Source organism: Pseudomonas sp. I8001, from assembly GCF_013385345.1.
Lineage (GTDB): Bacteria > Pseudomonadota > Gammaproteobacteria > Pseudomonadales > Pseudomonadaceae > Aquipseudomonas.
In genome coordinates this window covers 1-57102 of the sequence record NZ_JACAQC010000009.1, presented here as the reverse complement: position 1 = coordinate 57102, position 57102 = coordinate 1, and the positions used below count along the sequence as shown (strand labels likewise).

Annotated in this window: 49 protein-coding genes (1 of these 49 only partly in view); 29 read left to right on the top strand and 20 right to left on the bottom strand. The window is 61.9% G+C overall.

Going from position 1 to position 57102, the window contains the following annotated elements; genetic code table 11:
• Positions 1 to 719: the 5' portion of a hydroxymethylpyrimidine/phosphomethylpyrimidine kinase gene (locus HX839_RS08675; RefSeq protein WP_003215474.1), read on the bottom strand. The gene continues 79 nt to the left of window position 1, outside the view; only the first 719 of its 798 coding nucleotides appear in the window; its start codon is at positions 717 to 719; its stop codon lies off the left edge, out of view.
• A 286-nt stretch (positions 720 to 1005) separates the two neighbouring features.
• Here HX839_RS08675 and HX839_RS08670 point away from each other — a divergent pair, with 286 nt between their 5' ends.
• The 4 genes from HX839_RS08670 to HX839_RS08655 all read left to right on the top strand — a co-directional run bounded on the left by HX839_RS08670 (position 1006) and on the right by HX839_RS08655 (position 7512).
• Positions 1006 to 3384 carry a hybrid sensor histidine kinase/response regulator gene (locus tag HX839_RS08670; RefSeq protein ID WP_008436587.1) on the top strand — a complete coding sequence of 793 codons (2379 nt, stop codon included), beginning with the start codon at positions 1006 to 1008 and terminating at the stop codon, positions 3382 to 3384.
• Positions 3385 to 3472: 88 nt separating this feature from the next.
• The gene (locus HX839_RS08665) at positions 3473 to 5125 is read left to right on the top strand and encodes an acyl-CoA dehydrogenase family protein (RefSeq protein WP_087693593.1); all 1653 of its coding nucleotides are present in this window, start codon (positions 3473 to 3475) and stop codon (positions 5123 to 5125) included.
• A 174-nt stretch (positions 5126 to 5299) separates the two neighbouring features.
• A complete protein-coding gene (gene amn, locus HX839_RS08660; protein WP_172834544.1) occupies positions 5300 to 6799 on the top strand; it encodes an AMP nucleosidase in 1500 nt (499 codons plus the stop codon).
• Between the two features lie 71 nt (positions 6800 to 6870).
• The gene (locus tag HX839_RS08655; RefSeq protein WP_003215483.1) at positions 6871 to 7512 is read left to right on the top strand and encodes a pseudouridine synthase; all 642 of its coding nucleotides are present in this window, start codon (positions 6871 to 6873) and stop codon (positions 7510 to 7512) included.
• Here HX839_RS08655 and HX839_RS08650 read toward each other — a convergent pair.
• Complete coding sequence (locus tag HX839_RS08650; protein ID WP_026077819.1) at positions 7507 to 7716, bottom strand: DUF2788 domain-containing protein; 210 nt, start codon at positions 7714 to 7716, stop codon at positions 7507 to 7509. The two genes, HX839_RS08655 and HX839_RS08650, sit on opposite strands and share 6 nt — an antisense overlap.
• Positions 7717 to 7944: 228 nt before the next feature.
• On the bottom strand, positions 7945 to 8424 hold the full coding sequence (locus HX839_RS08645; RefSeq protein WP_003194418.1) for an Lrp/AsnC family transcriptional regulator: 480 nt from the start codon (positions 8422 to 8424) through the stop codon (positions 7945 to 7947).
• 414 nt (positions 8425 to 8838) lie between these two features.
• Here HX839_RS08645 and HX839_RS08640 point away from each other — a divergent pair, with 414 nt between their 5' ends.
• Entirely contained in the window at positions 8839 to 9966 is a 1128-nt protein-coding gene (locus HX839_RS08640; protein ID WP_003215487.1) for a DUF6515 family protein, read from the top strand.
• On the opposite strand, the gene HX839_RS08635 is transcribed toward HX839_RS08640, so the two are convergent.
• Entirely contained in the window at positions 9963 to 10856 is an 894-nt protein-coding gene (locus HX839_RS08635) for a cation diffusion facilitator family transporter (RefSeq protein ID WP_087693591.1), read from the bottom strand. The two genes, HX839_RS08640 and HX839_RS08635, sit on opposite strands and share 4 nt — an antisense overlap.
• Positions 10857 to 10871: 15 nt before the next feature.
• The gene (locus HX839_RS08630) at positions 10872 to 11291 is read right to left on the bottom strand and encodes a hypothetical protein (protein WP_017476229.1); all 420 of its coding nucleotides are present in this window, start codon (positions 11289 to 11291) and stop codon (positions 10872 to 10874) included.
• A 250-nt stretch (positions 11292 to 11541) separates the two neighbouring features.
• On the opposite strand from HX839_RS08630, the gene hrpB reads away from it, so the two are divergent.
• On the top strand, positions 11542 to 14049 hold the full coding sequence (gene hrpB / locus HX839_RS08625; RefSeq protein ID WP_177066952.1) for an ATP-dependent helicase HrpB: 2508 nt from the start codon (positions 11542 to 11544) through the stop codon (positions 14047 to 14049).
• Positions 14050 to 14187: 138 nt separating this feature from the next.
• On the opposite strand, the gene HX839_RS08620 is transcribed toward hrpB, so the two are convergent.
• Together HX839_RS08620 and HX839_RS08615 are read right to left on the bottom strand one after the other, a co-directional pair.
• Entirely contained in the window at positions 14188 to 15276 is a 1089-nt protein-coding gene (locus HX839_RS08620; RefSeq protein ID WP_134327357.1) for an endonuclease/exonuclease/phosphatase family protein, read from the bottom strand.
• Between the two features lie 40 nt (positions 15277 to 15316).
• The gene (locus tag HX839_RS08615; RefSeq protein WP_003215498.1) at positions 15317 to 15976 is read right to left on the bottom strand and encodes a YciC family protein; all 660 of its coding nucleotides are present in this window, start codon (positions 15974 to 15976) and stop codon (positions 15317 to 15319) included.
• Positions 15977 to 16155: 179 nt separating this feature from the next.
• Between HX839_RS08615 and HX839_RS08610 the strand changes: the two genes are divergently transcribed.
• The 3 genes from HX839_RS08610 to HX839_RS08600 all read left to right on the top strand — a co-directional run bounded on the left by HX839_RS08610 (position 16156) and on the right by HX839_RS08600 (position 18168).
• Entirely contained in the window at positions 16156 to 16926 is a 771-nt protein-coding gene (locus HX839_RS08610; RefSeq protein ID WP_008436594.1) for a DUF2076 domain-containing protein, read from the top strand.
• Between the two features lie 129 nt (positions 16927 to 17055).
• Complete coding sequence (locus HX839_RS08605) at positions 17056 to 17532, top strand: NYN domain-containing protein (RefSeq protein WP_003215502.1); 477 nt, start codon at positions 17056 to 17058, stop codon at positions 17530 to 17532.
• A gap of 24 nt (positions 17533 to 17556) precedes the next feature.
• Positions 17557 to 18168 carry a PolC-type DNA polymerase III gene (locus HX839_RS08600; protein WP_003215504.1) on the top strand — a complete coding sequence of 204 codons (612 nt, stop codon included), beginning with the start codon at positions 17557 to 17559 and terminating at the stop codon, positions 18166 to 18168.
• A 406-nt stretch (positions 18169 to 18574) separates the two neighbouring features.
• Here the strand turns inward: HX839_RS08600 and HX839_RS08595 are convergent, their stop codons facing one another.
• Positions 18575 to 19036 (bottom strand): Lrp/AsnC family transcriptional regulator, encoded by a 462-nt coding sequence (locus HX839_RS08595; RefSeq protein WP_003215506.1) that lies wholly within the window; start codon positions 19034 to 19036, stop codon positions 18575 to 18577.
• Positions 19037 to 19196: 160 nt separating this feature from the next.
• Here HX839_RS08595 and yedA point away from each other — a divergent pair, with 160 nt between their 5' ends.
• From yedA to HX839_RS08580, 3 genes are all read left to right on the top strand, one after another.
• Positions 19197 to 20093 (top strand): drug/metabolite exporter YedA, encoded by an 897-nt coding sequence (gene yedA, locus HX839_RS08590; protein ID WP_087693559.1) that lies wholly within the window; start codon positions 19197 to 19199, stop codon positions 20091 to 20093.
• 48 nt (positions 20094 to 20141) lie between these two features.
• Positions 20142 to 21479, top strand: coding sequence for a DEAD/DEAH box helicase (locus HX839_RS08585; RefSeq protein ID WP_003215511.1), 1338 nt, complete (start codon positions 20142 to 20144; stop codon positions 21477 to 21479).
• Between the two features lie 195 nt (positions 21480 to 21674).
• A complete protein-coding gene (locus HX839_RS08580) occupies positions 21675 to 22202 on the top strand; it encodes a hypothetical protein (protein WP_238544249.1) in 528 nt (175 codons plus the stop codon).
• Between the two features lie 43 nt (positions 22203 to 22245).
• On the opposite strand, the gene HX839_RS08575 is transcribed toward HX839_RS08580, so the two are convergent.
• On the bottom strand, positions 22246 to 23490 hold the full coding sequence (locus HX839_RS08575) for a TIGR03862 family flavoprotein (RefSeq protein WP_102369954.1): 1245 nt from the start codon (positions 23488 to 23490) through the stop codon (positions 22246 to 22248).
• Positions 23491 to 23662: 172 nt separating this feature from the next.
• Positions 23663 to 24583, bottom strand: a complete 921-nt coding sequence (locus HX839_RS08570) for a histone deacetylase (protein WP_177066951.1) — start codon at positions 24581 to 24583, stop codon at positions 23663 to 23665.
• A 76-nt stretch (positions 24584 to 24659) separates the two neighbouring features.
• Here HX839_RS08570 and HX839_RS08565 point away from each other — a divergent pair, with 76 nt between their 5' ends.
• From HX839_RS08565 to HX839_RS08555, 3 genes are read left to right on the top strand one after another with little or no spacing between them, the layout of a single operon-like run.
• A complete protein-coding gene (locus HX839_RS08565; RefSeq protein ID WP_177020958.1) occupies positions 24660 to 25229 on the top strand; it encodes a GNAT family N-acetyltransferase in 570 nt (189 codons plus the stop codon).
• Between the two features lie 41 nt (positions 25230 to 25270).
• A complete protein-coding gene (gene tesB / locus HX839_RS08560; RefSeq protein ID WP_003215520.1) occupies positions 25271 to 26140 on the top strand; it encodes an acyl-CoA thioesterase II in 870 nt (289 codons plus the stop codon).
• Positions 26137 to 26724 (top strand): HAD family hydrolase, encoded by a 588-nt coding sequence (locus HX839_RS08555; RefSeq protein ID WP_177066950.1) that lies wholly within the window; start codon positions 26137 to 26139, stop codon positions 26722 to 26724. Before tesB ends, HX839_RS08555 begins: the two co-directional genes overlap by 4 nt.
• Positions 26725 to 26856: 132 nt before the next feature.
• Here the strand turns inward: HX839_RS08555 and HX839_RS08550 are convergent, their stop codons facing one another.
• The 3 genes from HX839_RS08550 to HX839_RS08540 all read right to left on the bottom strand — a co-directional run bounded on the left by HX839_RS08550 (position 26857) and on the right by HX839_RS08540 (position 29257).
• Positions 26857 to 27834: a hypothetical protein gene (locus HX839_RS08550; protein WP_003215523.1), complete on the bottom strand. Its 978-nt coding sequence runs from the start codon at positions 27832 to 27834 to the stop codon at positions 26857 to 26859.
• Positions 27835 to 28725, bottom strand: coding sequence for a neutral zinc metallopeptidase (locus HX839_RS08545; RefSeq protein ID WP_003215526.1), 891 nt, complete (start codon positions 28723 to 28725; stop codon positions 27835 to 27837). It abuts the gene before it with no gap.
• 115 nt (positions 28726 to 28840) lie between these two features.
• Positions 28841 to 29257 carry a hypothetical protein gene (locus HX839_RS08540; protein WP_008436613.1) on the bottom strand — a complete coding sequence of 139 codons (417 nt, stop codon included), beginning with the start codon at positions 29255 to 29257 and terminating at the stop codon, positions 28841 to 28843.
• Between the two features lie 186 nt (positions 29258 to 29443).
• Here HX839_RS08540 and HX839_RS08535 point away from each other — a divergent pair, with 186 nt between their 5' ends.
• Positions 29444 to 30322, top strand: coding sequence for a DMT family transporter (locus tag HX839_RS08535; protein WP_003215531.1), 879 nt, complete (start codon positions 29444 to 29446; stop codon positions 30320 to 30322).
• Positions 30323 to 30327: 5 nt separating this feature from the next.
• On the opposite strand, the gene HX839_RS08530 is transcribed toward HX839_RS08535, so the two are convergent.
• The gene (locus tag HX839_RS08530) at positions 30328 to 31662 is read right to left on the bottom strand and encodes an MFS transporter (RefSeq protein ID WP_003215533.1); all 1335 of its coding nucleotides are present in this window, start codon (positions 31660 to 31662) and stop codon (positions 30328 to 30330) included.
• A 254-nt stretch (positions 31663 to 31916) separates the two neighbouring features.
• On the opposite strand from HX839_RS08530, the gene quiC reads away from it, so the two are divergent.
• Both quiC and HX839_RS08520 read left to right on the top strand, forming a co-directional pair.
• A complete protein-coding gene (gene quiC, locus HX839_RS08525; RefSeq protein WP_177066949.1) occupies positions 31917 to 33815 on the top strand; it encodes a 3-dehydroshikimate dehydratase QuiC in 1899 nt (632 codons plus the stop codon).
• Positions 33816 to 33886: 71 nt separating this feature from the next.
• A complete protein-coding gene (locus HX839_RS08520) occupies positions 33887 to 34552 on the top strand; it encodes a TetR/AcrR family transcriptional regulator (protein ID WP_003215538.1) in 666 nt (221 codons plus the stop codon).
• A 122-nt stretch (positions 34553 to 34674) separates the two neighbouring features.
• Here HX839_RS08520 and HX839_RS08515 read toward each other — a convergent pair whose 3' ends face one another.
• Positions 34675 to 35541, bottom strand: a complete 867-nt coding sequence (locus HX839_RS08515) for a shikimate dehydrogenase (protein WP_177008839.1) — start codon at positions 35539 to 35541, stop codon at positions 34675 to 34677.
• Positions 35538 to 35978 (bottom strand): type II 3-dehydroquinate dehydratase, encoded by a 441-nt coding sequence (gene aroQ, locus HX839_RS08510; protein ID WP_087693554.1) that lies wholly within the window; start codon positions 35976 to 35978, stop codon positions 35538 to 35540. Before aroQ ends, HX839_RS08515 begins: the two co-directional genes overlap by 4 nt.
• Positions 35979 to 36183: 205 nt before the next feature.
• Between aroQ and HX839_RS08505 the strand changes: the two genes are divergently transcribed.
• The 7 genes from HX839_RS08505 (at position 36184) to HX839_RS08475 (ending at position 45944) form a co-directional block, all read left to right on the top strand.
• Entirely contained in the window at positions 36184 to 36705 is a 522-nt protein-coding gene (locus tag HX839_RS08505) for an RNA polymerase sigma factor (RefSeq protein WP_003215543.1), read from the top strand.
• Between the two features lie 63 nt (positions 36706 to 36768).
• Positions 36769 to 37758, top strand: coding sequence for a FecR family protein (locus HX839_RS08500; RefSeq protein ID WP_177066948.1), 990 nt, complete (start codon positions 36769 to 36771; stop codon positions 37756 to 37758).
• A 134-nt stretch (positions 37759 to 37892) separates the two neighbouring features.
• Positions 37893 to 40643, top strand: coding sequence for a TonB-dependent receptor (locus tag HX839_RS08495; protein WP_003215548.1), 2751 nt, complete (start codon positions 37893 to 37895; stop codon positions 40641 to 40643).
• 108 nt (positions 40644 to 40751) lie between these two features.
• The gene (locus tag HX839_RS08490) at positions 40752 to 41372 is read left to right on the top strand and encodes a heme acquisition protein HasA (protein WP_003215551.1); all 621 of its coding nucleotides are present in this window, start codon (positions 40752 to 40754) and stop codon (positions 41370 to 41372) included.
• 176 nt (positions 41373 to 41548) lie between these two features.
• On the top strand, positions 41549 to 43291 hold the full coding sequence (locus HX839_RS08485) for a type I secretion system permease/ATPase (RefSeq protein ID WP_177020962.1): 1743 nt from the start codon (positions 41549 to 41551) through the stop codon (positions 43289 to 43291).
• Positions 43288 to 44619, top strand: coding sequence for an HlyD family type I secretion periplasmic adaptor subunit (locus tag HX839_RS08480; protein WP_177035970.1), 1332 nt, complete (start codon positions 43288 to 43290; stop codon positions 44617 to 44619). Before HX839_RS08485 ends, HX839_RS08480 begins: the two co-directional genes overlap by 4 nt.
• Positions 44616 to 45944 (top strand): TolC family outer membrane protein, encoded by a 1329-nt coding sequence (locus HX839_RS08475; RefSeq protein WP_177020964.1) that lies wholly within the window; start codon positions 44616 to 44618, stop codon positions 45942 to 45944. The genes HX839_RS08480 and HX839_RS08475 overlap by 4 nt, the downstream gene beginning before the upstream one ends.
• A 164-nt stretch (positions 45945 to 46108) precedes the next feature.
• Here the strand turns inward: HX839_RS08475 and trmA are convergent, their stop codons facing one another.
• Both trmA and HX839_RS08465 read right to left on the bottom strand, forming a co-directional pair.
• Positions 46109 to 47188: a tRNA (uridine(54)-C5)-methyltransferase TrmA gene (gene trmA, locus HX839_RS08470; RefSeq protein WP_177035971.1), complete on the bottom strand. Its 1080-nt coding sequence runs from the start codon at positions 47186 to 47188 to the stop codon at positions 46109 to 46111.
• Positions 47185 to 48480: an NCS2 family permease gene (locus tag HX839_RS08465; protein WP_003215557.1), complete on the bottom strand. Its 1296-nt coding sequence runs from the start codon at positions 48478 to 48480 to the stop codon at positions 47185 to 47187. Before HX839_RS08465 ends, trmA begins: the two co-directional genes overlap by 4 nt.
• Before the next feature lie 200 nt (positions 48481 to 48680).
• Between HX839_RS08465 and HX839_RS08460 the strand changes: the two genes are divergently transcribed.
• The 4 genes from HX839_RS08460 to HX839_RS08445 all read left to right on the top strand — a co-directional run bounded on the left by HX839_RS08460 (position 48681) and on the right by HX839_RS08445 (position 52930).
• Positions 48681 to 49133: a DUF4879 domain-containing protein gene (locus tag HX839_RS08460; RefSeq protein WP_102605484.1), complete on the top strand. Its 453-nt coding sequence runs from the start codon at positions 48681 to 48683 to the stop codon at positions 49131 to 49133.
• A 106-nt stretch (positions 49134 to 49239) separates the two neighbouring features.
• The gene (locus HX839_RS08455) at positions 49240 to 49764 is read left to right on the top strand and encodes a (2Fe-2S)-binding protein (RefSeq protein WP_003215562.1); all 525 of its coding nucleotides are present in this window, start codon (positions 49240 to 49242) and stop codon (positions 49762 to 49764) included.
• The gene (locus tag HX839_RS08450) at positions 49761 to 50750 is read left to right on the top strand and encodes a xanthine dehydrogenase family protein subunit M (RefSeq protein WP_177045455.1); all 990 of its coding nucleotides are present in this window, start codon (positions 49761 to 49763) and stop codon (positions 50748 to 50750) included. The genes HX839_RS08455 and HX839_RS08450 overlap by 4 nt, the downstream gene beginning before the upstream one ends.
• Positions 50747 to 52930 carry a xanthine dehydrogenase family protein molybdopterin-binding subunit gene (locus tag HX839_RS08445; protein WP_177066947.1) on the top strand — a complete coding sequence of 728 codons (2184 nt, stop codon included), beginning with the start codon at positions 50747 to 50749 and terminating at the stop codon, positions 52928 to 52930. Before HX839_RS08450 ends, HX839_RS08445 begins: the two co-directional genes overlap by 4 nt.
• Positions 52931 to 52991: 61 nt before the next feature.
• Here the strand turns inward: HX839_RS08445 and HX839_RS08440 are convergent, their stop codons facing one another.
• Together HX839_RS08440 and HX839_RS08435 are read right to left on the bottom strand one after the other, a co-directional pair.
• Positions 52992 to 55499 (bottom strand): membrane-targeted effector domain-containing toxin, encoded by a 2508-nt coding sequence (locus HX839_RS08440; protein ID WP_256344697.1) that lies wholly within the window; start codon positions 55497 to 55499, stop codon positions 52992 to 52994.
• A gap of 143 nt (positions 55500 to 55642) precedes the next feature.
• On the bottom strand, positions 55643 to 56881 hold the full coding sequence (locus HX839_RS08435; RefSeq protein ID WP_003215571.1) for an MFS transporter: 1239 nt from the start codon (positions 56879 to 56881) through the stop codon (positions 55643 to 55645).
• Between the last annotated feature and the right edge of the window lie 221 nt (positions 56882 to 57102).

The following is a 57102-nucleotide window of genomic DNA, read 5'->3' as shown; positions in this document are numbered from 1 at the left end:
CAAGTGTAGTTGAGGGCCGATTGCACCGCGCTGACCAACCCTTCGCCTTGTGCCAACCGACCGGCCAGCGCGCTGGCCAGGGTGCAGCCCGAACCGTGATAACTGCCGGGCAGGCGCTGGCAGGTAAAGGTCTGGTGCGTGCCGTCGCGGCTGTAGAGGCGGTTGTGCACTTCGTGCTCGTCGCCGTGGCCGCCGGTGATCAGCAGGTGCTTGATGAACGGCAGCAGCTTTGCGGCGCACTCGTCCGCCGTGCCCTCGGGCAATTCGGCGAGGATGCGTGCTTCAGGCAGGTTGGGGGTGGCGATCAACGACAGCGGCAACAGCCGCTCGCGCATGGCGTAGCCGACCTCGTCCTTGCCCAGGCTGCCGCCGCCGCCGGCGCGCAGCACCGGGTCGCAGACCACCGGCAAATGCGGGTGCGCCTTGAGCAGTTCGACCACGGTGTCGACCATCTCCAGGGAACCGAGCATGCCCAGTTTCACCGCGGCCACTTCGGAGTCACCGAGCACGGCGTTGGCCTGGGCCAGCACCCACTCGCGATCCAGCACGCGGAAATCGCTGACGTTGACGGTGTTCTGCACAGTCAGCGCGGTGACGGCCGGGGCCGCATGACAGCCCTGGGCGAGCAGGGCTTCGATATCTGCCTGCAAGCCGGCGCCACCACTGGGATCATGGCCGGAGAGACAGAGGACAACGGGGCGAGAGCTGTAGATATTCATGGTGCGCGAGCTTACCACCAAACGCTTTTTGGGTGGCTGTCGGGCGATGGTTGAATTTTTAGCGGAGGCGAAGGTGGAAATGGCTGTTTGCTATCATCGTGAAATACAGGTCAAATGCCCTGTAATGCCCGCTCTAGAGCCTTTCAAAAAATTATTTCAATGGTGTCTTTTGGCCTGTAATGGCTATGCTAGAGTGGATTCAAACCAATAACTGTATCGCCGGTTTACGTCTGCTCAAAAGGAATGGAGGCTTTTGACATAACCGGACAGGTCACGCTGGGGCTCTATGCGCTATTTGCTGATGTTACTGTTGACCGGGCTGCCGATGCTGGCCGGCGCAGTCGAGTTCAACGAGACCACCACGCGGTTGCCCCTGGGCCAAGTGATGCAAGTCCTTGAGGACCCCAGTGGCGCCCTGACCATTGGCGATATCAGCTCGCCGGTCCTCGCCAGTCGTTTCAAGACCCACGACAAAGCCACATTGAATGCCGGCTATTCGCGCTCGGTGTTCTGGCTCAAGGTCGATTTGCATTACCGCGCACAGCGCCCGGATGCCCCGCGCCGCTGGCTGCTGGAACTGGCTTACCCGCCGCTGAACCAACTGGAGCTGTACGAGCCTGACAGTGTCGGCAACTATCGACTGGTGTCGCGCACCGGCAGCATCCTGCCGTTTTCCAGCCGCGAAATCCGCCAGAGCAACTACCTGTTCAAGCTCGACTTCGTCCCTGGCCAGCAGGAAACCCTGTACCTGCGCCTGCAAAGCCAGGGCTCGATCCAGGCACCGCTGACCCTCTGGTCCACCACCGCGTACCTCGAAGAACAGCCATTGCGCCTGTACGTGCTGGGTGTGATCTACGGCGTGTTGCTCGGCATGCTGATCTACAACCTGTTCATCTACCTGAGCGTGCGCGACACCAGCTACCTCTATTACATCCTCTATATCGCCTCGTTCGGCCTGTATCAGCTGTCGGTGAACGGCGTGGCCGTGCAGTATTTCTGGCCGAATAACCCGTGGTGGGCGAACGCGGCGGTGCCCTTCCTGATCGGTTCGGCGGCGCTGTTCGGCAGCCTCTTTGCCCGCAGTTTCCTGCACACCGCGCTTTACAGTCGCTGGATCAACCGGCTGTTGCTGGCCCTGGCGGTCAGCGGCGGGGTGGTGATGGTGCTGGCATTGTTCACCAGTTATGCGCTGGCGCTGCGCCTGGCCACCGCCCTGGCGCTGGTCTTTACCGTGACCATCTTCGTCGCGGCCATCAAGGCCTGGTATTGCGGCCAGCGCATGGCGCGCTACTTCATCATCGCCTGGACCGCGTTCCTGCTGGGCGGTGTAGTCAATACGATGATGGTGCTGGGCTACCTGCCCAATGTGTTCCTCACGATGTACGCCAGCCAGATCGGCTCGGCACTGGAAGTGGCCTTGCTGTCCCTGGCGCTGGCCGACCGGATCAATTCGATGCGCGAGCAACAGGCGCAAATCCTGTTCGACGCCAGCCAGAAACTCGAAGTGCTCAACACGCAACTGGCCCACAGCAACCAGCTCAAGGATGAATTCCTCGCCACCTTGACCCACGAGCTGCGCACGCCGATGAACGGTGTGATCGGCTCCCTGGAATTGATGCAGACCGAGCCGCTGCCAGGCGACCTCGCGCAGTACCATCAAACCGCCTCCGGTGCGGCCCGCGAGATGATGCGCATGGTCAACGGCATCCTCACCCTCACCGAATTGCAGGCCGGGCGCCTCAGCCCGCAACCCCAAGTGTTCAGCCTGCGTGGGCTGCTCGACACCTTGCGCCAGCAGTTCGCGGCCAGCGCCCAGAACAAAGGGTTGGCCTTCTCCATTGATCTGGCAGAAGACCTGCCGGACCGCATCAACGGTGATCCCGGCAAGCTGGCGCAGTGCCTGGATTGCCTGTTGGACAATGCCTTCAAGTTCACCCACGAGGGCTCGGTGCGTGTGCGGGTGGTCGGTGTGCCCCAGGCGGACGGAACGCTGCGCCTGACCTTCATTGTCACTGACACCGGCATCGGCTTCGCCTACCTCGATGAGGCGACCCTGTATCAGCGCTTCTTCCAGCTCGATGGCTCGACCACTCGCCAATACGGCGGCATGGGCATTGGCCTGGCGATCTGCCGGCAATTGATCGAGTTGCTCGGTGGGCGCCTCACCCACAATTCCGAGCCGCGGCGCGGCAGTCGCTTCCAGCTGGAACTTGCAGTCAGCCCCGTCCAGCCAGAACCGGCTGCCGTGCGGCGAGTACCGCAGGCGCAACGCACGCCGCAGGAGTGCACGGTGCTGCTGGTGGACGACAACAGCGTGGCGCAACTGGTGGTGCGCGGCATGTTGCTCAAGCTCGGTTATCGGGTGAAAACCGTCGACAATGGGCCGGCCGCCCTGGCGTTGCTGCAGAGCCAAACCTTCGACGCAGTGTTGCTGGATGTGCCCGAGGGCGGCTTTTCGCTGTGCTGCCAGATCCGTGCGTTGCCCGGCTGTGGTGAGCTGCCGGTGATCGCCTTGAGCACCTCGTTACAAGCCCCGGAACGCGAGCGCTGCCACGGCGTGGGTATCACCGACCGAGTGGCCAAACCGGTACGTTTCGAGGCCCTGCAACGGGTGCTGCAACTGCGGTTGTTGCATATGGTTGAGGGTGAAAGCGCCGCCAATTAGGCGTTTATGCCACTTTTTTAACCCGGGTGACGGTGCTTAACTGAAATTCAGGCCTCAATGAACGTGGCCTTTTTTCAGGAGGCCCGTCATGCACCTGCACCAGTTCGCCGAAACCCACGACGTCACCAACCAGCCACCGTCCCTGGACGGCACCAATCTGTACCGTATCGACTTGCCGCTGCAAGACTGGTCCCGACGCTTCGGCGCCGGCTGGGCCGAGCAGCGCATCGACACCTATGGTGCGCTGGCGGGCGGGCCGCTGATGGAAGCCGGGTTCCTGGCCAACCAGAACAAACCGGTGTTCAACAGCCATGACCGGTTTGGCCATCGCATCGACCTGGTGGAGTTTCATCCGGCCTACCACGAGCTGATGCGCACCGCCGTCGAACACGGCCTGCCGTCGTTGCCGTGGGCCCATCCGCAATCCGGCGCCCATGTGGCCCGCGCGGCGATGACCTACCTGCACAGCCAGGCCGAAGCCGGCACCGGCTGCCCGCTGACCATGACGTTCGCCTGCGTCCCGGCCCTGCGCCTGCAGCCAGACCTGGCTGAAACCTGGCTGCCGAAAATCCTCGCCACCGAATACGACCCGCGCAACGTCGGCATCGCCCACAAGGCCGGCGCCACCATCGGCATGGCCATGACCGAGAAACAGGGTGGCACCGACGTGCGCGCCAACACCACCCGCGCTTACCCGGTGGGCGCCGGCGGCCCGGGCCAGGCGTATGAGCTGGTGGGGCACAAGTGGTTCTGCTCCGCGCCGATGTGCGATGGCTTCCTCACCCTGGCCCAGACCGACAAGGGCCTGACCTGTTTCCTGCTGCCCCGGCACCGCCCGGATGACACCCGCAACGAGTTCTACATCCAGCGCCTGAAAAACAAGCTCGGCAACTGCTCCAACGCTTCCAGCGAAGTGGAGTTTCGTGGCGCGCTGGCCTGGATGATCGGTGAAGAAGGGCGCGGCGTACCGACCATCATCGAGATGGTGGCGATGACCCGCTTCGATTGCATGGTCGGCTCCAGCGCCCTGATGCGCCAGGCGCTGACCCAGGCCAGCCATCATTGCGCTCACCGCCTGGTAGGTGGCCGGGTGCTCAGCGAGCAACCGTTGATGCAGAACGTACTGGCCGACCTGGCCCTGGAAAGCGAGGCGTCCCTGGCCTTGAGCATGCGCATGGGGCGCGCGCTGGACCATCTGGATAACGAACAGGAAGCCAAATTCGCCCGGCTGGTGACGGCGGTGGGCAAGTACTGGATCTGCAAGCGCGCGCCCGCGATGATCAACGAAGCCGCCGAGTGCATGGGCGGTGCGGGGTATGTCGAGGACAGTATCCTGCCGCGCTTGTACCGTGAGGCGCCGGTCAACTCGACGTGGGAAGGTTCCGGCAATGTGCAGTGCCTGGATGTGCTGCGGGCCCTGTCCAAAGAACCGGGCGTATTGGAGGCGCTGTTTGTCGAGCTGGGGGATGGTCATGGCCACAAGCACCTGGCGCGGCATATCGAGCAGTTGAAGTCGGCGTTCATGGACACTCAGGACATCCAGTACCGTGCCCGCCAACTCACCGAGGACATCGCGGTGGCGTTGCAGGCCAAGCTGCTGCTGGAGGCGGGCAATGCCAGTGTGAGTGATGGCTTTATCGCCAGCCGACTGGGTGAGTCGTCGGGCCGGGTCTATGGCACCTTGCCGCGGGGTGTGAATGTGGAAGCGATTGTCGCGCGCTCGACACCTCCTTTTTCCTGAACAAACACGGTCAAAATGTGGGAGCGGGCTTGCTCGCGAAGGCGGTGGATCAGCCAATACATGTGCTGACTGACCTACCGCTTTCGCGAGCAAGTCGAATCGTCGCACCGCCGCTCCCACATTATTGATCGCATTCCAATTCCGGTGTTCCAGTGCGCCAGGGATACAGGCAAGATGAAGGCCTGCAAGTCAGAACACAGGATGCTTACCGTGACCGAAGCTTTTGTTGTCGTTCAAACCGCCGAAGAAGCCGTGGATCGGCTGGCGGCTCTCCATGAGCGTGCCACTGGCGCGCTCAATCAAGCCCTCAAGCGCTACCTCAAAGACCGCGTCGAACCCGACGCTGAACAACGTGCGATGTTTCGCTACCCGGAACTGCGCCTGACCTACCTGGTGCAGGGCGAAGTCCCACAGACCACCCGGGCGTATGCCAAGGTTCAGTTGCCGGGGACCTACAGCGTCACCGTCACCCATCCGTCGGCCTTCCGCAAATACCTGCTGGAGCAACTGGTGCCGTTGATGCACGACTTCACCGTGACGGTGGAAGTGGGCGTCAGCCAGCAGAACATTCCCTACCCGTACGTGGTGGAGCAGGGTGACGAACTGGCCGGCTCCGGTGTAACTGCCGCCACGCTGGCGCGGGTGTTCCCGAGTACCGACCTGTCTGCCGCCACCGATGGCATCGCCGACGGGCTGTACGACTGGGAAAACACCGACCCGCTGCCATTGGCATTGTTCGATGCCGCCCGCGTCGACTTCTCCCTGCGCCGCCTGGTGCACTACACCGGCAGCGACTGGCGCCATGTGCAGCCGTGGATTTTGCTGACCAACTACCACCGCTACGTTGACCAGTTCATCGTGCATGGCCTGGAACAGTTGCGCAGCGACCCGCGCTTTATCCGCATGGTGCTGCCGGGCAATGTGATCATCGACAAGAGCATGGACCACGGCGAAGCGTCTGCCATTGCTGCCGGCGTGGTCTGGCACCGTTATCAGATGCCGGCCTACCACTTGCAGGCCAGCGACGGCCATGGTGTGACCCTGGTGAACATCGGCGTCGGCCCGTCCAATGCCAAGAACATCACCGACCACCTCGCCGTATTGCGTCCGCATTGCTGGCTGATGATTGGTCACTGCGGCGGGCTGCGCCAATCCCAGACCATCGGTGACTACGTGCTGGCTCACGCCTACATGCGTCGCGACGGGATTCTCGACCGGGTAGTGCCGCCGAACATTCCGATCCCGGCCCTGGCCGAAGTGCAGATGGCCTTGCAGCAAGCCGCGGCCAACGTCACCGGCGAGAAAGGCGAAGAGCTGAAAAAGCGCCTGCGCACCGGCACCGTGCTGACCTACGACGACCGCAACTGGGAGCTGCGCTGGGCCCAGGAGCGTCCGCTGATCAACCTGTCCCGCGCCGTGGCCGTGGATATGGAAAGCGGTACCATCGCCGCCCAGGGCTACCGCCTGCGGGTGCCGTACGGCACGTTGCTGTGTGTCTCGGATAAACCGCTGCACAGCGAGATCAAGCTGCCGGGATCGGCCAACGCGTTCTATGAGCGTGCGGTCAGCCAGCACTTGAAGATCGGTATCGAGGCGGTGGATCTGTTGCGCACCGAACTCAACTCGCTGCACTCGCGCAAACTGCGCAGCTTCGACGAGCCGCCGTTTCGCTAAACGGTTGGGATGGTTATTTAACGGTCAGGCCACTAGCATTGTCGGTCCTGACCGTTAGATGTTCCTTTGCCATGTCCCGTCCTGCCCGTCCTGTTTCCCGCCGCCCCGGTGTGAAAAGTCCGCAAACCTCGTCAGCCCCGCGTCGTGTCGCCAAGGCGCCACCGGCCGATCCCAAGTTGATCCTGTTCAATAAACCCTTCGATGTGCTGACCCAATTCAGCGATGAAGGCGGGCGGGCGACCCTCAAGGATTTCATCGACATCCCCGGCATTTACCCGGCCGGGCGCCTGGACCGTGACAGTGAAGGCCTGTTGCTGCTGACCAACGACGGCCAATTGCAGGCGCGTATCGCGGACCCCAAGCACAAGCTGGCGAAAACCTATTGGGTGCAAGTGGAAGGCGAACCGACCGAGGAACAGCTGCAACGCCTGCGCGACGGTGTGGAGCTCAATGACGGCATGACCCTGCCCGCCGAAGCCCGGCAACTGGACGAGCCACAACTATGGCCACGCAACCCGCCGGTGCGGTTTCGCAAGAGCGTGCCGACCCATTGGCTGGAGCTGGTGATTCGTGAAGGGCGTAACCGCCAGGTGCGGCGCATGACGGCCGCCGTAGGCTTGCCGACGCTGCGTCTGGTGCGGGTGCGGATTGGTGACTGGTCGATCGACGGCCTGGACCAAGGCCAATGGAAAGAAGTGCCGGCGCGCTTATAAGGCGCCGGACTCGATCAGGCCGATCACCACGCTCTTGATGATGAACGCGGCAACGCCCAGGCCCAGCACGAAGAACAGGATCATCGAGCCAAAGCGCCCGGCCTTGGATTTCTTCGCCAGGTCCCAGACAATAAAGCCCATGAAAATGATCAGGATGCTGACCAGGCCGGTCATCATCCATTCTTCAAACACGGCGGGATCAATCGAGTTCATCGGGTTGTTTCCGGCTGGGGCAGGGCGCCGATTATACGCCAGGGCAATCGGCGCGACATTGACCTGCGTCGGTCTGCCGCAGACTTACCACCCTGCGGGAACACAGTCAAAATGTGGGAGCGGGCTTGCTCGCGAATGCGGTGGATCAGTCAGCACATTCGGTGCCTGGCACACCGCATTCGCGAGCAAGCCCGCTCCCACATTTGTTCCGCGCTGGTCTTAAGTGCGCAGGTGGGTCAGCGGCAGCTCGGTGCTGTTGAGCACCTGGTTCAGCACAAAGCTTGAACGCACGCTGGTGACGCCTTCGATGCGGGTCAGGTGGCCCAGCAGCAACTTCTGGTAGTGATCCATGTCTGGCACCACCACTTTCAGCTGATAGTCGGCGTCCATCCCGGTCACCAGGCTGCATTCCAGCACTTGCGGCAAGGTGCGGATGGCCGCTTCGAAGTTCTCGAAACGTTCGGGGGTGTGTCGGTCCATGCCGATCAGCACGTAGGCCGTGAGACTCAGGCCGAGCATCTTGCGGTCGAGCAAGGCGACCTGGCGGGCGATGTAGCCGTCGTCTTCGAGTTGCTTGACCCGGCGTGAGCACGGCGAAGGCGACAGGCCGATGCGCTCGGCCAACTCCTGGTTGGAGATCCTCGCGTCGCGCTGCAATTCCGCCAAAATACTCAGGTCGTATCGGTCAAGTTTGCTCATGGGGCTGGCCTTTGTCGTAACTATTGCGGTGAATTATCTATCCAGGGTTAAAAATTGCGCAAGCACTGTTTATTGACGCAATCTTCGCAATCATCTGCCCGAGGCCGAGGCGTAGAGTTATCAACAGAATCACTGCCCGGACATACAGTCCACTGCAGCCCGCCAATAAGGCCGGCTGCGGCCGCCAACCCCACAGGGTTGCCCCGGCCCCCGGGCTGCACACTGTCCACAAGACGGCGTGAGGTGAGCCAACGTCAAAAGCGTTGAGCCAGGACGAAGTTCTCAAGGGGCGACCGACGGGTCGCCCCTTTTTATTGCCTGCGAAAATACTTCTCGTGACTGATAACCTCTCGCAGAACCGGGCCCCGGTTTTCCAGTCTTACGTGTAGGCCCTAATCCGCAGTGAGGAATAGCATGAAGCGCATCTGGCGTTTGGCAGGTGTTGGTTTGCTGATGATGAGCGTTGGTGCGCAAGTGATGGCCGACGACCCGCCACGCCAGGAAGGCGGTGGTCAGCATGAAAGAGGCCCGGAAGGGCATCCAGGCAATAATCAGCCTCGGCCGCAGAACAACCAACCGCGACCACAAAATAGTCAACCGCGCCCTGTAGCCCCTCGGCCCGAGAACAATCAGCCGCGTCCGCAGAATCAGCATTTCGAAAACAATCAGCCACGACCGCAGAACCAGAACATTGAGCGCCCGAACGGAGGTGGCCAGTGGCAAGGTCGCCCGCAAGGCAATCAACAGCAACCTCCGCACCCGGCGCCGCAGCCGGCCAATAACCTGCCGATCCAGGGTCGCCCGGACACCGTGCGCCAGACCCAGGAACCGCGTCCCGGCAATTACCAGGACATCCCGCGTCGCAACGACGGCAACCAGCATTGGCAGGCCGGCAATGGCGGCCAGGGTGGCCCGGGCCGGCCCGGCTTCAACGGGGGTAACGGCGGTGGCAATAACCACCCCAACGATCACCGCTGGCCAGGTCGCCCCGACGGGCACGGCAATGGCTGGGGGCCCGGCCCGCAATACCGTCCGGGTTATATCGTCGATCGCTTCCCCGACCGCAATTACCGCGTGCCGTATCGCGGCCAGGACTACTTCTTCTCGGGTGGCTACTGGTATCGCCCGCAAGGCCCGCGCTATGTCGTCGTGACGCCGCCTTACGGGATTCGCGTGCAATACCTGCCCGACTACGCGCGGGAAGTGTGGGTGGGCAGTGCGCTGTTCTTCCTCGCCGCCGGTGCCTATTACACCTACGAAGAAAGCAGCCAGCAGTACGTTGTGGTGCAGCCGCCGCCCGCCGCGCCAGCGCCGCAACCCGTGCCCCAGGGCAATGGTTATGACGTGGTGGCTTACCCGGCCAACGGCCAGTCACCGGCGCAGGTCCAGCAGGACGGTTACGACTGCTATCGCTGGGCCGTGCAACAAAGTGGCTTTGACCCAAGGACCGTCACCTACGCCCCCGACCCGGCCGTGGTGCAAACCTACCGCCAGGCCCAGGGCAACTGCCTGAGCAGTCGCGGGTATCAGGTGCAGTACTAGGCCTTCGCGCCCTTGACCACTTCCTGCGGGTCGGCGTGCACCAGCACTTCGGCTCGCGGGTAGGCGTTGTGGATGGCATCGGCGGCTTGATCGCTGATGCCGTGGGCCACGGACAAACTCAATTCCCCCGGTAACTCCAGGTGCAACTGCACGAACCAGTGGCTGCCGGAAATCCGCGTGCGCAGGTCATGGGCACCCAATACACCGGGCACGCTGCACGCCAGTTCCAGCATGTGCTGGCTGACATCCGGCGGCAGTTCCTCGTCCATCAGTACCGAAAAACTTTCCCGGGCGATCTGGATGGCGCTCCACAAAATGTAGGCCGCGATGCCCAGCCCGAACCAGGCGTCCACCTGATGAAAACCAAACGCCGCCAGCACCAGCGCCACCAGGATGCTGCCGTTGAGCATCATGTCTGAGCGATAGTGCAGCGAGTCGGCGCGGATGGCGTTGGAGCCGGTTTCGCGGATCACCCGGTATTGCAGGATCAGCAGCGCCGCCGTCAACGCCAGGGACAGAACGATCACGCCAATACTCAGCCATGGCGCGCCCACAGGTTCCGGATGCTGCAAACGCTGGAACGCCTGGAAGGCGATCAACACCGCACTGCCGGCGATGAACAACGCCTGGGCCATGCCCGACAGGGATTCCGCCTTGCCATGGCCATAACGATGATCGTCATCCGCCGGGCGCAACGCATAGTGCACGGCCAGCAAATTCAGCAGCGAGGTGACGCCGTCGAGCAGCGAGTCGGTCAGCCCGGCGAGCATGCTCACCGAGCCGCTGAGCCACCAGGCGATGGCCTTGGTCACAATCAGCACACAGGCCACGCCGACGGAAGCGCGGGTGGCCAGGCGCAACAGCCGGGCGTGTTCGGGACTGGTGGTCATGGGGCGGGTCAGTCCTTAAGCGGCGGGTTGCAGGCCCAGGGTGGCGAGTTGTTGCACGCTGCCCTTGAACTGGATCATGCGCGGGTCGTCCAGCGGCAGGTTATGCCCGGTTTCTTTCTGGATGATGGTTTGCAGCTTGGCGTTGTCGACCTTGCCGTCGGCGCCGATGGCTTGCTGGAGTTTTTCCGGAGCTACCTGGGCGGTTTTGCCCGGCTCGAAGTAGATCGCGCCGGTGGCGAAGTCGACACCAAAGGCGATCAGGCCCGGGATCACGTAGAACAGCAGGCCGACCGCATCGAGCACGGCAATTGCCGGGTCGATCTTGCCGTCGATCTGGCCCCGGCGGTCGGGGTAGAAAATCGAGCCGCAGGCCGTCAACTGGCTCAGCAGGGTGACGGCCAGAACACCGCCGATGACACGGGAAGCAACACGCATGGGACTCTCCTTGAACATAATGAAAGTGACTATAAGCCAGTCTACAAGGCGACGATGATCAAGTGTGGGAGCTGGCTTGCCTGCGATGGCGGTGGTTCAGTATCAGGGGTGTTGGCTGACACACCGCTATCGCAGGCAGGCCAGCTCCCACCTTTGACCGCATTCCAGTCAGTACGGGGCCGTGTCGTTGAGACCACCACCGACACCCGGCAGTTCGCCGTTATACTCGCCGCTCTGCTTTGGAGCCAGTATGAATTCGTTGCCAATCGATGATGTTTTACCCGCCCTGCGTGACGCCCTGGCGACGCGCCATGAAGCCGTGCTCGAAGCACCGCCCGGCGCCGGTAAAACCACACGAGTGCCATTGGCGCTGTTGAATGAACCCTGGCTGGCCGGGCAAACCATCCTGATGCTCGAGCCCCGCCGCCTGGCCGCCCGTGCAGCGGCAGAAAGGCTGGCCAGCGAGTTGGGGGAAAAGGTCGGCGAAACCGTTGGCTACCGCATTCGCCTGGACAGTAAGGTCGGCCCCAACACCCGCATCGAAGTGGTCACCGAAGGCATCCTCACTCGGCGTCTGCAGGATGACCCGGCACTCGACGGCGTGGGTTTGTTGATCTTCGACGAGTTCCACGAACGCAGCCTGGACGCCGATCTGGCGCTGGCCCTTAGTCTCAATGGTCGAGACCTGTTTCGCGACGAGCAGCCACTGAAGATTTTGCTGATGTCCGCCACCCTGGAAGGCGAGCGCCTGGCCGGGTTGCTGGACGACGCGCCGATCCTGCGCAGCGAAGGGCGCATGTACCCGGTGCAGATGCGCTGGGGCCGGCCATTCCAGCCCGGTGAATTTATCGAACCGCGGTTGGTGCAGACCATCCTTGAAGCCTTGCATGATGAAACCGGCAGCGTGCTGGTGTTCCTGCCGGGGCAGGCCGAGATTCGTCGGGTTAATCAGCAATTGGCTGACGCGCTGGGCGATAACCCCGATGTGCTGCTATGCCCGCTGCACGGCGAACTGGACCTGGCCGCCCAGCGCGCCGCCATCGACCCGGCGCCCGCCGGCCAGCGCAAAGTGGTGCTGGCCACCAACATTGCCGAGACCAGCCTGACCATCAACGGCGTGCGCGTGGTGATCGACGCCGGGTTGGCGCGGGTCCCGCGTTTCGACCCGGGCAGCGGCATGACCCGTCTCGACACCCAGCGCATCTCTCGCGCCAGCGCCACCCAGCGTGCCGGCCGGGCAGGGCGACTGGAGCCGGGGGTGTGTTATCGGTTGTGGTCCGAGGACCAGCATGAAGGGCTGGCGGCGTATTCCAGTGCGGAAATTCTCTCGGCGGATCTTTCCGGTTTGGCCCTGCAATTGGGCCGCTGGGGCGTGGCGCCGACGCAGTTGGTATGGCTCGACGTTCCGCCCACCGCGGCTTATGCACAGGCCCAGGATTTGCTCGAGCGCCTCGGAGCGTTGAGCGATACCAAGCTGACCGCCCACGGCCAGAAAATGGCCGGGTTGCCGGCGCACCCGCGAATCGCTCATTTGCTGCTGCGTGGTCAGGATCTGGGCCTGGCGAGCATGGCCTGTGACGTGGCGGCACTGTTGGGTGAGCGCGATATCCTGCGTGGTGCCGGTGCGGATTTGCACAGCCGCCTGGCCCTGTTATCCGGTGAAGAAAAGGCCCGTGGCACCCAGGGCGGTGTGCAGCGTGCCCGCCAACTGGCGCGGCAATACCGTGGCTATTTAAGAGGCAAGGCAGAGCAGCCGGTGGCTGATCCCGATCATCCGCGCTGGCTCGGTGCCTTGCTGGCGCTGGCCTACCCGGACCGCGTCGCCCAGCAACGGCGGGCGGGCGGTGCCGAATACCGCCTCGCCAACGGCCGTGCCGCGTTGTTCGCCGAAGCCGACAGCCTGATGAAACAACCCTGGCTGGTGATTGCCGATCTGGGCAGCCGCCAGGGCCAGCGTGAAGAACGGATTTACCTCGCGGCGGATTTTGATCCGGCGCTGTTCGACTCGGTGTTGGCCGAGCAGGTGCGTAATGTCGACCAGCTTGACTGGGATGAGCGCGAAGGCGTGCTGCGGGCCGAACGCCAGCGCAAGGTCGGCGAACTGGTGCTCAGCCGCGAACCGCTGACCGGCCTCGACGAGTCCGCCCGCAGCCAGGCGCTGGTCAACCTGGTGCGGCGCAAAGGCCTGGAACTGCTGCCCTGGACCCCGGAGCTGCGCCAATGGCAGGCGCGGGTGATGCTGCTGCGTGGTCTGGATAGCGGCAAGGCCAGTGAATGGCCGGATGTCAGCGACAGCGCCTTGCTTGCCAGCCTGGAACACTGGTTGATGCCGTACCTGGGCAAGGTGTCGCGCCTGAGCCATTTCGCCAATCTGGATATTTCCAGCTTCCTGCATAACCTGCTGCCGTGGCCGTTGCCGGCGCGGTTGGACGAGCTGGCGCCGCACCATCTGAAGGTGCCGTCGGGCTCGTCGGTGCGGCTGGACTACAGCGAGCAGCCGCCGATTCTGGCGGTGCGCTTGCAGGAATTGTTCGGGCTGGCGGACACCCCACGGATTGCCGGCGGGCGGCAGGTGGTCAAGCTGCACCTGTTGTCGCCGGCCAGACGGCCCGTGCAGGTGACGCAGGACCTGGCGAACTTCTGGCGCAGTACTTACGCCGAGGTGAAGAAGGATTTGAAGGGGCGATATCCCAAGCATTACTGGCCGGATGATCCGTTGATTGCTGAACCGACTGCCCGGATCAAGCCGAGAAAGTAAGTACATCGCAGATCTAATGTGGGAGCTGGCTTGCCTGCGATGGCATCACCTCGGTCTGTCGGATAGACCGAGGTGCCTGCATCGCGGGCAAGCCCGGCTCCCACACAAGCCAGCTCCCACACTGTTTTGCAGTGTTAGTTACTGCGCGGCGGGCAACAGGAACCGCGCAATCACCGGCAAATGATTGGAGATGCGCACCGTATCGCTCTGGCGCACCTTGCTCTCAACCTTCTTGATGCGCGAGCTGTGGAACAGGTAATCCAGCGTACGATCCGGCCCCTCTACGGTTGGGTCATTCGGGAAATACGTCAGCCACTGGTCCCGGTCAATCCCGCTGGATTGGCTGTTGCTCGGGATCATCGGGTACTTTTCCCACAGCAGGTGCAGCTCACTGTCCGGCGAGTATTGCCCGCGCTTGCCGGGGTCCAGGCGCAGGAACTGTCCCAGCGGCAGCAGGTTGAAATCCCCACCCATCAGCCATGGCGTGCCACGGCTCTCGAATTTATCCACCAGCTTGACGGTCGCCTGCACCTGTTCCAGCACGGCGTTGTGCCCGGGGGCCGCGCCGTCCAGGCGAGTATTGAGCACGGCCAACTGGCCGCCATCGCTCAATGGCAGGTAGGTCAGCAATAACGCGGGCTTGGGCTGGAACTGACGGCTGATCAGGTTGGCGCGTGCTACCGGCAATTGCAGGCGCTCGGCGTGTTCGATCTGGTAGCGGCTCATGGTCACCAGCTTGCGGCCGACGCTGCCGAAGATATGCAGGTCGGGCACGAAGTCGGCTTTCCAGTCGAAGGCCTGGGCGCTGCACGGGTAGAGGTCGGCCAGGCGTTCCTGGAGCAAGGCCAGTTGGTCCTGGTAGCTGGAAGGCTTGGCGCCTTCGTCGACTTCCTGCAACAGCAGGATGTCGGGCTGCTCGTCGCGGATCACCCGCGCCACTTCGTCGAGGCTTGAAGCCATGTCTTCAACGGTCGGGCGGTCGTCCGGGCCGCTGCCGTCCGGGGTGTCGTACCAGAACACGTAGTTCTTGCCCGCCAGGTACTGCACGTTCCAGGTCATGACCTTTAGCGCCTGCCCAGGCAGCAGGGTCGGCGCACGGGGCGCGACGCAGCGGATGGGCAGGGTCTCCTTGTCGGCAGGGCGCCAGGTCAGGCTGTAGATCAAGCCGGTCAGCAGGGCCGCGAGGATCAGCAGGCCCAGCAAGGTAATGCGCAGTAGTCGGGTCATCGGCTCGGCTTATGGCGTTGCAGGACAGGCCCGGAGCATATCACCGCGCGTCGGCGTCGCCACCAATCAACATGAACAGGCGGAACAACACCACGCTGGTGAACAGTTGCAGGAAGCTCTGTGCGCTGTCGATCAGCAGGCCCAGCAGCGGGTTCGGGTCCGGATAGACGGCCACGCTGGCGCCCTTGAGCAACCACAGCGGGGTCATCACGCACAGCAGGCACACCAGGATCCGCCAGAAATGCCCACGGGTCAGGCGCAGGCTTTCCTTCATGGCCGACAGCGCCGACATGCCCCGCAGCACCAGCAGGTATTCAGCGAAGGCCAGCACCACCATCAGCCACAGGCCGGGCAGGAAATACAGCGACAGGCCCAGCAGGATCAGCAGCGTGCTGATTGCCGTCAGCAGGGCAAAGCGCGGCCACAGGGTCAGGGCCATGGCCAGCACATCCAGGGTGCGCGGCGATTCACCCCGGGTGCGGGCGTCGAGGAACAGGATCAGTGCGCCGGTGTACAGCGGGTACACCAGCAGCCCGATCACCACGCTGTAACCGGGAAACGCATCTGGGCCGAGCGTGTGGTCGAGCACCTGTTGCAGCAGGGCTTCGAGGATCACCAGTGGCAGGCACAACTGCACGATGGCGCCCAGGTTGCGCTTGAAAAAGAAGAAGGAGTCGCGCAATACGTCTAACGGATTCATCAGGGTCTTCACAGGCCGAAAAGCAAGGGCGTTACTTTAACCGATCATGAGCAGATGCAAGCAAACGTAAACCTTGCGTAAAGACCATTGAAACAATCAGCAACAGCCCCATAACTGGGTTGTACCTTGCACATCGTGCGCAAGGCGAAGATTTCTACCGGCAATCTAACGAGGTCGCCATGAACAGCGAAGAACAAACCCTGATCGACGGACTGTTTTCACGGTTGCAGCAAGCCGAAACGGACTCAGCCCCCCGCGACGCCCAGGCTGAAGCGCGGATCAAGGAACACGTCACTCGCCAACCGGCCGCTGCGTACTACATGACCCAGTCGATTCTGGTGCAAGAGCACGCGATCAAGAGCCTCGATGCGCAGAACAAGCAGCAGGCCCAGCAGATCCAGGAGTTGCAGGACCAACTGCAACAGGCCAGGTCCCAGGCGGCGCAGCCTGCACCGAGCAGTGGCGGTTTCCTGTCGAGCATTTTCGGCGGCGGTTCCCGTGACCCGCAGCCGACCCAGAGCGCACCTGCGTCGTCGGGCGGTGGCTGGCGTGAACCAGCGCGTCCGTCGTTTGGCGGGCAACCTGCGCCGCAGCAGAACTACGGTGCTCCCCAGCAGAACTATCAGCAGCCCCAACAGGCACCCGCAGCGCCGATTGGCAGCGGTTTCCTCGGCGGCGCCCTGAAAACCGCAGCTGGCGTGGCCGGTGGTGTGATGCTGGCAGAAGGCATCAGCAGCCTGTTCAGCCACAACTCGCAACAACCGCAAGTGGTTGAAGAGATCATCCGCGAAGAGCCGGCCCCGGCCAGCGACAACGGCAACTGGGGCAACGACGACCAGAAATATGCCGGCAACGACAGCTGGGGCAGCGACAACGCCTCCGACAGCTTCGCCGACAACGACTATTCCGACGACTCCTCCTCCTTTGGCGACGACGATTCCTTCGTCTGACCCACACTCAACCGGGGCGCTTCGTCGCCCCGGGCTGATTTTTCTCGGAAACTCCCTTGTGGCTGGCATACTGGCAACCTTTCCGGGCCCTTGAGTCCGGGGTCCATGCGCGTGTCATGAGGATTTGCGGTGAAAAAGATAGCCGTGTTCGCCGATGTACAAAACCTCTACTACACCGTGCGCCAGGCGTACGGCTGTCACTTCAACTACGCCGCCCTGTGGGCTGATATCAGCCAGCGCGGGCAGATTGTCGAGGCGTATGCCTATGCCATCGACCGTGGCGACAGCAAGCAACAGCAGTTCCAGCAGATCCTGCGCAACCTGGGTTTTACCGTGAAGCTCAAGCCTTACATCCAGCGCAGCGACGGCTCGGCCAAGGGCGACTGGGACGTGGGCATCACCATCGACATCATGGACGCCGCCGCCCATGTCGACGAAGTGGTGCTGGCCTCCGGCGACGGTGATTTCGACATGCTGCTGGACCGCATCATCAGCAAGCACGGCGTCGAAGCCGTGGCCTACGGCGTGCCGGGGCTGACGGCCAACTCATTGATACGCGCCGCCAGCCGCTACGTGCCGATTGAAGGCGCGTTGCTGCTTAAATAGATTTTTGACGGAGTTGGAACAGGTTTGGAACGTATAGCGGTCATCGACTTTGAAACCACCGGCATCCAGCCGAGCAGCAGCTGCCGGGCCACGGAAATCGCCGTGGTCATCCTGGAGCAGGGCCAGATCGTGGACCGCTACCAGAGCCTGATGAACGCTGGTGTGCGTGTGCCGGGGTTTATCGAGCAACTGACCGGCATCAGCAACGCCATGCTGCGCACCGCACCGTCGGCGGAGCGGGTGATGAACGAGGTGAACGAGTTTGTCGGCACCACGCCGCTGCTGGCCCACAACGCCGCGTTTGACCAGAAGTTCTGGGATTTCGAGCTGGGGTTGATCCGGCGTACGCGTTTGCAGAAGTTTGCCTGTTCGCTATTGCTGGCGCGACGCTTGATGCCGGCGGCGCCGAATCACAAGCTGGGTACCCTGACCTCGTTTGCCCAACTGCCCCACACCGGCAAGGCTCACCGGGCGATGGCGGACGCGGAGATGGCGGCGAACCTTACCGCGCATCTGGCCGAGGAACTGCGTCGCACCCACGGGTTGCGGGAGTTGTCACACGAATTGCTGTGCAGCTTGCAGAAGGTTCCGGCGGCGAAGATCAATGATCATCTGAAGAAGCATCGCGGGTTCTAAGTCGCTTGAGCAGAACTCCATCTTCAACATGACGAAGATCCAAATGTGGGAGCGGGCTTGCTCGCGAATACGGAGTATCAGCAAACACATGCGCTGACTGACACACCGCATTCGCGAGCAAGCCCGCTCCCCCATTAGTTTTGCGGTGTTATCGAGGCTGTAAGCAGTCCAGCGACCGATCCACCACCACCTTCGAATCAGTGAAGCTACTGACGTCATCGCAGGCAAGCCACACACAGTTGAGCGCGGGTGTTTCAAGCAACTCGGTCAACTATGGCGATCGTTCCCACGCTCCGCGTGGGAATGCCGCCCTGGACGCTCTGCGTCCGCTCTTCAAGTCGTGACGCAGAGCGTCACCGGATGCGTTCCCACGCAGAGCGTGGGAACGAGCTGCCGAGCGGCGTGTTCAGTTGCCACTCTTCCCATTCCCTTCCAGCTGCCCCAACGGCACCCGCCGCTCTATCGCGCTCGACAAGATGATCGAGGTCTTGCTGAACCCGAATTTCGCCACCCGATTGATCAGGTTCTCCAGCTCCGGCATCGAGCCCACCGCCGCCTGCATGATCACGCACGGATCGCCCGTCACCCGATGGCATTCAGTCAACTCGGGAATTTCCGACAGTGCGTCGTAAACCTTCTGGCTCCCATGATTGGTCAACCGCAACTCAATCACGCACTGGATCGGCAACCCCACCTTCGACAGGTCGACCTTGGCCTGATACCCGGTAATCACACCACTGGCTTCCAGTTTCGCCACTCGCTCAGCCACGGCGGGCGCGGACAGGTTCACGGTGCGCGCCAGTTGCGCGTAGGACGCGCGGCCGTCTTCCAGCAGGGCGCTGAGAAGCATACGGTCGTATTTGTCCATGATAAGGCTCCGGGAATGCATAGCTTTCGAAAGCACGGTTTATAGCCTTGATAACCATGTTTTGAAAAGTGTACTGGCGCTTTAAACAGGTTTTGTAACTTATGTTTAAGGCCGGGGATTTCTAAAATAACGCTCCCTTGTCCTGCCACAGAGCTGCCCAATGCCTGGCCCACGTCGCTTTCCCTTACCGTTGATCGCCGCCTTTTTTGCGTTGTATGTGATCTGGGGGTCTACCTACCTGGTGATTCGCATTGGTGTGGAGTACTGGCCGCCGCTGTTGCTGGCGGGGATTCGCTTTATGACAGCGGGTGCGCTGATGTATGCCTTCCTGCGCTGGCGCGGGGCGCCGGCGCCGACGTGGGTGCAGTGGAAGGCTGCCGCGAAGATCGGCATTTTGCTGCTGACCTTCGGCAACGGTGCGGTCAGTGTGGCCGAACATACGGGCGTGGCGTCCGGGGTTGCCGCGTTGGCGGTGGCGACGGTGCCGTTGTTCACCTTGCTCTGTGGTTATTTCTGGGGCGCGCGTAATACCCGTCTGGAATGGGCCGGGGTGGTGCTGGGGATTATCGGTATCGCCATGCTCAATATGGGCTCCAACCTGCAATCGAGCCCCACCGGTGCGGCCTTGCTGATTTTTGCGGCGGCGGCCTGGGCCTTTGGTTCGGTGTGGAGCAAGCATTTGCCGCTGCCTCAAGGCGCGATGGCCAGTGCGGCGGAGATGCTGATCGCAGGTTTCGTGCTGCTGTTGCTCAGTGCCGTCAGCGGCGAACACCTCCAAGCCATGCCGCCGCTGGAAGGCTGGCTGGCCCTGGCGTACTTGACCGTGTTCGGCTCGATCATCGCCTTCAATGCCTATATGTACCTGCTCAAGCACGTACGCCCGGCGGCGGCCACCAGCTATGCCTACGTCAACCCGGCGGTGGCGGTGTTGCTCGGGATTGTGTTTGTCGGTGAGACCATCGGTATGGAAGAAGCCCTGGCAATGTTGGTGATTATCAGCGCGGTGCTGCTGATCAGCCTGCCACAGTGGCGAAAGCCAAAACCGGAAATAAGGTAAACTGCCGCGCATTGCGACCTTGCGCTGACTTTTTCCTACGGTATTTCCATGACTTTCGCCACACTTGGCCTGATCGAACCCTTGCTGCGCGCCCTTGAGACGCTTGGCTACCAGACCCCGACGCCGGTGCAGGCGCAAGCCATTCCGGCGGTGCTGGCAGGCCGTGACCTGATGGCTGCGGCCCAGACCGGCACCGGCAAGACCGCCGGTTTCGCCGTGCCGCTGCTGCAACTGCTTACCATGGAAGGGCCGAAAGTCAGCGCCAACTCGGTGCGCGCGCTGATCCTGTGCCCGACCCGCGAACTGGCCGAGCAGGTTCATGCGAGCGTCGCCGAGTACGCCCAAAACGTGCCGCTGACCACTTACGCCGTTTACGGCGGCGTGAGCATCAACCCGCAGATGATGAAGCTGCGCAAAGGCGTTGATGTGCTGGTCGCCACCCCTGGCCGCCTGATCGACCTGTTCCGCCAGAACGCGCTGAAGCTCAACCAGCTGCAAACCCTGGTGCTGGATGAAGCTGACCGCATGCTCGACCTGGGCTTCTCCGAAGAACTGGCGAACATCTACCGCATGCTGCCGAAAAAACGCCAGACCTTGCTGTTCTCCGCAACCTTCTCCGACGAGATCCGCCAGTTGGCCGGGCAGATGCTCAACGACCCGCTGACCGTCGAAGTCAGCCCGCGCAACGTCGCCGCCAACACCGTCAAGCAATGGGTGGTGCCGGTGGACAAGAAGCGCAAGGCCGAGCTGTTTGTGCACCTGATGCGCAAGGGCCGCTGGAAGCAGGTGCTGGTGTTCGCCAAGACCCGTAACGGTGTGGACGCGCTGGTGGAAAAACTCCAGGGCCTGGGCATCAATGCCGACGGGATTCACGGCGACAAGCCACAAGCCACGCGCCAGCGTGCGCTGGATCGCTTCAAGAGCAGCGACGTGCAGATCCTGGTGGCCACCGACGTGGCGGCCCGTGGCCTGGATATCGAAGACTTGCCGCTGGTGGTCAACTTTGACCTGCCGATCGTGGCCGAGGACTACATCCACCGCATCGGCCGTACCGGTCGTGCGGGCAACACCGGTGAGGCGATTTCCCTGGTGTGCGCCGATGAAGTGAACATGCTGTCGGCCATCGAGATGCTGACCCGTCAGACGTTGACCCGGAAGATGGAGCAGGACTTCGAACCGGAGCACCGTGTGCCGGATACCGATGCCACTGGTCAGGTGGTGAAGAAGCCGAAAAAGCCGAAGAAACCCAAGGCTTCGGGCGGCGGTGGTGGCAAGCGTAACCTGGGCAAGTGGGTGGACAGCGGGGAGGCGACGCCGGTCGAGCCTTCGATCAAGCCAGTGCGTAAGGTGCCCGTGTTTAACACCGGGCCGCGGAAAAAGAAGTAGGGCTTGTTGGTTATCAAGTAAACGCATAGTGACTACCGTGAGCGGAGCAATTCCGCTCGCGTCAAGTTGTGCCTCGTCATCCTTGATGAGTTATTGCTTGTGATTTGGATATTTTTTGTAATTGTCGCCGTGTTTAAGTGCTGGAACTTAAAATGCTTCATTTCCACTGAGGTTGAGTCAGAAACTGATTTCTGAATGACGAACTTAGATGGAGATGTAGATATGGCTGTGTTTTTAGTACCTTTTGTTTTGCCGGTCCTGGCGGCGGCGGGCATTATCGGCGGCGTTGTTGTAGACGGCGAAATCAAGAAAGGCAAGGCCGCTGACGAGAAAGCTTTCAAGCAGGTAGAGTTGCGTGTGGCCGAATTAAGGTCCCGGGTTGAAGACCATGCGGCGCGCGGCGAGTATGGGCAGGCAATCCATTCGTTCAGAGAGTTGATGTCGTTGTATGAGGCTAATTATTCGATCAGTCCTGAGATAAGGGCGCCATTGGATAAGTATCTACAGGATATGCTTTATACCAGTCAGGAAGAGGGCCAGAAACTCAGCTACGCCTTCAAGCAGGAATGGAACGATTTGAAACACGGCGATCCTTCCAGACTCTTCAGTGCGTATTCAGGTTATATAGAAAATCTGAAAATTTTACTGCCTGAAGAGGATGCTTTCCTGCAGAAGCAAGTAACAGCTTTTAAACGTGCCTATCCCGATTTAACAGCCAGTTGAGTCAGAGGTAACTTTGCTGCCGGGCGGTGATGGGGTGAGTGGGTCATGCCGGGGTGGCCGGCCTCAACCACTCAAGAACACCGCGCCCTGCCGCCTGCCCGCTGGCAAAACACCCCGTCAGCAAATACCCGCCCGTCGGCGCTTCCCAGTCCAGCATCTCGCCTGCGCAAAAAACGCCCGGCAATTGCTTGATCATCAAGCGTTCATCCAGCGCCTCAAACGGCACGCCGCCTGCGGTACTGATGGCTTCATCCATTGGCCGGGTTTTCACCAGCGTCAGCGGCAGCGCCTTGATATCCACCGCCAGCTGCGCCGGATCATTGAAGTGCTCCGCCGGTGACAGCTCGCGCAAAAGTGCCGCCTTCACCCCATCCAATCCCAACTGACTGTGCAAATGCTTGCTCATCGAGCGTGAGCCGCGCGGCTTGCTCAGCGCTGCGATCACCTTGTCCAGTGGCTTACTCGGCAACAGGTCAATGTGCACCGTGGCCGATCCATCCCGGTTGATCGCCTCACGAATCGGTGCCGACAACGCATAGATCAGGCTGCCTTCGATGCCCGTGGCGGTGACCACACATTCCCCCAGCCGTGGCTTGTCGTCTGCCAGGCCAATGGCGACGTTTTTCAGCGGTGCCCCGGCGAATTTGCTGACCATCAACTCGCTCCAGGCCGACACCTCGAAGCCACAGTTGCTCGGTTGCAACGCCGCGTAAGGCACGCCCTTGTCTTCCAGCAGCTTCAGCCACGCCCCATCCGAGCCCAAGCGCGACCAACTGCCGCCGCCCAAGGCCAGCAACACTGCATCACCGCGTACGCTTTTGTCGCCCTCGGGGCTGTGGATAAGCAGGCTGCCGTCGGCATTCCAGCCCAGCCAGCGATGGCGGGTGTGGATAACTACGCCCTGGTCGCGCAGGCGCTTGAGCCAGGCCCGCAGCAGCGGGGCGGCTTTCATGTCAGTAGGAAACACCCGGCCGGAGCTGCCGATAAAGGTTTCAATCCCCAACCCGTGTATCCATTCGCACAACGTTTCGGCACCGAACTGACGCAGCAACGGCGCCATGCACGGCGCCCGTTCGGCATAGCGCGCCAGAAACGCCGGGTAAGGTTCGGAATGGGTGATGTTCATGCCGCCCACGCCCGCCAGCAGGAACTTGCGGCCTACCGAGGGCATGCCGTCGTACAGGTCGACCCGGATCCCGGCCTGGCTCAACACTTCGGCGGCCATCAGCCCCGCCGGGCCGCCGCCGATGATGATGACGTGTTGAGATGGGGTTTGAGTCTGGGGCATGGGGATAACTGCGGTTCGGCAAAGTAGGCCGAGCATTCTACCCGAGGATGCTCATGCTGCCTGATCAAAAAACATACAGCCTTCTGCAGGCCAGGCGGCTTATGGCCTGCAGGGGCTTTCACTCAGGTTATCCACAGGCAGTTCCACAGCGATTGTGGGTAACGCGCATAACTCAATGACAGCCTGATGACGTCCAGACGCGCTGCGCGCTGTGGTGCAGGATCCCGTGGCGACGGGCCAGGGCAGGGCGGTCTTTGCTGTAGCCGCCGCCGATCACCCCGACCACCGGAATATCGCGGCCCAGGCAGTGGCGCATCACGCTTTCATCGCGGGCGGCGACGCTTTGGTCTGTCAGCTTGAGGTAGCCGAGGGCGTCGTCCTTGTGTACATCCACGCCGGCGTCATACAGCACCAGGTCGGGCTGATACAGCGGCAGCAGGTAGTTGAGGGCATCGTCGACCACCTTGAGGTAGTCCGCGTCGCCCATGCCCATCGGCAGCGGGATGTCCCAGTCGCTTTGCGCCTTGCGCGCGGGGAAGTTCTTTTCGCAGTGCAGGGACACGGTGATTGCATCCGGGGTGTCGTGGAGGATGCGTGCGGTGCCGTCGCCCTGGTGCACGTCGCAGTCGAAGATCAGCACCCGGTTGACCCGCCCGCTGGCCAGCAGGTAATGGCTGATCACGGCCAGGTCATTGAAGATGCAGAAACCCGCCGGGTAATCGTAGTGGGCGTGGTGGGTGCCGCCGGCCAGGTGGCAGGCCAGGCCGTGCTCCAGGGCCTGCTCGGCGGCCAGCAACGAGCCGCCCACCGCGCGCACGGTGCGCCGGGCCAGGGCTTCGCTCCAAGGCAGGCCAAGGCGCCGTTGGTCTTCGCGCGACAACTCGCCGCTCATGTAGCGTTCGATATACCCAGGTTCATGGGCCAGGGCCAGAATCTCGGCGGGGCAGAGTTCCGGGCGCAGCAGTTGGCTGTCCCGTGTCAGGCCGCTCTCCACCAGATGGTCACGCAACAGGCGGAATTTATCCATGGGGAAGCGGTGGTCTGCCGGGAACTCGGGGCTGTAGTCGTCGTGGTAGATCAATGGCAAGGGCATGGGGATTTCTGACGGGAACCAGCGACGGATCTTAACAGCGCGTTACACTCACGCACATGGCAAGGGAGGGGGACCAATGGAGCCGATACTGCAATTGGAAAGCGCACGCCTGGTGCTGCGCCAATGGAGGGATGCCGACTTGCCGGAGTTTGCGCGCATGTGCGCCGACCCGCAGGTGATGCGGTATTTCCCGGCCACCTTGAGCCGCCTGGAAAGTGCCGCGCTGATCGGGCGTATTCGCGGCCATTTTGCCGAGTACGGTTTTGGCCTGTGGGCGTTGCAGCGCAAGGACAGCGGCGAGTTCATCGGCCTCACCGGCTTGCTGAATGTGAGCTTCGAGGCCCCGTTCACTCCGGCGGTGGAGATCGGCTGGCGCCTGGCCAGGGAACACTGGGGCCTGGGTTACGCCAGCGAAGCCGCCTGGACTGCCCTGCGCTGTGGTTTCGACCGGCTGAAGCTGGACGAAATCGTTTCGTTTACCACTGAAGCCAATCTGCCATCACAAAAAGTCATGCAGGCCATCGGTATGCATTACGATCCCCTGGCAGATTTTGAACACCCCAAGGTCGCAGCCGATGACCCCTTGCGGCATCATGTGTTGTATCGCATCACCCGCGCCCAATGGTTGGACACGCTGCACGGATAAGCAGCCCGGAATGCCCAATAGATTGTTGTAGGAGATGCTCTATGAGCCAAGTGTTGGAAGATCTGGTGGACCTGCTGACCCTGGAACCGATCGAGGAAAACCTCTTTCGCGGCCGCAGCCAGGACCTGGGCTTTCGCCAGCTGTTCGGCGGCCAGGTGCTCGGCCAGTCGCTGTCGGCGGCCAGCCAGACCGTTGAAGAGGCGCGGCATGTGCATTCGTTGCACGGTTACTTCCTGCGCCCCGGCGATGCGGCGTTGCCGGTGGTGTATTCGGTTGACCGGGTGCGCGATGGCGGCAGTTTCAGCACGCGCCGGGTGACGGCGATCCAGAAGGGCAACCCGATCTTCACCTGCAGCGCTTCGTTCCAGTACGACGAAGAAGGCTTCGAGCACCAGACCACCATGCCCGTGGTGGTCGGCCCGGAGAACCTGCCGTCGGAGCTGGAGCTGACTCAGCAGCGCGCGCACCTGATTCCCGAGCACATGCGCGAAAAGCTGCTGTGCCCCAAGCCGATCGAAGTAAGGCCGGTGACCGAGAAAGACCCGTACAACCCGCAGCCGTCCGACCCGGTCAAATACGTGTGGTTTCGTGCGGACGGCGCCCTGGCCGACTCGCCGGCGCTGCACAAATACCTGCTGGCCTACGCTTCGGACTTCGGCCTGCTGACCACCTCGCTGCTGCCCCACGGCAAGACCGTGTGGCAGAAAGACATGCAAGTCGCCAGCCTCGACCACGCGCTGTGGTTCCACGCCGACCTGCGTGCCGATGACTGGTTGCTCTACGCCATGGACAGCCCATGGGCCGGCAATTCCCGTGGGTTCTCCCGGGGCAGCGTGTACAACCGCGCCGGGCAACTGGTGGCATCCGTTACCCAGGAAGGCTTGATTCGTCATCGCAAGGATTGGGCATGAGCCTCAGTGATGTGAAGCACTGGGTGTTCGACATGGATGGCACCCTGACGGTGGCCGTGCATGATTTTGCGGCGATCCGCGTGGCCCTGGATATTCCGGCGACTGACGACATTCTTACGCACCTGGCGGCGTTGCCCGCCGATGAAGCAGCGACCAAGCATGCGTGGTTGCTTGCGCATGAGCGTGAGTTGGCGCTGGGTTCGGTGGCGGCGGAGGGGGCGGTGGAGTTGGTGCGGGAATTGGCCGGGCGGGGTTATCGCCTGGGTATCCTGACGCGCAATGCACGGGAGCTGGCCCATGTGACATTGCAGGCGATCGGCCTGGCGGACTGCTTTGCGGCCGAGGATGTGTTGGGGCGTGATGATGCGCCGCCCAAGCCTGACCCGGGTGGTTTGTTGAAGCTGGCGCGAGCGTGGGAAGTGGCGCCGCAAGAGATGGTGATGGTCGGTGATTACCGGTTTGATCTGGATTGCGGGCGGGCGGCGGGGACCAGGACGGTGTTGGTTAACTTGCCGGATAACCCGTGGCCGGAGCTGGCGGATTGGCATGCCGAAGATTGCGCGGTATTGCGCCGGATGCTCTAACCCCAGGCAATGAAGATCAAATGTGGGAGCTGGCTTGCCTGCGATGCAGACACTGCGGTGTATCAGTAACACCCAGGTGATGCCATCGCAGGCAAGCCCGCTCCCACATTTTCGATCCGGTTTCTTCAGTGGTTATTGGAACAGTACTTTCTGCCCTTCAGGCGACGTAAACATCTTGTCCCCGTTATGCCCAACCCCCGGCACTTCCACCAGCTTGTGGCCCAACTGCGGGTGCCGCTGCTTGAGGTAGTCAAAATAATTGTGCCCGCGAATCAAGCGATACGCGCCCTGGGTTTCAGCGCCGCAGCTCTTGTCCAGCGCCGGGTGATTCGGGTCGGTATCCTGCTGGCCCAGCAAGTAAGTGACATTACGCGAGACGTAAGCCTGCTCCAGCTGCTCGGCACTTTGCCCCTTGGCGTAGGCCGGCAGGTTTTGCATGCCGTACTTCCAGTCGTTGAAGCCCGGGCAACTGGCAACATCGAATTTCACCGGACGCTGTGGGCTGAAGTACGCGTAGGACGACGGGTTGGCCACCACATAACGCAGGCTGATGCCCTCGGTTTGCAGCAGCGGGTGATCATGCCCGGTCAGCGCAAAACGCTGCACCACCTGGCCGCCACCGGAATGGCCGGCCACCACGATTTCCTTCAGGTTCGGGAACAGCTTGCGGTTGCCCAGGTGCTTGATGATCTGGTCCAGCGCGCCGTAGGAGCTGATCTGGCCCGGGCCTGTGGACGGCTCGCCGGCCATCCAGTCGTTACTGTTCCAGCGCAGGGTCTGGCTGTCGATCTGGTTGCGCTTGAGGTCGGTCTGGTTGAGGAACTGTGGCGCAATCACCAGGGTATTGGCGTTTTGTCCTGCGGCTTCGGCCGCTTTTTCGCCGCTGTCCAGGTAGGTCATCGCGTTGCGCAAACGGCCATGCACGATGATCAGCGCGCGGGTAACTTGAGGCAGCGGCTGGCGCCAGTCCTGGCTCAAGCCGACGCTCAGGTCGCCGGCATCCAGGTGAAAACGATCGGGACTGACCACCTTGACGCCATGTTCGGCAGCCCAGGTGGAGGAGGAACAGGTGATCAACAAACCTAACAGCAGACCCAGTCGTTTATTCATTTAAAGGCTCTTGGCGGTAAAGGTGTCGCATTGAGTGATCTGGCCCTGGGCGAAGCCGGTCTTGAACCAGCGAACCCGCTGTGCCGAGGTGCCGTGGGTAAACGAGTCAGGCACCACGCGGCCCTGGCCCTGTTGCTGCAAGCGGTCATCGCCAATCGCGTTGGCCGCATTCAGTGCTTCTTCAATGTCGCCGGGCTCCAGCCAGTTCAGGCGCTTTTGCGCGCGGTTGGCCCACACCCCGGCGAAGCAGTCGGCTTGCAGCTCCTGGCGCACCAGCAGGCCGCCGTCGCCTTGCATCTGCCGGCCTTGCTGGCGGGCTGCCTGAATCTTCGCCGAGATGCCCAGCAGCGTCTGCACGTGATGTCCGACTTCATGAGCGATCACGTAGGCCTGGGCGAAGTCGCCGGCGGCCTTGAAGCGCTGGGACATTTCCCGGAAGAAATCCAGGTCCAGGTATACCTGTTGGTCTGCCGGGCAATAGAACGGCCCGCTGGCGGACGTGGCGCCACCGCAGGCGGAGTTCACCCGGCCACGGAACAGGATCAGTTTGGGGTTCTTGTAGGTCAGGCCGTTTTCCTGGAACACCTGGGCCCAGGTGTCTTCGGTGTCGCCGAGGACGGCGCGCACGAAGTCGGCTTGTTCATCATTGGCCGGCGGCGCCTGGCGGGTTTGCGGGCTGACGGAGGGCGCTTGCTCGGTGAGCTGGCCGCTGAGTTGCCCGAGGATCTGCATCGGGTCCTGGCCGGTCAGCCAGCCGATGCCGACGATCAGCACGATGGCCGTCAGGCTCAGGCCCTTGCCGCCCCCAAAACGCATGCCACCGCCACCGCCGCCGCTGTCATCGCGGGCGTCTACCACGTTGTCGCTGCGTCGGCCTTTTTTCCATAGCATGTGGCAATCCTCTTTGTGAACCTGCAGCTCAGTGTTGTTGGTGTGTAGGGTTGGCGCCAGTCCGGCTGTCTGACGATGCTAAACGCTGCGTCGTCCGATCTGTATGAAGCTTGTGTCAGTCGCGGCAATACCCTTCGCCGGTGTCGACGATCAGGCAGTCCTTCTTGTCGGCCAGCCATTTCAGGCCAGTGGCTTCGCCGTCGCCAGCGCTCAGGATCTGCGGGCCGTCCGGGCGTTCAAAGGTGATGCCGTCTTCGGATGCCTGGCCCTTGAAGGTGCCGGAATCGTCGTCATCCAGGCCGTATTTCATGGTCAGTACATAGTGGCCGCGGCCGATGCTGTCGTCCTTGGCGATGGTCAGGTTCAGGCCTTCGACGCCAATCCACTTGCCGACCCATTTGTCGGTGGGCAGCACCTGCGGTACCAACGTTGCCTGGACAGACGGCGGGGCGGGCGCCTTGGCGGTCTCGGCTTGCTTGTCGCAGGCGCTGAGCAGCGTCAGGGTCGAAAGAATCAACAGGGTTTTTTTCATGGTGAGAAGGCCTTGGTTAAAAAACGCGCAGTGGGCGGGGCGGCGTGAAGCGTTGGACTGGAAAACCGCAATTTAGTGCGCTGTTCGAACAGTGTTTGGTTATGCTCTTGAGCGAGGCGCTTTACCCGTTCTAGATTATGCCGCGGTATGCGGCGGTCATTTCAGCCTGCCACTCAAGAGAATGCAATGACCCTCAGTACCCCACTTTCCGGCGTCAACCACCCGCTCAAAGGCATTTTGCTGATTGTGGTGGCGACCTTTCTGTTTTCCAGCCACGACGCGCTGTCCAAATACCTGGCCGGGTTCTACCCGATCGTGATGGTGGTGTGGGCCCGCTACCTGGTGCACACGCTGTTGATGGCCGGGATCTTCCTGCCGCAATCGGGCCTGCGGGTACTGCGCAGCAAACGCCCTTTACTGCAAGTGGCGCGGGCGTTGTGCCTGCTGGGCACCAGCCTGTTCTTTACGGCGGCGCTGCACTTTATCCCGTTGGCCGAGGCCACGGCGGTCAACTTTCTTGCGCCGATCCTGGTCACCGCGTTGTCGGTGCCGCTGTTAGGCGAACACGTGACCCGCGGCCAATGGCTGGCGGTGATTTGCGGGTTTATCGGGGTGCTGATCATTGTGCACCCGGGCGGTGAGCTGTTCACCCCCGCGGTGTTGTTGCCGCTGACGTCGGCGTTGTTCTTCTGCTTCTACCAACTGCTCACCCGCATCCTCAGCAAGTACGACACGCCCACCACCAGCAACTTCTTCGCCGGGTTGTGCAATACCTTGGTGATGAGCGCGCTGGTGCCGTTCTTCTGGCAGGTGCCGAGCCTGTGGCACGGGGTGCTGATGCTGGCGCTGGGCACTTGCGGGATGACCGCACACTTGATGCTGACCCAGGCCTTCCGCTTCGCAGCGCCGGCCCTGCTGGCGCCGTTCGGCTATTGCCAGATCGTGTTTGCGGGGTTGTTGGGCTGGCTGGTGTTCAACCACACCCCGGACCTGACCACCGTGGTCGGGATCGGGGTGATTTGCCTGAGCGGGTTGGCCGCTGCCTGGCAGCAGCGGCGCAGGTAGGAAACTCAGACCTCGACGGTCGGAATCTTGCGCGGCGCCATGAAGTACATCCAGATCAGCGCGATGAAGTACATCGCCGGAATCAGGGTGAACAGCACGGTGTAGTTGTTGTTGGTCACGGTCAGGATATGGCCGACGATTTGGGTCATGAACATCCCGCCGATGGCCGCGCACATGCCGCCAAAACCAAACACCGTACTCATCATGTGCTTGGGCGTGTAGTCCATCACCAGGCTCCAAATGTTGGCGGTCCAGGCCTGGTGCGCGCCAATGGCCAGGGAAATCGCAAACACCGCGACCCACAGGTGGCTGGAGCCGGCGGCCATGATCACTCCGACGATGCAGCAGGCAAACAGCAACATCGACAGCAGCCGCGCCTTGATCGGGTTCATCCCGCGTCCGATCAGGAACGAAGACAGGATCCCGCCGCCGATGCTGCCGAAGTCCGCCGTCAGGTAAATGATGATCAGCGGGATGCCCATCTGGGTCACGTTGATGCCCAGGTTGTATTGCTGATTCAGGAACGGCGGCAGCCAGTACAGGTAGAACCAGAACACCGGCGCGGTCATCGAGTAGGCGAGGGCGAAGGCCCAGGTGCCGCGCATCCGCAGGATCCGGCTGAACGGTACGCGGGGTTGTTCCGGTTCGACTTCCTGTTGTACGTAGTCCAGTTCCGATTGCTTCACGCTTGGATGGTCTTCCGGGTTGTAGTACTTCAAGCCCCAGAGCACCAGCCAGATCCCGCCCAGTGCCGACATGCACAGGAACGCCGCCTGCCAACCCCACACGTGGAGGATCAGCGGCAGCAGCATCGGCGTCATCATCGCGCCGACGTTGGTGCCGGCGTTGAAGATCCCGGTGGCCACGGCACGCTCGCCAGCGGGGAACCACAGGCGGGTGGTCTTGACGCAGGCCGGGTAGTTGGCGGCTTCGGTCAGCCCGAGAATGAACCGGCAGACCATAAAGCCCACCGCCGAGGTGGCCAGGCCATGGGCGCCGGTGGCCAGGCTCCACAGCAGCACCGCGCAGAAGAACACGCGCTTGACGCCGACCCGGTCGATCAACCGGCCTTGCAGCACAAAGCCGATGGCGTAACCCACCTGGAACCAGAAGTTGATGTTGGCGTAGTCCATCGCCGTCCAGCTCATTTCCTTGGCCAGGATCGGTTGCATCACGCCGAGGGCGGCGCGGTCGATGTAGTTCAGGGTGGTGGCAAAAAACACCAGGGCCAGCATGCCCCAGCGGGTTTTACCGACAGCCATGGCGCCACGGATTTTGTCACCGATGCCGCTATGGGGATTGCTGTGGCCCACGGCCACGGCGGGATTTTGCGAAGGCATGAGGAAGTACCCGTTTTTTTGAAATTTTTATGGTGTGTTCAGGGTCTTGGTTAACCGAGGCCGCTCAATGGAAGCGGGGCTCAATGTGCTATCGATGGTGCGCAGCGGCTAAAAAATCGTCAATTCGCCGATTGCCATTCTGTTCGATAATCGCCCATAAAACTAACCGGTTCGTACATTTCAATTGCTGTGATGAACCTGGCGGCCAATAATTTGCCGTAAACAAGACATGCCTCAATGCCGGGAGTCGCCCCATGCAACGCTCCATCGCCACCGTTTCCTTGAGCGGAACCTTGCCGGAAAAACTCGAAGCCATCGCGGCTGCCGGGTTTGATGGCGTGGAAATCTTCGAAAACGATCTGCTGTATTACGACGGCAGCCCGCGTGAAGTCAGGCAAATGTGCGCCGACCTCGGCATTGCCATCACCTTGTTCCAGCCGTTCCGGGACTTTGAGGGCTGCCGCCGCGACCGCCTGGCACGCAACCTGGAGCGGGCCGAGCGCAAGTTCGACTTGATGCAGGAGCTGGGCACCGACCTGGTGTTGGTGTGCAGTAACGCGTCAGCCGATGCCGTGGGCGATGAAAGCATTCTGCTGGATGACCTGAGCCTGCTGGCCGAACACGCTGGCCGCCGGGGCTTGCGCATCGGCTATGAAGCGCTGGCCTGGGGCCGGCACGTCAACACCTGGCAGCAGGTGTGGAACCTGGTGCGCAAGATCGATCATCCGAGCCTGGGCGTGTTGCTCGACAGTTTCCACACCCTGTCTCTCAACGGCGACCCGAGTGCGATTGCCGAGATTCCCGGCGACAAGATTTTCTTTGTGCAGATGGCCGATGCACCGATCCTCGCGATGGATGTACTGGAATGGAGCCGGCATTTCCGCTGCTTCCCAGGCCAGGGCGAGTTCGACCTGGCGGGCTTTCTCGCCCCGATCATCAAGAGCGGCTACACCGGGCCGTTGTCCCTGGAAATCTTCAACGACGGCTTCCGCGCCGCGCCGACCCGGGCGAATGCCGCCGACGGCCTGCGCTCGCTGCTGTACCTCGAAGAGAAAACCCGCCAGCGATTGGAGCAAGAAGCGACGCCGGTTCCCGAGATCCTGTTTGAAACCCCGGCCGCCAGCGAATACGACGGCATTGAATTCCTGGAATTTGCCGTGGATGAAAACCTCGGCGCCAAGCTCACTTCATGGCTGGAGCGCCTGGGCTTCGTCAAGGCCGGGCAGCATCGATCCAAGAGCGTCAGCCTGTTGCGCCAGGGCGATATCAACCTGATCCTCAATTGCGAACCCTATTCCTTCGCCCATAACTTCTTCGAGGCCCACGGCCCGTCGTTGTGCGCCACGGCGATCCGGGTAAAGGACAGCGCCAAGGCCCTGGAGCGGGCGGTGGCCTACAAGGGCCAGCCGTATCGTGGGCTGGTCGGCCCCAACGAGCTGGAGCTGGCAGCGGTGCGCGCACCGGATGGCAGCCTGATCTACCTGGTGGACCAGCACGAAGGCGGCCTCTACGACACCGACTTCAACCTGCAACCGGCGAACGCCGCCAGCGGCGGCCTGCTGCGCATCGACCACATGGCCATGGCCTTGCCCGCCGACAGCCTCGACAGTTGGGTGTTGTTCTACAAAAGCTTGCTGGATTTCGAAGCCGACGACGAAGTGGTGCTGCCGGACCCCTATGGCCTGGTGAAAAGCCGGGCACTGCGCAGCCGTTGCAGCTCGATTCGCCTGCCGCTGAATATTTCCGAGAACCGCAACACCGCGATTTCCCACGCGCTGTCGAGCTATCGCGGCTCGGGCGTGCACCACATTGCCTTCGACTGCGCGGACATTTTCGCCGAGGTCAGCCGGGCCAAGGACGCCGGTGTGCCGCTGCTGGATATCCCGCTGAACTACTACGATGACCTGGCGGCGCGGTTTGATTTCGACGACGAGTTCCTCAGCCAGCTCGCGTATTACAACGTGCTGTACGACCGCGATGCCCAGGGCGGTGAACTGTTTCACGTTTATACCGAACCGTTCGAGGGCCGGTTTTTCTTCGAGATCATCCAGCGCAAGAACGGTTACGCCGGCTACGGTGCGGCCAACGTGGCGGTGCGCCTGGCGGCCATGGCCAAGTCCCGCAGCGGTGCGGTGCGCCAGGCCAGGTTGTAAGGTGCCGGCGCTTCCTTCGGCGTGCGGCGCGGCCCATAATCAGCGCCTGCACCTAAGGCCGTGAGCGCACCATGACCCTGACCTCCGAGCTTCCCGCCGCGGCCACCGCACCGCGCAAGAGCCGCAAGAACAACCCGGAAAAGACCCGCGAGAACATTCTCCAGGAAGCCATCGTCGAGTTTGTCACCCAGGGCCTTTCCGGCGCCCGGGTGGACGCGATCGCGGAGCGTATCCAGACCTCCAAGCGCATGATCTATTACTACTTCGGCAGCAAGGAACAGCTCTACGTCGAGGTGCTGGAGAAGCTTTACGGCGACATTCGCAACACCGAGACACGGATGAACCTGACGGCCCTGGAGCCCCGGGAAGCGATCCGCCGGCTGGTGGAATTCACCTTTGATCACCACGATCAGAACGTGGATTTTGTGCGCATCGTGAGCATCGAGAACATCCACAACGCCGAGTATGTAAAGCAGTCGACGTCGATCAAGGCGATGAACAGCAACATCCTCGAAGCCCTTGGCACCACGTTGCGCCGGGGCGCCGAGTTGGGGTTGTTCCGGGAAGGGCTGGAGCCGCTGGACGTGCACTTGCTGATCAACTCGTTCAGCTTCTACCGGGTGTCGAACCGCCACACCTTCAGCGAGATCTTTCAGATCGAGTTGTCGGATGAGGCGGTCAAGCAGCGGCATCGGGCGATGATCTGCGAGTCGGTGTTGCGCTACCTGCAGGCTTGAGTTCAACACCGAGCAAAATGTGGGAGCGGGCTTGCTCGCGAATGCGGTGGGTCAGTAAAACATCCGGTGGCTGACACTCCGCATTCGCGAGCAAGCCCGCTCCCACATTTCTAATCCGGTTTCTACAGTTGGGTGGTCATGCTCTGGAAGTGCGCGAGCATGCGCTCTGCATCCGCCACTTCGCCAGTGAACAACTCAAACGCCTTCACCGCCTGAAACACCGCCATGTTGCCGCCATCCAGGGTGCGGCAACCCAGGGCGCGGGCGTTGCGCAGCAGTTCGGTTTCCAGTGGGAAGTACACGATCTCCGCTACCCACAAGTCGGCGCGCAAGGTGCCCAACGGCACGGGCATGCCCGGCAGCTTGGCCATGCCCATCGGCGTGGTATTCACCAGGCCATCGGCCTCGGCCATGGCGCTTTCCAGGTCATTGCCGGCCTGCGCCCGGCCGGTACCAAAATGCTGGTTGAGGTTGTTCGCCAGGCTGCGGGCACGTTCGGCGTCCATGTCGAAAATACTCAAGCGTTCCACACCTTCACCCAGCAGCGCATGGGCGACTGCCGCCCCGGCGCCGCCCGCGCCCATCTGCACCACGAACTTGCGAGCCACATCACTCAAGCCCCGGCGAAAGCCTTCGGCAAAGCCCAGGCAGTCGGTGTTGTGGCCGATGCGTTTACCGTCGCAAAGCACCACGGTGTTCACCGCGCCGATGCCCCGTGCTTCGGGTGACAGGTCATCCAGCAGCGGCAGGATCGCCTGCTTGCACGGGTAGGTGATGTTCAAGCCGGTGAAGTTCATCTGTTCGGCCGCCATCAACAGGTCGGGCAGGGCGCGGGTATCCGTCTGCAACTGGTCGAGGTCGATCAGGCGATACAGGTAACGCAAGCCCTGTGCATCGCCTTCGCGCTCGTGCAAGGCCGGGGTGCGGGAAGCCTGGATGCCGGCGCCTATCAGGCCGGCCAGAATTCGACGTTTGGACACCGCGCTCATCCCTTCAAGGTCTTGCTGAAATGTTCGAGGGCGAGGTGATAACCGTGGCTGCCAAACCCGGCCAGCACCGCCTTGGCAATCGGCGACACGAACGAGTGATGACGGAACGCTTCCCGGGCATGCACGTTGGACAAGTGCACCTCGATCACCGGTACTTCACTGGCCACCAGCGCGTCGCGGATCGCCACCGAAGTGTGGGTCCAGGCTGCCGGGTTGATCACGATGCCGGCGCAACGGGCGCGGGCGCCGTGGATCCAGTCCAGCAATTCGCCTTCGTGGTTGGTCTGGCGGAATTCGACTTTCAGGCCCAGTTGCTCGGCGCTGCGGCCACACAGGGCAGCAAGGTCGGCCAGGGTTTCATGGCCATAAGTGGCAGGCTCGCGAGTGCCGAGCAGGTTGAGGTTGGGGCCGTTGAGCACCAGCACGATGGGCGGCATAGAGGGTTCTCCACTGTTGTTTTTATGTAGGTCGATAAAATGTACTGAATGGTTAATTTGGTCAATCGCGTGGGTGGGAACCGTTCGATTACCGAACGCAGAATGAAAACCACCGTTGTGTGGATCAGAGTTGATATCAATTGAAAATCATTCTCGACAACGCTTAAGATGCCCGCCTGTTTCCTTAACATTCCAGGGAGTCGGTTTGTCGGACGTGGATCTCAAAGGCCTCTTTCTCAAGCACGCCGATACCCTGCGCGGGTATCTCGCACGCAAGGTACGGGACCCGCAGTTGGCCGCAGACCTGGTGCAGGAGAGCTTCCTGCGCCTGGCGCAAAAGCCGGCCGGCGAGCGCATCGACAACTCCCAGGGCTATCTCTATCGCACGGCCGGCAATCTGCTGATCGACCATATCCGCCAGGAGGCGCGGCGCAAGACCGACTCCGTGCCCCATGAGGCGCTGGCCGAGATTGAAGATGAAATGGCCGGGTTGGAGGCTCAGGCGATGGCGCAGCAACAGCGGCAGGCATTGAAGCAGGCACTGGCGGAATTGCCGGAGCGTACCCGGCAGATTTTCCGCCTCAACCGGATCGAGGGCATGACCCATGCCCAGGTCGCGCGCCACCTGGGCATTTCCGACAGCTCAGTGCAAAAGCACCTGGCCAAGGCGCTGGCGTATGTCATGCAGCGTTTGCAGGAAGGTGAGGCGGGGCCGTCCGACGAATGAATTACCGACAAACCTGGGGTCAGACGTCACAGCGTTATATAACGAAAAATTCGAGATTCACACGTGAATAGCCCGGGTCCGCAACAGCACAGCATTACCGAGGCGGCTGCCGATTGGGCGGTGCGCCTGCACGCCGGCGCCCTGACCGATCAGGAGCAGGCCGAGCTGCGCCAATGGATCGCCAGAGACAGCCGCCATGAAGCGGCGCTGCGTTTTGCCGAGCAGACGTGGGCGGCGCTGGGCGAGGTGCATCGCGAGGAGACGGTGCATCGCCAGCGGCCGCCCGCTACCGCTGCGCCGGTGCGCGGCCCTCGTCGGCGCAGGCCGTGGCGCATGGCGGCGAGTGTTGCGCTGTTGCTGGTGGTGGCGGGCGTCGGCTGGGTGCGCGGGCCTGAGGCGCTGCTGCAGGTGCAGGCCGATTACTTCACCCAAAAAGGCGAAGTGCGCACCGTGCACCTGGCGGACGGCAGCAGCGTGCAACTGGATTCTGCGAGTGCGATCAAGCTGGATTTTGACGGTGTGCAGCGGCGCATCAGCCTGATCAAAGGCTCGGCCATCTTTGATGTGGCGCCCATGGCCGGTGAGGAAAAAAGACCGTTCGTGGTGCGCAGCGCCAGCGGGCAAACCCGTGCCCTGGGCACGCGGTTTGTGGTCGAGCGTGAGGACGACCGGCAGGCCTGGGTCGGAGTGTTGCAGCACAGTGTGGCCGTCACGCTGCAGGCGCTGCCGCAGAAAGCAACTGTGCTCAAGGAAGGCCAGGCTGCGCGCTACAGCCCGGAGAACGGCGTGGTCGCCCTCGACGACTTCGACCTGGAGCGCGCCACCAGTTGGCGTCGCGGTGTGCTGATCTTCGACCGCTTGCCGCTGGCCAAGGTCATCGAACAGCTCAACCGCTACCGGCCGGGCAAGGTGGTGCTGACCAATGCCGACCTCGGCACCCGTGAAGTCAGCGGCGTGTTCCGCCTCGATATGCTCGACACGGCCCTCGGCACCCTGACCGAAGAATTACAGGTGCAGCGCTTTGATCTGGCGGGGCTGAGCCTGATCTATTGATGGGGTCGCCGGGCCCCGTTTACGCCCTTTGAAAAAACTTTCAAAAAAACCTTACTGAGTTCCGACGCCTGACACGTCCTGTTAAGTGAGAAGTATTCGCATAAACAAGAATGGTCAGCGAAGGGATAACGTCGATGTCTGCAATCACCAAGGGGCGCAACACCGGTAGCCGGTTGGCCCTTGCCATCCACCTGGGGCTGTTAGCCTCCGCCTGCCAGGTGCAGGCCGCCGAGGCGCCAGTCGGTGAATCACAGCCTGTCACGTTGACGTTTGATATTGCGGCGCAACCCTTGGGCCTTGCCGTACTGACGTTCGCCGACCAGGCCGGGTTGCAAGTGTTGTTCGACAGCGCGCGCCTGCAAGGCCTCACCAGCACCGCGCTCAAGGGCCGTTACAGCGCCCAGGAAGGCCTCGGCCGATTGGTGGGCAGTGCACCGGTGGAATACCGCTTTACCGGGGACCGGCAGGTGACGCTGACTCGCGTCGGCGCCGACCATGACGGTGCGCTGACCGTGGGCACCACCACCATCACCGGCAACACCAACGGCAAGCCAAGCGACTGGGTGTACGACACACCGCGCTCGGTGGCCGTGATCAGTCGCGAGCAGATCGACAAACGCCCACCACGCCACGCCGCCGACATGCTCGAAGAAACCGCCGGCGTGTACACCGCCGTCAACCAGCGTGACCCGGGCCTGTCGGTGAACATCCGCGGCGTGCAGGACTACGGCCGGGTCAACATGAACATCGACGGCATGCGCCAGAACTTCAACGTCAACGGCCACCAGCAGCGCAACGGCACGATGTTGATCGACCCGGAATTCATCTCCAGCATCGAAATCGACAAGGGCAGCCAGTCCGGGCAGGGCGGTGCTGCCGTGTTGGGCGGGATTGCATCCTTCAAGACCCTGGAGGCCAGTGAGTTCCTGGCCGATGGCAAGGACTATGGCGGGCGTCTGCGTGCCGGTAGCGGGATTGGTGAACTGGGTAACGGCACCTATTTCAACGGCAGCGGTGTGTTTGCCTTTGGCGACGAGCGCGGCGACGTGCTGCTGGGGTACAGCGAACGGCATTTTGGCGACTACCGCGCCGGTACCCACAACGACCAGAAACTGGGCACTCATTTGCGCGCTCGTGACTCCCAGCCTGCGGCCTTCGACGATTGGCTGAACAGTGAGGTCGGTGACACCGGCAGCGTGACCCGCTCGCAAATCGTCAAGTTCGGCCTGAACCTGCCCAATGACCAACGGGTGCAACTGAGCTACCTGGAAAGTGACAGCGACAGCAATGACGCGTGGGCCTACACCGCCCCGGATAACCAGAGCGTGTACTACCAGCGCGTCAGCAAGAACAACCTCAATGCCAGGAACGTCGGACTGGATTATCGCTACACGCCGGATAACCCGCTGATCGATTTCAAGGCCAAGGTCTACTACGTCACCACACAGATGGACCGGGACAATGCGCCCAACACCGCGTCGCTGACCTCCGGCAACTATGTGGCGGGCTACACGGATCATTTTCAGACCGATACCTGGGGTGTACAGGGCGACAACACATCGCGGTTCGACTTCGATGCGTTGGGTCATGTGAGTTGGAACTACGGCGTGGAGGTGTATCAAGACAAGTTCAAGCCCAGTACCAACAAGGTCGAGGCCACCAACCTTTCCGGCCTGTTGCCTTACGTTGAAGGCGGGACGCCCGGTGGCAAACGCACCATCGCCAGCCTGTTCAACAACCTGCAGTACGAATATGGCGACTGGCTGACGCTGGATGCGGGCTTGCGGTACGACCGCTATCGGCTGGAAGGGGTCACCGGGATGACGCTGTACCGGCGCGATCGGTTCTACAGCAGCACGGTAGGTGCCAAGCGTGTCGAGGAAGTGTTCGACATTGATAGAGAAGAGGGCCAGTTCTCTCCCACGTTCGGTATCGGCATAAAGCCGGGGCTGGACTGGATGCAACTCTACGCCCGCTGGGGCAAGGGCTGGCGCCCGCCGGCGGTGACGGAAACCTTCATGACCGGGCGTCCTCACGGTGGCAGCTCATCAGAGCGGGTGTTTCCCAACCCGTTCCTGAAACCCGAAGAGTCGCGGGACTGGGAAATGGGCGTGAACGTATTCAAAGAGGGACTGCTGTTCGGTGACGACCGCCTGGGCATGAAGGTGGCTTACTTCGATACCCGGATCGAGAACTTCTCTTTCCTCAATCACAGCGTCAGTTTGCCGGAGACCTCCGTCGGCGGTTTTCTCGGCACGATGGCGTACGTCAATAACACCAACCCCACGCGCTTTCGGGGGGTGGAGTACCAGCTCAACTACGACATGGGGCGGGCGTACGCCAACCTTAGTTACACCCACATGATCGGCAGTAATGAGTTCTGCTCGAAGAACTATTACATGGGCGGGGCGAAGAAGAACGGGCCGTCCACCACACGCTATGAACGCTACACCCGGCCAAACGGCACGATCGGCCTGCGCCCGGTGACCACGTATGAGGTGCTGGACGACGATGTCGCCAACAACAAGGAAAGCTGTGGCCGGATCATGGGCAACGCCACCTATATGCCGGCTGATCGCGGCTCGCTGACCCTCGGCGCGCGCTTCCTGGAAAAGCGACTCGATATGGGCGTCCGCGTGCGCTACAGCTCAGGCAATGGCGAGAACCTCGACTCACAAGGTTATGACTTCATCGACCAGGCGCTATGGCCCCAGTACACCCTCTATGACCTGTACGCCAGCTACTGGATGACCGACCAATTGAACATCGCCCTGGCGCTGGAAAACGCCACCGATGAGGCCTACTTCGTTGCCATGGGGGACGCCAATAACCTGAGCCTGGCGCGCGGGCGAACGTTGAGCGGGATGCTCGAATACAAGTTCTGATCAAGGTGCCACGGCACTTTATCAACCAACGGTTTTGCCCAAGGGTGGGCAAAAAGTGCGCTGTATGAGCGTGCTGATCAATCGTGTTGTTTATAACGAGGTTAAGTGATGACTATTTCTGTTAGTTACGAAGCTGCGCTCGGTGCTTACTCCGTCTCGGACTACCTGACCGACTGGGCACTGGGGTTCAACACTGCGGGTCACGGCAGCAGCAACACCGGCGGCTTCAGCAACGGCTCCCTGAGCGGCGACCAGTATTCGACCCACGGCGCCAACAATTCCGACTACGCCTTCATTGCCGACAGCAACACCAGCAACGGCCTGCACTACGTATTCAACCCGGCGCTGCCAGCCAGCCACAACGAAAACCACTACCTGTGGGGCAACCTGGATAACGTTCAACTGGGCACCGGCCTGGGCGGCGGCAATGGCAGCGACTTCACCCTCGATGCGTTCAAAGTGGCTTTCAACGGCCTCGACTTGAGCGCGGCACAAGGTGCAGGCCGCGTCGGCAATGACGTTCAGAACGTGATCTACAGCCTGATGCAAGGCAACACCTCGGCACTGGAAACCGTGCTCAACAACCTGCTGGACGACTTCGGCCTGTCCACCGCCAACACCTTCGACGAGATCTCGGCCGGCCTGGCAGCACACGCTACGGCAACCACCACCGACGTCGCCCTGGTAGGCGTGCAGGACGTTGCACAGGACTGGGCACTCGCTGCCTGATGTGGCTGCGCAATGAAAAAAGCGAATGGAAGATCGCTCTCCCATTCGCTGCGTAAACCCCGTCGTCGCCGTGAGTTTCGAAGGCCAGGGCGACGGCGGTGACAAATTCTGCGCAGCGGCGCGTGGCGTGTCAAACGCGGGCGGCGCTTCCCGATTTCCCCCATGAGACTCCCTCGATGCGCCATGCCGGCAACGAAACCCTGGCCGCTCTCACGGCCTATAAAAGTGGCTTCCTCAACATTGGCTTGTTTTCGGCAGTGATCAACCTGTTGATGCTGGCTCCGGCGCTGTACATGTTGCAGGTCTACGACCGGGTGCTGGCCTCCGGCAACTCGATGACCCTGTTGATGCTGACGCTGATGATCCTTGGCTTGTTCGGCTTGATGGGCGCGCTGGAGTGGGTGCGCAGCCAGGTGGTGATCCGTCTTGGCACACAGATGGACATGCGCCTGAACCAGCGGGTGTACGACGCCGCGTTCGAGGCGCAACTCAAGGGCGGTACCCAGGCGGCTGGGCAGGCGTTGAGCGACCTGACGACCTTGCGCCAGTTCGCCACCGGCCAGGCGCTGTTCGCATTTTTTGATGCGCCGTGGTTTCCGGTGTACTTGCTGGTGATCTTCCTGTTCCACCCCTGGCTCGGCGTCCTGGCGCTGGCCGGTGCGCTGATGCTGATGGCGCTGGCGTGGGCCAACCAGCACATCTGCCAGGCACCGTTGACTCAGGCCAATCAGCTGTCGATCAGCGCCAGCCAGCAGGCCACGGCCAACCTGCGCAATGCCGAAGCCATCGAAGCCATGGGCATGCTGGCAACCCTGCGTGCGCGCTGGTTTGCCCAGCACCAGGCGTTTCTGGCGGCGCAGAACCTGGCCAGTGAAAAGACCGCTGCCATCAGTGCCTGGTCCAAGGGCGTACGCCTGGCGTTGCAGTCATTGGTCCTCGGTCTGGGTGCATTGCTGGCGGTGCAGGGGGCGATTACGCCGGGCATGATGATCGCCGGCTCGATCCTGATGGGGCGGGTACTGAGCCCTATCGACCAACTGATCGGCGTGTGGAAACAGTGGAGTTCGGCGCGCCTGGCCTATGACCGTTTGACCCTGATGCTGGCGGCCAACCCGGCGCGCACCGAGCGCATGAGCTTGCCGGCGCCCAGCGGCCAGTTGACGGTCGAGCAGGTAAGCGCGTGTGCGCCTGGCAGTCGTCGGCCTGCATTGGCCAACCTCGGGTTCAGCCTGCCTGCCGGTGACGTGCTGGGCGTGATCGGGCCTTCCGGTTGCGGCAAGTCGACCCTGGCGCGGTTGCTGGTGGGGGCCTGGGCGCCCTTGGCCGGCAAGGTGCGGCTCGACGGCGCGGACCTGGCGCAATGGGACAAGCAGCAACTCGGCCCGCACATTGGGTATCTGCCCCAGGACATCCAGCTGTTCGCCGGCAGCATTGCCGACAACATCGCGCGTTTCGACACCGTGGATTCGGACAAGGTGCTCGCTGCCGCGCAAATGGCCGGCGTGCATCAACTGATCCTGCAGTTGCCCCAAGGCTACGACACCCAACTGGGGGAGGGCGGTGCCGGGTTGTCCGGCGGGCAGAAGCAACGTGTCGCGCTGGCGCGAGCGCTGTACGGCGTGCCTGCGCTGATCGTACTGGATGAGCCCAATTCCAATCTCGATGAGGCCGGCGAGCAGGCCTTGCTCCATGCCATCACCTTGCTCAAGGCGCAGCGTCGCACGCTGGTGCTGATCACCCACAAGACCCCTGTGCTGGCGTTGACGGACCAATTACTGATTCTGCGGGACGGCCAGTTGCAGGCGTTCGGGCCCACGGCGCGGGTGCTGGAGGCCACGCAGAAACCGGCGACCGCGCCGCCCAAACCGGTGTCGGCGATGAGCATGAGCTACCGCCTCGGTGAAGGAAAAAAAGCATGAGCCGACCTGTGCTTGTGACGGACAACAGCGTGCCGCCGGTGAACAACGTGCTGGCGCTGGACGATAAAAAATACGCGCGCCTGGGCTGGTTGCTGGTGCTCGGCGGGTTTGCCGGGTTCCTGGGCTGGGCCGCGCTGGCACCGTTGGACAAGGGCGTGGCGGTGTCCGGCAAGGTCATGGTGTCGGGGCACCGCAAGACGGTGCAGCACCCCGCGGGCGGGATCGTCGAGCGGATCGAGGTGCGCGATGGCGAGGTGGTGAGCGCCGGCCAGGTATTGATCCGCCTGAAGGAAACCCCGTTGCGCGGGCAGATGCAGTCTTTGCGCAGCCAGTTCATTGCGTCCCGGGCCAGCGAAGCGCGCTTGAGTGCCGAGAGCGAAGGCTTGTCGGCCATCGTCTTCGGTCCCGAACTGCTGAACGAGCCTGAGGCCGCCGCCACCTTGAGCCTGCAACGGCAACTGTTCAGCAGTCGCGCCCAGGCCCTGGCCACGGAGCAGCAAGGCCTGCGGGAAACCATCGCCGGGGCCGAGGCACAATTGCGCGGCACCCGGGAATCCCAGGCCAGCAAAGTGCTGCAACGCACCGCGATGAATGAACAACTGCAAGGCCTGCGCGAGCTGGCGCGGGACGGCTACATTCCGCGCAATCGGCTGCTGGAAAATGAACGGCTGTATGCCCAGCTCGACGGTGCGATTGCCGAGGATTTCGGCCGCATCGGCCAGTTGCAACGGCAAGTCCTTGAACTGCGCCTGCGCATCCGCCAGCTCGGCGAAGACTTCCAGAAAGACCTGCGCGGCCAACTGGCCGAAACCCGCACCCGCAGCGACGACTTGCGCAACCGGTTGGCCTCGGCCGAATTCGAACTGGCCAACAGCCTGGTGCGCGCGCCGGCGACTGGCGTGGTGGTGGGGCTGGAGGTGTACACCGAAGGCGGCGTGATCAAGCCCGGCCAGGCGCTGATGGACATCGTGCCCCAGGGCGAACCACTGCTGGTGGAAGCGCGGGTGCCGGTGCAGATGGTCGACAAGGTGCACCCGGGCTTGCCGGTGGAGTTGCTGTTCTCGGCGTTCAACCAGAGCACCACCCCACGCATTGCCGGTGAAGTGACGCTGGTGTCGGCCGACCGCCAGGTCGACGAGCGCACCGATGAGCCGTATTACACCTTGCGCGCCCAGGTCAGTGCAGCTGGCATGCGCCAGCTCGACGGCTTGCAGATTCGCCCGGGCATGCCGGTGGAAGCGTTCGTCAAAACCGGTGAGCGCTCGATGCTCAACTACCTGTTCAAACCCTTGATGGATCGGACTCACATGGCGTTGGTGGAAGAATGAAGGCGCTGTTATTCGGTCTGTGTTGTGCCTGCAGTGGATCGGTTCAGGCGCTGGGATTGCTCGACGCCTATGACTTGGCCCTGCGCAACGATCCGACGTTTCAGGCGGCAATCCAGGAGCGCGAGGCCGGCGAGGAAAACCGCATCATCGGCCGCGCCGGGCTGTTGCCGAACCTGTCCTGGAGCTACAACAACTCGCGCAATGAATCCGAAGTCACCCAGTCGACGGCGGTGGGCAACGTCACCAGCGACCGCGATTACCGCAGCTATGCCTCGACCCTGACCCTGCAACAACCGCTGCTCGATTACGAAGCCTATGCGCGCTATCGCCAGGGTGCAGCGCAGGCGCTGTTTGCCGATGAACGCTTTCGCAGCAAGAGCCAGGAACTGGCCGTGCGGGTGTTGAGCGCCTACAGCCAGGCATTGCTGGCCCAGGAGCGGATCGAGCTGAGCCGCGCCCAGAAACGCGCGTATGCCGAGCGCCTGCAACTCAATGAACGGCTGCTCAAGGGCGGCGAGGGCACCCGCACCGATGTGCTGGAAACCCAGGCACGCCTGAGCCTGGCCCAGGCCGAAGAGATCGAATCCCTGGACACCCAGGACGCAGCCTTGCGCGAGCTGGAAGCGATTGTGGGCCAGCCGTTGCAGATAGACGAGTTGGCGCCGCTGACTCGCCAGTTCGAGATCCCGCCGCTGGAGCCCAACCGTTTCGAGACCTGGCGGGAAATGGCAATGGCCAACAACCCGGAGCTCAAATCCCAGCACCACGCGCTGGACGTCGCCGAATACGAAGTGGAGCGCAAGCGCGCCGGGCACATGCCCAAGGTCAGCCTGTATGCGAGCAGCCGCCAGACCAGCTCGGATTCGGAAAGCAGCTACAACCAGAAGTACGACACCAACAGCGTCGGCATCCAGGTCAGCCTGCCGCTGTTCGCCGGTGGCTCGGTGTCGGCGTCGACGCGCCAGGCCGCCAATCAACTGTCCCAGGCGCAATATGAACTGGACGCGCAGACCGCCAGGACGCTGATCGAACTGCGCAAGCAATTCAACCTCAACACCAGCGGCGCGGCCAAAGTGCGGGCGTATGAAATGGCGGTCAGCTCGGCTACCGCCCTGGTGACGGCGACGAAGAAAAGCGTGACCGGTGGCGAGCGCGTCAACCTCGATGTGCTGGATGCCGAGCAGCAACTGTTCACGGCACGCCGCGACCTGGCGGATGCGCGGCATGCGTATCTGCTGGCGCGGATACAACTGAAGTATTTTGCAGGGTTGCTGAACGAGCAGGATCTGCGGGCGTTGGCGGGGTATTTCCAGCCATCGGCATGATGGCTATATCGGCTAACACACCGATCCACTGTGGGAGCTGTCGAGCCTTGGCGAGGCTGCGATGGCGGCGGGACTGATGACATTTTTTCTGTCTGACCCACCGCCATCGCGGCCTCGCTAAAGCTCGACGGCTCCCACATTTTGATCTTTGCAATGCTGGGGATTTAACGCCGGGTCAGCAACACACCCGATTCCATGTGGTGCGTCCACGGGAACTGGTCAAACATCGCGCACTGGGTAATCCGGTGCGTGTCATGCAGTTGCGCAATGTTCGCCGCCAACGTCTCCGGGTTGCAGGAGATGTACAGGATGTTCTCGAAGCGCCGGGTCAGCTCGCAGGTGTCCGGGTCCATGCCGGCACGCGGCGGGTCGACAAACACGCTGCCAAACTCGTAGCTCTTGAGGTCGATGCCGTGCAGGCGACGGAACGGCCGCACTTCATTCAAGGCCTCGGTCAGCTCTTCGGCAGACAAACGCACCAGGGTGACGTTATCCACCGCGTTTTCATCGAGGTTGTTCAGCGCCGCGTTCACCGAAGTCTTGCTGATCTCGGTGGCCAGCACTTTGCGCACGCGAGTGGCCAGGGGCAGGGTGAAGTTGCCGTTGCCGCAATACAGCTCCAGCAAATCGTCACTGCGGTCGCCGAGCGCTTCGTACGCCCAGTTGAGCATCTTCTGGTTCACCGTGCCGTTGGGCTGGGTGAACGCGCCTTCAGGCTGGCGATAGCTGAAGGTGCGACCGCCGACGTCGAGTTTCTCGACCACGTAATCGCGGCCGATCACATCGCGCTTGCCCTTGGAGCGGCCGATGATGCTGACGTTCAGGTCCGCCGCCAGCTTGTTCGCCGCCGTATGCCAATGCTCGTCCAGCGGGCGGTGATAGCACAGGGTAATCATCGCGTCGCCGGCCAAAGTGGTGAGGAACTCCACCTGGAACAGCTTGTGGCTCAGGGCGGCGCTGGCTTGCCAGGCGGCCTTGAGTTGCGGCATCAATTGGTTGATGCGCAGGCTGGCAATCGGAAACTCTTCAATGAGGATCGGTGTGCGCTTGTCGTCCTGGGAGAACATTGCGTAGTGGCGCTGACCCTCTTCGCGCCACAGGCGGAACTCCGCCCGCAGGCGGAAGTTCTGCAACGGCGAGTCGAAAACCTGAGGCTCTGGCGCGTCGAACGGCGCCAGCAGGTCACGCAGGCGCGTGACCTTTTCTTCCAGTTGAACGGTGTAGCTTGCGGCGTCAAAAGTCATGCGTTGAACCAGCCCAGCTTGATCACAAACAGAATCGACAGGATCACCAGCGCCGGGTTCAGCTCACGGTAGCGGCCCGAAAGCAGCTTGATGGCGGTCCAGGCGATGAAACCGAAGGCAATGCCGTTGGCGATGGAATAAGTGAATGGCATCGCCAGGGCGGTGATCACCACCGGTGCGGCGACGGTGATGTCGTCCCAGTCGATTTCGGCCAGGCCCGAGGTCATCAGTACGGCGACGAACAGCAGCGCCGGTGCGGTGGCGAAGGCCGGGACGCTGGCCGCCAGTGGCGAAAAGAACAGCGCCAGCAGGAACAGGATCGCGACCACGACGGCGGTCAAACCGGTACGGCCACCGGCGCTCACGCCCGCCGCCGATTCGATGTAGCTGGTGGTGGTCGAGGTGCCCAGCAGCGAGCCGGCCATGGCCGCCGTACTGTCAGCGATCAGCGCACGGCCCATTTTCGGCATGTGGCCGTCCTTGCCCATGAGACCCGCGCGCTTGGCGACGCCGATCAGGGTGCCGGAGTTGTCGAACAGGTCGACGAACAGGAACGCGAAAATCACGCTCACCAGGCCGATGTCCAGGGCGCCTTTGATGTCCAGTTGCAGGAAGGTCGGGGCCAGCGAAGGTGGCATCGACATCACGCCGCCGAACGGGGTGAAGCCCAGCACGATGGAGGCGATGGTCACCACCAGGATGCCGATCAATACCGCGCCGCGCACTTTCAGGGCTTCCAGCGCAACGATCAGCGCGAAGCCGAGGGTGGCGAGGATCGGCGCGGGTTGTTTCAGGTCGCCCAGGCCCACCATGGTGGCCGGGTTGCTGACCACGATGCCGGCGTTGTGCAGGGCGATCAACGCCAGGAACAGGCCGATACCCGCCGCAATCGCCGAGCGCAGGGGCAGCGGGATGCTGTTGATGATCCATTCGCGGATGCGGAAGATCGACAGCAGGAAGAACAGCACTGCCGAGATGAACACCGCGCCCAGCGCTACTTGCCAGGTGTGGCCCATGTGCAGGACCACGGTGTAGGTGAAGAATGCGTTGAGGCCCATGCCCGGTGCCAGGGCAATCGGGTAGTTGGCGATCAGGCCCATCACGGTGGAACCGATGGCCGCCGCGAGGCAGGTCGCGACAAAGACCGCGCCCTTGTCCATGCCGGTCTCACCGAGGATGCTCGGGTTGACGAACAGGATGTAGGCCATGGCCAGGAAGGTGGTGACGCCCGCGAGAATCTCGGTGCGCACATTCGTGTTGTGTGCCTTGAGTTGAAACAGCTTTTCCAGCATGCCTGCTCCCTGTGACGCTATTTTGCGTCGTTATTTGTTGACCTCTAAGTCAAAGCACAAACTGCGCCAAGCGCCTGTGGTTCCAGAGAGGATCGGAAAAAGCGGCGCATCATACCAGCAGCCGAGGGCCTGTGGCGCATAGGCTTGATCATGGCCTTGAGGCATACTGCGCCGACGTTTATTACAGGGTCATCGACAGCATGAAAAAAGCCAGCGCCTGGAGTCTAGCTCTGTTCGGTTGCATCGGCCTGTGGCTCGGTGCGGCACCGGCGTGGGGCGCGCCTGCACCGGCGTTGAGCGAGGTGCGGGTATTCAAGGTTCAGTCGGCCAAGTGCACTGAAACCATTCCCGAGCGGGCCGACAGCACCCAGATGTGCACGCACCGCGGGCAGACACTGGTGTACGTGATGGAAGTCGGCCTGGGCAACAGCTCCCAGGCATTTTTCGACGGCGCGTCGGTGCCCCGTATCAGCACCACCGCCATCTGCCAGGTGGGTTCCATCAGCCAGCCATGCAGCGGCGCGGGAACGTTGATGGGCTACATCTATACGTTCCAGCTGGATAATGTCGAAGCCGGCGGCACGTTCCAGTACAGCAACACCTCGATCAACCCACCGCGCAACCAGTTGGTCACCACCCTCGGCATTCGCTGATCGCCACCCATCAATTGCCTTGAACGCTCATAACCCCGGGAAGTCGTACCGCTAAGACGGCGACTTCCCAGAACGCCGCGATTGCACACCAATCCGTGAGGTGTTTATGAGCGCAACCCCCAATGGCGCGGCGGCCAAGCCGTTCGTCAGTCATCCGATACGCCTGACCCTCAATCGGGACCCCATTCAACTGGATGTATTGCCCTGGACCACCCTGCTGGACCTGCTGCGCGAGCAACTGGACCTGACGGGCACCAAGAAGGGCTGCGACCACGGCCAGTGCGGTGCCTGCACCGTGTTGCTCAACGGTAAGCGGGTGAACGCCTGCCTGACCCTGGCGGTGATGTGCGACGGTGCCGAGTTGACCACCATCGAAGGCCTGGCCTCGGGCGACGACCTGCACCCGATGCAACAGGCCTTTATCAAGCACGATGCCTTCCAGTGTGGCTACTGCACGCCGGGGCAAATCTGCTCGGCGGTGGGCCTGGCCCGTGAAGGCCGCGCCCACGACACCGCGCAGATCCAGGAACTGATGAGCGGCAACCTTTGCCGCTGCGGCGCCTACAACAACATCCGCGATGCCATCGAAGAAGCCTTGCCGGCGTGCCGCGTGCAGGGAGGTGAGCAATGAATCCCTTCCATTACAGCAAGCCGGCCGACGTGCAGGAGGCGGTGCACCTGGTCAGCCCGGCGTCGCGGTTTATCGCCGGTGGCACCAACCTGCTGGACCTGATGAAAGAGAACATCAGCCGCCCGGAGCACCTGATTGATATCACCGGGCTGCCACTTCGCGACGTGGAAGAAACTCCCGGGGGCGGCTTGATGATCGGTGCCCTGGTGAGCAACGCCGACCTGGCCTGGCACCCGCTGATCGAGGAACGCTACCCGCTGCTGTCCCAGGCCATCCTCGCCGGCGCCTCGCCGCAATTGCGCAATATGGCCAGTACCGGCGGCAACCTGCTGCAACGCACCCGTTGCTACTACTTCTATGACGCCGCCGTGCCCTGCAATAAACGCGAGCCCGGCAGTGGCTGCCCGGCGCGGGTCGGTTTGAACCGCATCCACGCGATCCTCGGCGCCAGTGACCAGTGCGTCGCCACCCATCCTTCGGACATGTGCGTGGCCCTGGCCGCCCTGGATGCGCGGGTGCATGTGCAGGGCCGGGGTGGTGCGCGGGTCATCGAGTTCGCCGACTTTCACCGGCTGCCGGGCGATGCACCCCAGCGGGATAACCAGTTGGCCGACGACGAACTGATCACCGCCATCGAGTTGCCTGCCGACCACCTGGCTGCCCACAGTCACTATCTTAAAATCCGTGACCGGGCTTCCTACGCCTTCGCCCTGGTATCTGTCGCGGCGGCGCTGGAGCTGGATGGCGATGTGATCGTCGACGCCCGCCTGGCCCTGGGCGGCGTCGCCCACAAGCCATGGCGTGATCGCGCGGTGGAAGCCGCGCTGATCGGCCAGTCCGTCAGCCGCGAAACCTTCAGCACTGCCGCCGAAACTCTGCTGCTGGACGCCGAGCCGCTGGAGCACAACGGCTTCAAGATCAAACTGGCACGCCGCGCGATCATTCGCGCCCTGAGCGATGCCGCTGTTGCAGGAGCCACGTCATGAGCGCAATCGGCAAACCGTTGGACCGGGTCGACGGTCTGCTCAAGGTCACCGGGCAAGCGCGCTATGCCGGTGAGTTTCCCGAGGATGGCTTGCTGCACGGCAGCGTGGTGTCGAGCAACATCGCCAAGGGCCGGGTCATCCGCATTGATGCGTCCCAAGCCCTGGCGCTGCCCGGTGTGGTGATGGTGCTTGATCACCTCAACCGCCCGAAACTGGCCAGCTACGACGACAGCTACGCCGATGCCGATGCTGCCGACGGCTCGCCGTTTCGCCCGCTGTACAACGACCGCGTGCTCTACAGCGGCCAGCCGTTGGCATTGGTGATTGCCGACAACCTGGAGCTGGCGCGCCACGCCGGTTCCCTGGTGCAGATTGAATACGCCGCCGAGCCTGCCGAGACCGATCTGCTGGCCTTGCAAGAGCAGGCGCACCCGTCGCCGCAAACACCGCCCAAGCCGCGCGGCAACTTCCAGGCCGAATGGGCCGGCGCCGCCACCCGCCTGGACCTGCACTACAGCACGCCCATCGAACACCATAACCCCATGGAACCCCACGCCAGCACCGTGCTTTATCAGCCGGACGGCACCCTGCATATCCACGACAAGACCCAGGGCCCGCAGAACTGCCAGGCCTATGTGCAGAAAGTCTTCGGCCTGGATAAAAGCCAGGTGCGGATCTTCGCCGCGTTCGTCGGCGGCGCCTTTGGTTCAGGTCTGCGCCCGCAGTACCAGTTGCCGCTGGCAGTGATGGCATCGCTGGCCCTGAAGCGTTCGGTGCGCGTCACCCTCACGCGCCAGCAGATGTTCACCTTCGGTTATCGCCCGCGCACCTTGCAGCGCCTGCAACTGGGTGCTGCCGCCAATGGCCGCTTGCTTGCCCTGGGCCACACCGCCATCGGCCAGACCTCGCGCTTCGAGGACTTCAGCGAACACGTGGTGGAATGGAGCGGCATGCTCTATCGCTGCGATAACGTGCTGCTGACCTACAAGCTGGTGCCGCTGGACGTGTTCACACCGCTGGACATGCGCGCTCCCGGCGCAGCGCTGGGGGTGATCGGCCTGGAATGCGCCATGGATGAACTGGCCTGCGCCTTGGGCATCGACCCGGTGCAATTGCGGCTGATCAACTATGCCGAGCGCAATCAGAACGAAGACAAGCCCTGGTCCAGCAAAGCGTTGCGCGAATGCTACAGCGAAGGTGCCGAGCGTTTTGGCTGGAGTCAGCGCAACCCGGAGCCGCGAAGCATGCGCGATGGTCGCCAACTGATCGGTTGGGGCATGGCCGGCGGGGTGTGGGAGGCCCTGCAAATGAAAGCCAGCGCCAAGGCGCGGATCGACCACCTGGGCAAGCTCACGGTCAGCAGCGCCACCACCGATATCGGCACCGGCACCTACACGGTCATGGCGCAGATCGCCGCCCAGGCCAGCGGCGTGCCGGTAGGCGATGTGACGTTCCTGCTGGGGGATTCATCGCTGCCGACGGCGCCATTGCAGGGCGGCTCGTTTACCGTGTCGTCGGTGGGCAGTGCGGTGCAACAGGCCTGTGAAGCGTTGAACGCCAAGCTGTTGGACATTGCACGCAAGACGTACCCGGCGTTCAAAGACGCTGAGTCGGCGCGGTTTGAGAATGGCCAGCTGCACGCCGGTGACCAGCGCATCTCCCTGGCGCAATTGGTGCAAGACAGCGGCGAGCAGGCGCTGGAAGTGCAGGTGGATTGCGAGCCGGGCAAACAGCGCGAAGGCTATGCCTCTGCCACGCATTCGGCGGTGTTTGTCGAAGTGCGGGTGGATGAGGACCTGGGCACCATCAAGGTCAGCCGGGTGGTCAGCGCGATTGCGGCCGGGCGGGTGGTCAATCCGAAGATGGCCCGTAGCCAGATTCTCGGCGGTGTGGTCTGGGGCATCGGCATGGCGTTGCATGAGGAGACCCAGGTCGATCACGCATTGGGTCGCTCCATGAACCACAGCCTGGCCGAATACCACATTCCGGTAAACGCGGATATCGGCGAGATTGATGTGCTGTTTGTCGAAGAACACGACGAGATCGCCAACGCCCTTGGGTCCAAGGGCGTCGGCGAGATCGGGATTGTCGGGGTGGCGGCGGCGGTGGCCAACGCGGTGTATCACGCCACCGGCAAGCGGGTGCGGGACTTTCCCGTCACCCTCGACAAGGTGCTCTAGCACTCACTTCGGATGGAGTGTGCGCCACTACCCTTGCCCGGCGGAATTACAACCCCAGGCTTTATAGCTCCATGTAGATTTCTGTATTGTCTCGCGATTGAATGACCGAGGGCCCTTTGTTGGGGGGCGCTGTATCCACGGAAACCCCCGTTGAACCGGTCAATTCAGAAATCCCGCGAACAGGCGGTTCGCCGTCATAGGTGAACACATGGTCGCTGCCAACGCGGGCGACCCACTTTGCCTGGGGGTTTGCGGCCTGATCGCTCTCGATCATTTTGGCCGCATAGTAGTTCATGTTTTTAAGGCGCGTCGATTTAGGCTCTACAGAGGGCACATCAATCGCTTTCACGCGAATGCCATGTGCCCGCATTTTTATCAAAAGCTCTCGGTTGGTGTAGTTACCATGCCCGCTGTGGGCTCGGTCAATTAATTTCAAGTTTGCTCTTAATGGCGCAGAAAACTCACCCGTTTCGTAAAAATGATCCAGATCGGGTTGAAGCGAATGATCGAAGCCCTCCGAGTACAGAGTTTTGACCTGGTTATTCTGCAGTTCGCCGGCATTATCAATAAGCAGGCGCAGCCCGGCAGATTGGGAATGATCCTCCCCAACAATCATGCCGTCTGATTTTTTGTAGACTGTGTCGATAACCTTTGGCGCGGTCGCGTCGTGGGGTAGTTCTGGGTGAACGGGACGATCCTTGGTTTTGGCTTTTTTATGATAGCTGTCGGCGTCTTTTTTCAACTGTTTATCTATTTTTTCGCGCGTCTTTGAAGATGAAGGTTCTCCTTTCGCCGGATAGTCATAAGCACCGGGGTCAAAGGGTTTAGTCGTGGAGCTTGCCGATTGCCATGGCCACTTTATGCCCCCTGGCCCATTGATCGGTTCCCAGGCGCCGTCCCCAGTGGAGTGGACGGTTATTACAGGTTTCCTGGTAATGGGGTCGATAACGTTGACATAGCCGTCACTGAGTTTGAATTTGCCGTCGATCTCATACACATGGCTGATATTCTCCGCATCGCTCATCCGTATGAACCACCGATCTGCGCCTTCTGGGCCTTTGACTTGATATATGCCTTTGGCGTTGGCGTGGGCCCCCGAGATCAATTGTTCACCCTGCGCCGCGGCGTGGCTGGTGATGTCGGACCATTGAGATGGGCGCAGACGATTTACCTCGGGGTCAGCGCGATCCGCAGGCGTTGCTGGATCTTGCTCGGTGCCACTCGGACCAGAGTTCTCACCTGGATTTTTGAAAGGCTCTGCAGGCTTGGCATCAGGCGCAGGGGGGGTGTATTGATTGGTCTTGCCGTAAGGCTCACGGGGGGCGAGTGGTCCTGGCAGGTTTTTCCTGGCAGGACTTTCCGGTTTCAGTGCAAGCCCATCGGCCAGATCTCTTTTCTCCTGATCGCTCATTGGCTCATTTCGAAGGGCTTTCGCCAATAACGCGGAGAGCGACCTGGCCTGGCCATAGTAAGGGACAAATCCTTGGGCGGTGTCACCGACGCTATGTAATACGGAGTCCATGGTCGGTTTATCGACGCCGAACACCTTGCCGATCTGATTATTCTTGTTCAGATCCAGCAGTAGTGCGCTGAAGGGGTTGTCCAGGTACCGGTCTATAGTGTCCGCGGTGTTTTTATTCACGCCTAGCTGTAGCAAAACGTCCTTGACCCCGGAAAAGGGGTGCTCAAGGTGATTGAGAAGCTCATCGTAGAGCCCCCTGATATCGTTCGCGCCTACATTACTGGCGGCTTCATTCAAAACCTTTTTTTTGAATGCTTGCTCTGTTATCGCAATAAGTGGCTTGTGGGTGTTCAAGCCATCCTTAACAAAATAGAAGTTGTTCTGTTTATCTTTGCCCAGAAAGTTTCCGTAGGCGTCATATTCAAAAAAGACCGTTCCACCGTCAGGTCGTTGCCCAGAGTAAAGCGTCCTGCCCTCGGGCGACGTGCGCTCCTCTTTAAGATGCGTCAAACCGTTAACAGCAGCCGGTGGCGCAGACGTTTCCTTATCCAGGCGCGCGAAAATATCGCCGCCCTCATTGGCATAAGGCCCGACAATGGCATTGATATCGTTGTCTTTGTAGCGCGTCATCGTATCGACGACGTGTGCTTTTTTTGCAGAGCTTCCACCCTCTGCGAAGTGCTGGCTGAATATTTCCAGTTGCTTGGGGTCATTGGCCAGTGTCTTTAACCATCGATTCATGTCTTCGACTGTATTGAAGGCATGAAACGAGCTCCCTTCTTTTTCTGGAATAAAAAGTACGACGTTGGGGGCGTTGGACACGGGGGGGGTACGTTGTATAAAAACGATGTCCTTGGCTTGGATACCGTCGACAGCGAACGTCTTGACTTGGACGTTGGGCAGCCCCTTTTTGCCCGGCCACATCACCGCGTCAGCCATTTGATTAACTTCAGGACTCATGCGCCCGGTATTCAGCTCGTTTGCCAATCGCTCCGTGAACCGATCCTTGCTGGTTTGGAGGGTATAGCTGTCATTGGGGACATCCCAGGATGCGCTCTGCGAAAGAGTGGGCGGGGTTGTCCGAATAGATGTGCCAGCAACGGTCATTTTGATTCTCTGTCAAGATTAAAGGTTTACGGTGTCGCGGGAGTTTTCCCGCGACGTCGTAACCCTTGAGTGATTCTGACGTAAGAAATCGTTCCATCTCGCCTGATACACACCGACGCAACAGGCGGGCCCCCCTTGCCGGCTTATGCCCTGGCCTGTTCCACCGGCACATGCATGCGGTCGCGGTTGGCCAGGGTCGGGAACAGTTTGATCCAGACCCCGGTCACCACCAGCGTGCCGATGCCGCCCATGACCACGGCGGGCACGGTGCCGAACCAGTGGGCGGTGATCCCGGACTCGAACTCGCCCAACTGATTCGACGCGCCGATAAACAGCCCGTTGACCGCGCTCACCCGGCCGCGCATTTCGTCCGGGGTTTCCAGTTGCACGAACGAGGCGCGGATCACCATGCTGATCATGTCCGCTGCGCCCAATACCACCAGCACCGCCAGGGAGAACCAGAACGAGGTCGACAGGCCGAACGCGATGGTGGCTACGCCAAACACCCCGACCGCCGTAAACATGATCCGCCCCACATGCCGGTCGACGGCAAACCGCGCCAGCCACAACGACATCAACAACGCCCCGACCGCTGGTGCCGAGCGCAGCAGCCCAAGGCCCCACGGCCCGGTCAGCAAAATGTCCTTGGCAAACACCGGCAGCAAGGCCGTGGCGCCGCCCAGCAATACGGCGAACAGGTCCAGGGAAATCGCGCCGAGGATATCCGGCCGACTGCGGATAAAACGAATCCCGGCCAGCAACGAATCCATGGTCGCCTTGGCCTTGTTCAGCGGCGTCTGGCGCGCGGGCAGGTTGAGGGTCAACACGCAGGCGATCAGGTACAGCACCACCGTGGGGCCGTACACCCAGACACTGCCGAAGGCGTATAACAAACCGCCCAACGCTGGCGCCACGATGGTGGCCAGTTGCTGTGCCGACTGCGACGACGCCACCGCGCGGGGGAACAGTGCCGTGGGCACGATGCTCGGCAGCAGGGCCTGGGTGGTGGGCATTTCAAACGAGCGGGCTGCGCCCAGCAGGAATGCCAGGATAAAAATCATCTCGCGGGTGACATTGCCGGTCAGTCCGCCGATTGCCAGGGATAGCGCGATCAACGCTTGAACGGTCTGGCAGATGGCTGCGACCTTGCGCCGTTCATAGCGGTCGGCCACATGGCCGGTGTGCAGCATGAACAGTACCCGCGGTACGAACTCCACCAGGCCGACCAAGCCCAGGTCCAGCACGTTGCCGGTCAGTTGGTAGAGGTTCCAGCCGATGGCCACGGTGAGCATCTGGAAACCGCTGGCGGTGAAGATCCGCGCCAGCCAGAACGCGATGAAAGGGCGGTGGTGACGTAACAGCAGCGCGGGTTCACTGGGCATCGGGGAGACGGGTCTGGGTGGGGGAACGGTGAGGTTATCACCAACTTGTAACCAATAGTTGCGTGGTGGGTTGGGGGGTATGAGATATGTTCAGTCTGGCTGAGTACATATCCGTTTCTTCGGTAACGGCCACTTATGGTTCCGCTCTTACAGCGGGTCACTTTTGGCAAACGCCCGGAATGCCGGCCCAGCCAAAAGTAACCAAAAGGTCTTTGCCCCAC

What these genes read in the sequence shown, in the direction of transcription:
- HX839_RS08645 (WP_003194418.1), bottom strand. Translation starts at nt 8,424, where the DNA reads ATGAGCAAACTTGACCGATACGACCTGAGTATTTTGGCGGAATTGCAG.
- HX839_RS08635 (WP_087693591.1), bottom strand. Translation starts at nt 10,856, where the DNA reads ATGACCACCAGTCCCGAACACGCCCGGCTGTTGCGCCTGGCCACCCGC.
- HX839_RS08475 (WP_177020964.1), top strand. Translation starts at nt 44,616, where the DNA reads ATGAAGGCGCTGTTATTCGGTCTGTGTTGTGCCTGCAGTGGATCGGTT.
- HX839_RS08570 (WP_177066951.1), bottom strand. Translation starts at nt 24,583, where the DNA reads ATGCCCTTGCCATTGATCTACCACGACGACTACAGCCCCGAGTTCCCG.
- HX839_RS08615 (WP_003215498.1), bottom strand. Translation starts at nt 15,976, where the DNA reads ATGAATCCGTTAGACGTATTGCGCGACTCCTTCTTCTTTTTCAAGCGC.
- HX839_RS08580 (WP_238544249.1), top strand. Translation starts at nt 21,675, where the DNA reads ATGACGAACTTAGATGGAGATGTAGATATGGCTGTGTTTTTAGTACCT.
- HX839_RS08480 (WP_177035970.1), top strand. Translation starts at nt 43,288, where the DNA reads ATGAGCCGACCTGTGCTTGTGACGGACAACAGCGTGCCGCCGGTGAAC.
- HX839_RS08485 (WP_177020962.1), top strand. Translation starts at nt 41,549, where the DNA reads ATGCGCCATGCCGGCAACGAAACCCTGGCCGCTCTCACGGCCTATAAA.
- hrpB (WP_177066952.1), top strand. Translation starts at nt 11,542, where the DNA reads ATGAATTCGTTGCCAATCGATGATGTTTTACCCGCCCTGCGTGACGCC.
- HX839_RS08495 (WP_003215548.1), top strand. Translation starts at nt 37,893, where the DNA reads ATGTCTGCAATCACCAAGGGGCGCAACACCGGTAGCCGGTTGGCCCTT.
- aroQ (WP_087693554.1), bottom strand. Translation starts at nt 35,978, where the DNA reads ATGCCGCCCATCGTGCTGGTGCTCAACGGCCCCAACCTCAACCTGCTC.
- HX839_RS08460 (WP_102605484.1), top strand. Translation starts at nt 48,681, where the DNA reads ATGAAAAAAGCCAGCGCCTGGAGTCTAGCTCTGTTCGGTTGCATCGGC.
- HX839_RS08595 (WP_003215506.1), bottom strand. Translation starts at nt 19,036, where the DNA reads ATGGACAAATACGACCGTATGCTTCTCAGCGCCCTGCTGGAAGACGGC.
- HX839_RS08540 (WP_008436613.1), bottom strand. Translation starts at nt 29,257, where the DNA reads ATGAAAAAAACCCTGTTGATTCTTTCGACCCTGACGCTGCTCAGCGCC.
- HX839_RS08440 (WP_256344697.1), bottom strand. Translation starts at nt 55,499, where the DNA reads ATGACCGTTGCTGGCACATCTATTCGGACAACCCCGCCCACTCTTTCG.
- yedA (WP_087693559.1), top strand. Translation starts at nt 19,197, where the DNA reads ATGCCTGGCCCACGTCGCTTTCCCTTACCGTTGATCGCCGCCTTTTTT.
- HX839_RS08555 (WP_177066950.1), top strand. Translation starts at nt 26,137, where the DNA reads ATGAGCCTCAGTGATGTGAAGCACTGGGTGTTCGACATGGATGGCACC.
- quiC (WP_177066949.1), top strand. Translation starts at nt 31,917, where the DNA reads ATGCAACGCTCCATCGCCACCGTTTCCTTGAGCGGAACCTTGCCGGAA.
- HX839_RS08535 (WP_003215531.1), top strand. Translation starts at nt 29,444, where the DNA reads ATGACCCTCAGTACCCCACTTTCCGGCGTCAACCACCCGCTCAAAGGC.
- HX839_RS08515 (WP_177008839.1), bottom strand. Translation starts at nt 35,541, where the DNA reads ATGAGCGCGGTGTCCAAACGTCGAATTCTGGCCGGCCTGATAGGCGCC.
- HX839_RS08455 (WP_003215562.1), top strand. Translation starts at nt 49,240, where the DNA reads ATGAGCGCAACCCCCAATGGCGCGGCGGCCAAGCCGTTCGTCAGTCAT.
- HX839_RS08575 (WP_102369954.1), bottom strand. Translation starts at nt 23,490, where the DNA reads ATGCCCCAGACTCAAACCCCATCTCAACACGTCATCATCATCGGCGGC.
- HX839_RS08565 (WP_177020958.1), top strand. Translation starts at nt 24,660, where the DNA reads ATGGAGCCGATACTGCAATTGGAAAGCGCACGCCTGGTGCTGCGCCAA.
- HX839_RS08545 (WP_003215526.1), bottom strand. Translation starts at nt 28,725, where the DNA reads ATGCTATGGAAAAAAGGCCGACGCAGCGACAACGTGGTAGACGCCCGC.
- HX839_RS08665 (WP_087693593.1), top strand. Translation starts at nt 3,473, where the DNA reads ATGCACCTGCACCAGTTCGCCGAAACCCACGACGTCACCAACCAGCCA.
- HX839_RS08465 (WP_003215557.1), bottom strand. Translation starts at nt 48,480, where the DNA reads ATGCTGGAAAAGCTGTTTCAACTCAAGGCACACAACACGAATGTGCGC.
- tesB (WP_003215520.1), top strand. Translation starts at nt 25,271, where the DNA reads ATGAGCCAAGTGTTGGAAGATCTGGTGGACCTGCTGACCCTGGAACCG.
- HX839_RS08585 (WP_003215511.1), top strand. Translation starts at nt 20,142, where the DNA reads ATGACTTTCGCCACACTTGGCCTGATCGAACCCTTGCTGCGCGCCCTT.
- HX839_RS08610 (WP_008436594.1), top strand. Translation starts at nt 16,156, where the DNA reads ATGAACAGCGAAGAACAAACCCTGATCGACGGACTGTTTTCACGGTTG.
- HX839_RS08445 (WP_177066947.1), top strand. Translation starts at nt 50,747, where the DNA reads ATGAGCGCAATCGGCAAACCGTTGGACCGGGTCGACGGTCTGCTCAAG.
- HX839_RS08670 (WP_008436587.1), top strand. Translation starts at nt 1,006, where the DNA reads ATGCGCTATTTGCTGATGTTACTGTTGACCGGGCTGCCGATGCTGGCC.
- HX839_RS08435 (WP_003215571.1), bottom strand. Translation starts at nt 56,881, where the DNA reads ATGCCCAGTGAACCCGCGCTGCTGTTACGTCACCACCGCCCTTTCATC.
- HX839_RS08640 (WP_003215487.1), top strand. Translation starts at nt 8,839, where the DNA reads ATGAAGCGCATCTGGCGTTTGGCAGGTGTTGGTTTGCTGATGATGAGC.
- amn (WP_172834544.1), top strand. Translation starts at nt 5,300, where the DNA reads ATGAAGGCCTGCAAGTCAGAACACAGGATGCTTACCGTGACCGAAGCT.
- HX839_RS08450 (WP_177045455.1), top strand. Translation starts at nt 49,761, where the DNA reads ATGAATCCCTTCCATTACAGCAAGCCGGCCGACGTGCAGGAGGCGGTG.
- HX839_RS08520 (WP_003215538.1), top strand. Translation starts at nt 33,887, where the DNA reads ATGACCCTGACCTCCGAGCTTCCCGCCGCGGCCACCGCACCGCGCAAG.
- trmA (WP_177035971.1), bottom strand. Translation starts at nt 47,188, where the DNA reads ATGACTTTTGACGCCGCAAGCTACACCGTTCAACTGGAAGAAAAGGTC.
- HX839_RS08530 (WP_003215533.1), bottom strand. Translation starts at nt 31,662, where the DNA reads ATGCCTTCGCAAAATCCCGCCGTGGCCGTGGGCCACAGCAATCCCCAT.
- HX839_RS08630 (WP_017476229.1), bottom strand. Translation starts at nt 11,291, where the DNA reads ATGCGTGTTGCTTCCCGTGTCATCGGCGGTGTTCTGGCCGTCACCCTG.
- HX839_RS08655 (WP_003215483.1), top strand. Translation starts at nt 6,871, where the DNA reads ATGTCCCGTCCTGCCCGTCCTGTTTCCCGCCGCCCCGGTGTGAAAAGT.
- HX839_RS08490 (WP_003215551.1), top strand. Translation starts at nt 40,752, where the DNA reads ATGACTATTTCTGTTAGTTACGAAGCTGCGCTCGGTGCTTACTCCGTC.
- HX839_RS08550 (WP_003215523.1), bottom strand. Translation starts at nt 27,834, where the DNA reads ATGAATAAACGACTGGGTCTGCTGTTAGGTTTGTTGATCACCTGTTCC.
- HX839_RS08620 (WP_134327357.1), bottom strand. Translation starts at nt 15,276, where the DNA reads ATGACCCGACTACTGCGCATTACCTTGCTGGGCCTGCTGATCCTCGCG.